Below are 57,671 nucleotides of genomic sequence, written 5' to 3'. Positions count from 1 at the left end.
ACATCGACGGCGCGCTGGTGGGTGGTGCATCACTGAAAGCAGACGCTTTCGCCGTGATCGTTAAAGCCGCTGCCGCAGCGAAAAAAGCCTGATTTCCTTCAGTCTGAATAACCCCGGTTTGCCGGGGTTATTGCGGAAACCCACCCTCAGCGTTTGCTGATTTCATCAAATATGCCACCTGTGGCAAAGTGTACTTTCTGCGCCTCTGCCCAACCGCCAAACGTGTCATCTATGGTGAACAATTTCAGCGTCGGAAACTGCTGCGTGAATTTTTCAGCTACCTCAGTATTTCGCGGGCGATAGTAATTTTTTGCCGCAATGGTCTGCCCTTGCGTTGAATAGAGGTAGGTCAGGTAAGCCGTGGCCAAATCACGCGAGCCACGTTTATCCACCACCCGATCCACCACCGATACCGTAGGCTCTGCCAGAATCGATTCGCTGGGGGTAATCACTTCAAACTTGTCTTTACCCAACTGTTTGGCTGCCATCAGGGCTTCATTTTCCCAAGCGATCAGCACATCACCCATATTGCGCTCAACAAAGGTATTGGTGGCTCCACGGGCGCCGGCATCCAAGACTTCCACATTGCGGTACAGTTGTTTCACGAACTCCTGCGCCTTGGCGGTATCCCCGTGATTATGGTGCAGGGCATAGCCCCAAGCCGCCAGATAATTCCAACGAGCACCCCCGGAGGTTTTAGGGTTCGGGGTAATAATCGCCACCCCAGGCTTAACCAGATCCCCCCAATCCTGGATCTGTTTTGGGTTGCCCTTACGGACCAGGAAGACAATGGTCGAAGTATAGGGGGCCGAGTTATCTGGCAGCCGTTTGATCCACGCCTTATCAATATGACCGCGTTCAGCAATGGCATCCACATCATAAGCCAACGCCAGGGTGACCACATCCGCGTCAATACCATTGATCACCGAGGTAGCCTGCTTGCCTGACCCCCCGTGTGATTGGCGTACCTTGACTTTGTCTCCTGTTTTCTGCTGCCAATATTGAGCAAATGCAGCGTTATATTCCTGATAGAACTCACGTGTTGGATCATATGAAATATTCAGTAGTTGAATATCTTTAGCCATGGCACCCGATGCCAATAGCAATATAATCAGCCCCCACTTATGCATTGCTCATTTCTCCGCAAGAAAATGACTCACCTCAGCAGGTAAACCGTCATGCCAAATCATGGGATAAATCGGTTCCTACTACCTGATTCAATCTGGATATACCTTCTTCGCCATTCAAGCGGTAACTTGAATTGCCCTGGGTATAGAGCCTGCCAGAAAACATTCTTACCATTAAAGAATAAAAAACGTCCTACTAGACCATTCTGGAATATATCAATCAGGAAGGGGGTCTGCTGCCGGAGATGGGGCGGTATATACCCGTCGCCATTCAAACTGCAGGGTTGTTGGCTGCTCTCACTCACCCTAGTCACATAGTTGGCTATGCTCCTAGGGATTCATTCGATTGCCGCCTACCTGCAACTTGAGTGAACTTGGGTATATATTCGTCATGCCTGAAGTAACTTGAAAAGAAAAAAGCCCCAAACTGGGGCTTTTTGACAGCAATTCGCTTGAGGAGGGATCAATAAAGTTTCTTTGCCGTTTCCAGCCAATCGCCTTTGAATGGACGTTTCATGTTTTCGATCGCATCCACGATATCATGGTGTACCATTTTCTCATTCTGGATACCGACACAGCGACCACCATAGCCTTGTACCAGTAAATCGATGGCATACGCCCCCATGCGGGAAGCCAGGATACGGTCATAAGCGACCGGTGAACCACCTCGTTGAATATGGCCCAGCACCGTGGCTCGGGTTTCACGCTGGGTTTTCTCCTCGATATGACGCGCCAGCTCATCAATATCACAGACGTGTTCAGTGATCGCCACAATGGCGTGTTTCTTACCTTTGTCGATACCGGCTTGAATTTCATCAACCAAATCATCACGGTTGAATTCGGTTTCTGGCAACACGATAAACTCACAGCCGCCCGCAATCGCTGCAGCCAGGGTCAGATCGCCACAGTAACGACCCATCACTTCCACAATGGAAATACGCTGGTGGGATGAAGAGGTATCCCGCAGGCGGTCAATCGCTTCTACCACGGTTTCCAATGCGGTGAAGTAACCAATGGTGTAGTCAGTCCCAGCCACGTCATTATCGATAGTTCCTGGCAGGCCAATACAAGGGAACCCCTCTTCTGTCAGGCGTTTTGCCCCCATATAGGAACCGTCACCACCAATAACCACCAAGGCATCAATACCGTGCTTTCTCAGGTTTTCGATCGCCTTGGCACGTACGTTTTCATCTCTGAATTCCGGGAAACGTGCAGAACCTAGAAAAGTACCGCCACGGTTAATCATGTCGGACACGCTAAAGCGGTCTAGTTGTTCCATACGGTCTTCGTACAAACCAAGGTAGCCATCGTAAATACCGAATACTTCCAGACCTTCTGACAACGCAGCACGCACCACGCCACGGATGGCCGCATTCATACCTGGGGCATCGCCACCACTTGTCAGTACACCGATTTTTTTGATCATGACTACCTCTGAACTGATTAATGCAATTTTTTAAGGATTCTGTCTTCGCCAGCTACCCTGGTACTCGTCACTGACGAAAAAACCCGGTTTACGGCTTTTATTGCTCGATTTTATAGCAAAAACACCTAGCTGAATTGATTCAGGTCACACAATATCAAGGTAAGAGTCTTATGTGATAGCCTGGGATAGATCAATATTACGCAATTCACAACAGCTTGACTAATAGATAAAGCTAATAGCCCAGTAGAGCATTAGGTAAGACTCAGATAGCTTGATTATAGTTCCCACTTGCCTTGTTGGCCTGGTGGTACGACAGACCAAGGATCCATGTGGATAATCACATCCGCCCCCGGGAAACGCTGCAATAGCGCCTGCTCAATCTCTTCGACAATGTTGTGTGCCTGTACCAACGGCAAGTCATCGTCCATTTCCAGATGTAATTGAATAAAGCGTGTGGGTCCAGATTGCCGAGTCCGCAGGTCGTGCGCACCCGTGACGCCAGGGCGGGAAGAGACTACATCAATAATTGCCTGGTGCTCATCCTCTGGCAAGGCGCGGTCCAGCAACGATTGCACTGCCTCATAGGCCATACGTAGCGCGCTATAAAGAATATAAACCCCAATGCCTAGAGCAAACAGAGCATCTGCCCGGTGGAACCCGTACCAACTGAGCCCCAGAGCCACCAGAATGGCACTGTTCATCAAAACATCTGACTGATAGTGCAACATATCGGCACGTATCGCCTGGCTACGGGTTTTTCTCACCACCCAACGTTGATAAGACACCAGAACCAGGGTGCTCACCAGGGCAATTACCGTAACAATCACACCGATGCCCGGAGAATTAAGCGGTTGTGGGGCATACAGATGCTGAAAACCGGTAAGAAACAGAAACAGGGCAGAACCAGAGATGAACATGCTTTGCGCCAGCGCCGCCAGCGACTCCGCTTTACCATGACCGAAAGCATGTTTGGCATCCGCCGGTTGCAGGGAATAACGCACCACCAGTAGGTTGGTCACTGAAGCGGCGATGTCAACCAATGAGTCTACCAAGGCCGCCAGCAAGCTCACCGAGCCAGTGAGATACCAGGCCAATATTTTTATTAACAGCAAAACAGATGCAACCGTGGTAGCAGCTAAAGCAGCAGACTGCACCAGACGCGCATATTGCTTTTCCATAAAAAATCCCGAAAAAATTTGATGCGCTCAGTATAACGAAAGTTCAGGCAAAAAGGGGCCTGTCGTTCAGACGAGTTCGGTGACTTTGTTATTGGTTCAGCGCTCAAGGCGGGTCACCATAAGGCCCCGTTTGATTTTGATGACGCCTCTTTCTTCAGTGGTGTTCAGTATTTACTGGTCGTGCTGCCACCCTTGTGAGCCGATGACGGTACCCCTGCCAGCGAAGTAACCAGCCTCAGCAATGTTTCTAAGGTTAAGTGGGGATGAAGTGACGGACGTTGTGGTTGATTACTAATGGATAAAAAATAGGCATTTAGTACCTTATTGCGTGATTGGGGAGGAAAACGGATTGACAAGTGACCAGTGATTTACAACAATGTTTAGGAATTTTCTTAGAAGATTTCCCTGGTGTTGGCCAATTTGGCATCTGATCCTTTAATCGGGATCAGTTTTTTTTTGGGTATTTTTAATGTCTCGTTCTTTTCGCCAGCAGGCTTAGTTAGCATCGCCACCCTATTTCAGGGGCTTCCTCCATACAGTAACGCGACTCTCTACTTCTCCTGTTCGCTCTGGGTGTTGGTGAGTGGCAATAAAATGGGCCCATTACTGAGCCCAAGATTAATCATATCGTCAAACTGTTGAATGCAAATAGTCAGTCAAGCTGCAATGGTCTATTCATCAGCTTATATCGGTATAAAAGCACGGTGACAACATAGTAAAACAGACTGGCTGCAACTAACGCGTTGATGGCAGGAACCCCCACAGTAATGACAAACCCGATAGTAGCCCCGAATACACATCCGAGGATACCGGGCCAGACGATATTAGGGGTATTCTTCTGATCAGGTAGCGTTTCTGTAATGCGAGAATTGTCCAACACTTGTTTATAGGTTCGTACAAAATAGAATTCAACCAGCATAATGCCGACAATTGGGGGGAATAGAATGCCCAACAGTTCCAGGAAGTCAATGAACCGATCCAGAATACCCATAATGGACAAGGTTGTTCCAACCGCGCCAATACACAATGTGGTGATGGCATAGTGAAGTTTAATGCCAAACAGGCATTCAACCGCATTTACCAACCCCAAGGAAGATGAGTAAAGGTTAAGGTCATTAACACGCAGGGTTGAGAAAATTACAATTAATAAACCTACTCCGCCTGCCGCCGTGGACATAATAGTTACCACATCCGCAGAATTAATGCTGCGCGCCAGGGTAATCGCCAACCCATTAACAATAAACTCACCCACAATGATGGTGATAAGCGATACACCCATCACTTGCTTTTTACTGCTGAGATAACGTGTGATATCCGGCGTTATCAGGGCTGCCAATATGTATGAACCAATGATAATGGTGATGGCGGAGCTGATGCTAATCACTTCACCGCTTGGCTGGGCTTGTATCAATGCCGGAATATCATGCCCTGAAAGAGTGATAAATGAGAGATAACAAATGGCGGCGAGAAACAGTGGGATGGCAAATTTCGCTATCCACCGCAGGGCTTTAAATCCAATAGAAACCAACAGAGTTAATAAGATACCGGCGATGGCCGCCGAAACTTTAAAACCAAGATGCCCACCCAAGGCAAAATCCAGCGACTTGCCAAATATCGCGGTTTGAATGCCAAACCAACCCATTAAACTGATGGCGATAACGAGACCTATTAGTGCAGAGCCAATACGACCAAAGCCATACCATCTTGCCAACAAACTACAGGACATGCCCTCTTGCATACCGGCAACGCCCATACCATAGGTCAGAACACCGCAGATGATACTGGCAATCAAAATCGCGGTATAGGCATCAAAAATCGACATGCCATGCCCTAACGCTGCCCCTAACATAAACTGATCCAGTGCCGTGAGCATACCAGCATGGACAAGAGCAACACCAATGAAAGGTAACCGTCCATTACGAGGGACGCGTTTTAATGCAAATTCATCTATTTCTTTAGACACTCTTTTATCCTTAAATAAAATTAACGCCTCTCACAATAAAGTCTTCTGGTATATAGCAGTCCAGGCCAATAACCAAAGCATACTCAATAAACTGATGCAGACTGGATACTTCTGCTTTTTGATATATTGAATAAATATGCCGCTCAATGGTTCTGGGGGCTATATCCAAAGCTTTGGATATTTCTTTGGCTGAATGTCGCTGTATCAAGAAAAATATGACTTTCAGCTCTGTTGGTGTAAAGGTATCAGTAGGGGCTAATGAACTAACGAACCGGGCTTTTTCATTTTTGAAATAGTTCATCGGAGTTAGCAATTGGAAAGGGCGTGAAGACCAGATAGTCCCTACCACAGTATCACCACGGAAAATAGGATACTTATCACCGATAAAGACGGAAAGATGAGAGTTACCATACCACTGACTGGTTTCTATAACCGGGACATTAGCTTTTCTCCGGATAACGCTCCCATCTTGAGCCACGTATTCCTCAGCCAATTCACTCCAGTCAGCGGGTGCTTCTTGGTCAACTCTTCCTACAATGTCATAGTTTTTGGGGAGGCTTAACATCCTTAAACCAGCGGCATTGACATAAACATTAACGGACTCAAGATCCCTGATACCCCAGGGGACATCAGTCATTGCGAGATAAGGTATGAGTTCTTCCAACGAGTTTTTAATATAATAAGACATCGGCTACCATCCATTGGTTTAGTGTGGTTTTTCAGCATACATTAACATATCTGAAGCATCAAGGGAAACTGGAGTCTAATGAGTACGTAATAAGTACGTATATACAAGCCGGGTTTATAAAGTAGACTCAAAATAGGCTAACACTAGGGAAATCGATAAATATAAATAATGCGGGAGTAATATTGTTAAATATTAACTCTTGTTTGGCTAAGAAAATAGAATGGCCTTATTATACCCGGTGAGTATAGAGCTCGCTGGGTTTTTTTATATTTATACTTGTGGTACTTCGCGGTTGGCAATATTTATTAAATTGCTTTCATCACTGAAACGTTTAATAACCCTACTTTTTGCTATACCATCCAGCTATTTTCCGGGAGGTGTACAGTACTCGAAGAACCCGAACAACACTCCCTTCAACGACATATATGATAATAAACGGGAAGCGTGGAACCACCAGTTTGCGCTGTTTCTCGGTATTTCCTGCTTTTACCCCTGCCAACGGATTATCCTGAAGGATATTCGCCATGCCGACGAACTTGTCATCTGTGGCGCTGGCTATTGATAGACCCGCTTCTTGGTACAGGTAACGGAAGATAGTCTCGCGGTCTGCCTGTGCCTGTTTTTCCCACTGAACAACTGATGTCACAGTTTGCCCCGCGCTGCCTGCATTTTCAGCTCATTCATGTGGCTATTCATTTCGTCGTTGCTGATAAAATCGCCTTCACCGCCATCATAGCGGCTGAACGCTTCTATTATTTGCTGCTCCAACCAGCCATCATGTTCACTGTTTTGATAACGACGCTCCTCCTCGGCCAGTTCTTCTACTCGCTGGCGCATCACCTCTGTCAGAGTCGTTCTCTGTCTTTCCGCTGCTTGCATCGCCAAGCGTTTGGTCTCTTCATCGATTCTGAAGTGGACTGTACTCATTATCATCTCACCGTGTGGTGTCATTCGTGTTGTCATTATGCGAGTTATTTTTGGGGCTGTCACTCTCTTAACGGCGATATCGTCGCCGATGGCTTCGATGTGGCAATGACTAAATCTTTATGAAAACGGTAAGTCCATTCCCTGGCAGGAAGCACGGTCAGGCAAAGGTGTCGCAGTATTAGGGGCAGCCATTTAAGGATTCCATCGCTGGCCCCTACAAACAACTCGAATTATTTTGTATATATCAAATTATGCCGATCACGGTATTTAAGACAATAACCCCGATAAGGCCATACAATGCCAGTAATGTTGCCTGTACACACCAGACTTTCACGGTTTGGATTATCGAAAGATTAAAGTATTCTTTAATAAACCAAAAGGCGACATCATTAGGTGGGCCTCCAAATACAGATGCGGTACATATTGCCAATACCATCAGTTCAGCATTAGCACCGGTAGAGTTTAATATGGGTAATATAATGGCTGATGCGGTGAGCACGGTCACGGTTGCGGAGCCAACACATAATCTGATGCTACAGGTTATCAGCCAGGCAAGGAGGAGGGGAGATATATCCCATGTTCTGGTGATATCGGCAATATAATCCGCCATACCGCTATCCAGTATGACTTGTTTGAATGCCCCACCTCCGCCGAATACAAAAAGCAAGGCCCCCATGCTGATGATGGAAGACTCGACACTTTTCATTAAATCTTGCATCTTTCTTCGCCCACCACGTAGACCAAAAACGTATAAGGCAATAAAAACAGAGATTAACAAGGCAATGTCTGGGTTACCGATAAATGTTAAGATTATTTTAATGCTGGAGTCGTTCGCCAACATAAATTCACAAATAACACTAATTAAAATAAGGGCGACAGGGAAAAAGGCCGTAAGCAGACTGAGTGATAAGCTGGGAAGATCTTCATCATTAAAGCTTTTTTTGGCAATAAGATTTTCGGGGATATCGATATCCCATTTTGAGTAAAGTTTTGGCATGGATAACCCGAATATTAACGCACCGGGTATGGATATTATTAACCCATATATCAATATAATACCAATATTAGCCTGATTGAGCACGGAGGCAACTGCAACCGGCCCGGGATGTGGGGGAAGGAAACAATGTGTCAATGTAATTGCCATTAAAAATGGCAGCCCGACCTTCAGTAACTTGACTCGCGCTTCTATAGCGATGGTGTAAACAATGGGAATAATCAAAACGAAGCTCACTTCCCAGAATAAAATGACACCAAGAATAAATGAAGCAAGGCAAATTGCCCAAGTGACATATTTTTGACCAAATACTCTGAGCAGATTGGAGGCTATACTTTGGGCTCCTCCTCCTTCAGCGATGAGCGTGCCAAATATAGCGCCGAGAACAACAATGATGCCGATATGTCCAAAGGTGCTCCCAAGGCCATGCTCTATTGATTTAACAATGCTTAACGGCTCCATGCCTTGCATAAGCCCAACAAAGATAGCTGCGAGCATTAAAGCAAGAAAACCATTCAGCTTAAATGCAATAATTAAAGTGAACAGTAATATTACACCGGAAAGCAATATAACCAGAGGCATGGCGGACTCCTTTTTATTGGTTCGCTTTAAATATTTATAACTAGCTGCTCAATAGTTTACTATTGATGGTGTTTAAATTTCACACAATCTATAAAATGAAAAATGATTTTAATTAATAAACATAACCTATAAATTTATAGTGAATCTGTGTTACTGAAGAAATAGTGGTTCTATTGAGCTTTATTGCTTAATGATTGCTATTTATCGAGATTGACCGATAATTTCTTTGTTGACTACATTGTAGGCATCCCCACCGTTTAAAAAAGAAATTGCCGTTTCTGCCGCCATTCTTTTTAAGGCCTCGAAGGACTCTAATGACCTATATCCTATATGTGGGGTCACAATCACATTTGGCCTACCTATAAGTTCTTGGCACAGGCCTTTAGGTGGTTCCTCTTCTAAGACATCAAAGCCAATAGCTTTTATTTTACCTGAATCTAACGCTCGAATGATGGCATGAGTATCTACCAAAGCCCCACGTGCTGTATTAATAATAAAAAGGCCATCTTTAGCTTTGGCCAGAGTTTCATCATTGATGATATGATGGGTTTCTTCATTCAATGGTGCCATAACAACAAGAATATCGGAGTGCTGAAGCAGAAAATCTAAGCTAACACTCTCAACCCCTGCTGAAGTAAAAAAATGAGAGGGAAGGTGAGGATCGAAAGCAATTTGCGAATATCCCAATGGCGTTAAAAAACAAGATAATTTACGAGCGATACGCCCGAAACCAAGGAGACCAACAGTTCGCTGACTGACTCGCCGCATTGCATAACCTGTGTCCTCATTCCACTCTCCGCTGTGTACGCTATTATTGTACAGAACTATTTTCCGCTCCAGTGCAAGAAGTAAACTGAGCGCATGGATTGCAACTTCTTCCACGCCATAGTCCGGCACGTTGCAGGCAAGGACTCTATTTTTAGTAAATGCTGGTAAGTCGAGATTATCAACACCAATACCACTTCGAACCACCATGCGTAAATTCGGTAAATTCTTGAGTAAATCATCATCCATAGGGAGATAAATACAGATTGCCGCATCGGCATTCTGTGCTGTTTGAATTGCATCTTCAGGGGTGACACAGTCAAGAACATCGAAGGCTATTCCATTGCTGGAACAGAGTTCTTTAATTTTATCAAATTCCCCTTCAGGATAATGGTGCCCATCCAGTACAACTAATTTTTTCATCGTAACGCTCCAGGGTTTCTGTTGTTTATTTTATATTTGTCATATTTAAAGTTGCATGTTCACGGGTTGTGCTTTCTCTCTGGGAAGGTGAGAGTGTCGCTAGAAAACGAGCTATGTGCTTGGCGAAGTTTACGACTTTGCCTTTTACAGATTGTTTGAGCGTTTAACCGGGTAACCTACAGTTCTTTGGCACTGTTCACCCAAGCCATCTATTCCCAGGCGCATCGTTTGATTGGGTTGCAGGTAGATTGGATAGGGTTTTTGCCCCATCCCCACTCCTGGAGGTGTGCCTGTGGAAATCACATCCCCGGGTTGCAGGCTCATAAAACGGCTCAGGTAGCTGATGATGTACGGGATCGAGAAGATCATGGTGTTGGTATTTCCATTCTGATAGCGTTTACCATCCACCTCCAGCCATAAGTTGAGGCTATGCGGGTCAGGAATTTCATCAGTAGTGACCAGCCAAGGGCCGATGGGGCCAAAGGTATCGCAGCCTTTGCCTTTGTCCCAGGTGCCGCCGCGTTCAAGCTGAAACTCGCGCTCAGATACATCATTAATTACGCAATAACCGGCGACATGCTGCATGGCATCCTGTTCGCTGATATAGCTTCCCCCTAGGCCAATCACCACGCCCAGTTCCACTTCCCAGTCTGTTTTGATTGAGTCTCTGGGGATCAGTACATCGTCGTTTGGCCCAACCACGGCACTGGTCCATTTATTGAAAACGACGGGTTCTGTTGGGATCGCTGCACCGGTTTCCTCTGCGTGGTCGGCATAGTTCAGTCCAATACAGATGAATTTGCCAATGTTACCGACACAAGCACCCAGACGCGGCTTTCCTTCGACCAACGGTAGGGTGGCAAGATCAAGTTGCTGCAAACGAGTGAGGTTTTCCGGCAACAGGGCCAATCCGGCCACATCGGTAATATGCTGCGAAAGGTCGCGAATATTGCCGTTATTATCATAAACACCTGGGCATTCCCGCCCTGCCGCACCATAACGTAAAAGTTTCATTATTCTCTTTCCTTAAGCCTTAGTTGCTCCAACCGCCATCAATAATCTGTACGGTGCCAGTAGTATAGGAACTGGCGTCTGACGCAAGATACAACGCCAACTTGGCGATCTCTTCGGCTTTGCCAATGCGGCCCAGCGGCTGGCGCTCGACAAATGACTGATAAACCGTTTCGATGCTACTGCCTTGTTCACGAGCTTGTTCAGCAATGCGCTGATGCAAAGAAGGTGATTCCACGGTGCCTGGGCAAATGGCATTGCAGCGGATCCCTTGGGAAACATAATCCGCCGCTACTGAGCGCGTTAGGCCAATGACTGCGGCTTTGGAAGCGCTGTAGGCAAAGCGGTTAGGCACCCCCTTCACGCTGGAAGCGACAGAAGACATATTGATAATCGACCCCTGTTGGCGCTCCAACATAGCGGGCAAGAAAGCGCGGATCATGCGAAACATCGCGGTTACGTTAAGATCGAGTGCAAATTGCCATTGTTGTTCACTGCAGTTGAGGATAGAACCGCTGTGTACCACTCCGGCACAGTTGAACAATACATCCAACGTGCCCACCGTTTCTGCCACTGCGGCAATCGCTCTGGTATCGGTAACATCCAGCGTTAGTGGTGTAATGCCATCCAAGCCTTGTAGTTGTTCGGTATGGATATCGCTGGCAAGGACGTTAGCACCCGCTGCTGCAAAAAGTTTGGCGCTGCTTAGACCAATTCCTTGTCCTGCTGCTGTGATCAGAACCCGTTTTCCAGATAAATTCATGCTGCCTCCTGTAGCACTGCGGCCTGATGGTCAGGCCATTGAGGGGATTAAAGCTCAGTTTTTCAACATCAAGAAGAACCTCTTACTTATTGTTATTTGTTATAAAAAGAAACTTAATATTTCAAAATGTTACCAATGTGTAACTTTTGAATAACAATTACTCAAGTGGGCTGTGCCATATCTGTGCGCAAAGTCGCGAATTTCGGCGCCAATATGGATAGAACTGTGAGGTCGCTTGCCATGCGTTGTGCGTAGTGAGCCAAGGCCGCCATGATTTTGTGGGCGGATTGGGTGCGGATTGTGGGCAGGATAACGATGAGTTGGTGATGATTGAGAAGAAGAGCCTGATTGCGCGCCTGCTGCCGTGGGCTTCCCACACCCACCGACTCACAGATAACCAGCTAGCTTTGCGGACTTTCCGGTGACCCAGGGAACAACAGACTGATATCTCTGGCTCCGTGCAACACCCTTTCTATTCTGACTTAAACATCATGAACGCTATACACAATAAGGTAACGTCCATAAGTGCAGCTTCTTATCCTCTGGCCCAGTTCTTGCCTCTCGCGGTAAACGTCGGGTGATTCACTTATCAGTAGGCATTGCTGATATAACTCATCAGTAAAGCTCACCGCCCTTAACGGATTATCTTGGGCGATATAGTCGCCGATGGTCTCGATATCATGCTCCGCCAGTGGCGATAGGCTCAGCTTCATTTGCTCTGATTACCCTCTGCCATACTGCGGTATTTACGTGTCAGCCGGTTAAACACGGGTTCAGCTTCTTTGCTTTCACCGCTGTTTATACCTGCACTGACCGCTTTTTGTAGTGATTCCAGTTTCATCTGTTGTTCCCGTTCCTCCAGTGCACGAAGTCCGGCACGGATAACTTCACTGGTATTGTTGTAGCGTCCACTTGCTATCTGTTCCCGGATGAACGCCTCGAAGTAGGGGCTTAGCGCCACGCTGGTTGGCATAGTATTTTCTCCATCAGATTACTATCAATTATTAACTATTAGTATTTCAGAGTTACTCATTTTCATCAACCTGCTCTGCGGGGTGAGTGGAGGCATGAACTGCCTGTAACACCCGGATGCTCACTTGCGTATAGATTTGTGTAGACTCGAGACTGGCATGACCGAGCATGGCTTGTATCCAGCGGATATAGGCGCCGTTCTCCAGCATCTGGGTTGCCATGGCATGGCGGAACAGGTGGCAACTGCCCCAGCGGTTGACACCGGAAGCCACGATATCGCTTTTGGTGACAGCCGTAACGCCATTGGGTGTTAACCCTGCCAAGCCATCCAGTGCCACGAACAGCGCCTCAACCTCGGGATTAACCACCAGTTGCGGCCGCACCTGTTGCTGATAGTGTTGTACCCATTTCAACGCCCGGTCACCGATGGGGATAACCCGGTCTTTTTTCCCTTTACCCTGGCGGATAGTCACTGTTTTACGGCTGGTATCAACCGTGTACTGGTCAAGCCCGGCCACTTCCATGCGCAGCATCCCGGTTGACCACAACAGCTCTAACAACGCCAGGTCACGCAACCCCTGCAAGGTGCTGATATCCGGCAGCGCCAACACCTGCTCCACCTCCTTCACACTCAGGATACGGCGCGGCAAGCGTTTTTCCTGTTTTGGCAGCACCAAACCCGAAGCCGGGTCTAATGTTTCACAACAAGCGGTACAGACTTGGGAAGCGGGTCGGCGGCGGATACAGATATCTATACTGCCTGCTGTAGCTAAACTGCTTTCGGTTTCTCTGGAAGGTTTATTGGGTGAAGAGACAGAACGCACCCCACGCAAGCGCGGCCCGGCATCACGGCTGGAACAACAGATTGAGATTATCAGCCAGTTACCGAAGGGTAGGCAGAAGATAGTGGCTGAGATGCTAGATGCGGTTATTGCACAGGCGCAACAGCAGGAGACTGGCAGCTAACAAGAAGATTTTTAGCGCGGGTTGAAGGTGGTGGAACACCGACAACCCGCTAACCACAAGCAACTAACAGGAGTAGTTACCATGGCTGAGCAACATCATAAGTCAGAACCCGCTACACCCCAAGCCCGTAAGAGTATTGTCGGCTACCGCCCCAACGGGGGCAGGCCGAACCCATTACCGCAACTGACCATCAAGGGCCGCTGGCTGGAAGCGCTGGGGTTTAACAAGGGCCAACCCGTGAGCATTATTGCGGAACAGGGCCAACTGATTATCCGCACCGCAACCACCACGGAGGGGAACGCATGAACATCACTTTTAGCCCTGAACCGATCCCAGAGTTAACATTGTCCGGCAAGCCACTGGCCGCACTCGGTTTTACCACCGGCACCCCGTTGCAACTGACCTTGAGGAACCGCACGTTGTGGGTCACCACCGTCACCGATGAGGCCACTTGGGAACAACTGTGCTCTGTCAGCCAGCAACGGCAAGATTTGGGGGCGGATTGGGTGCGGGATAACGGCGAGTTGGTGATCGCTGGCGACTGGCTGACCGAGAGCGGCATAACCAGCGCTGAACAACTGGAGATCACCGCTGCACCGGGGATGATCCGGGTGCAGCGGCGGGAAGAGGAAGGTTTTAGGGCTTAGATGTTGGAACCCCGGCCAGTTGGCCGGGGAATAAGCCTAAGATTACTGCCCAAAATTTTTCCATGCTAACGCATGCTTTTTTGACTCAACATGCAGATAACTTTCAATTTCTTGCCAAACTGACTCATTTTCATCAGATGCTGTAATTAACGATTCAACAAGTCCAGTTGCAACAGCAGTTGCTAACTCATCATTATCAGACCGCATCCCTGTTTCGATGTGCTGAAACAAGGTTGATTTCTCCAACTGACTTAATGAACCCAACTGGTTTACCAGTGCTTTACCCACTAGTGAAAACAGCAAGATCGTCGGTGGAGGCTCTGGCAACCAATATTCGATACATCTGTTTACTTCATTTTTTATATACTCTGATGTTTGAGCAAAAACAGTCAGATAATCATCAATATATTTATCCATTATTACTTACCCTTAAGAGCATTTTGCATGTCTTTCAGAACGTTTTCTGCCGCAGCTTTATCACTTGAAGAAGCTTGAGGATTCTTATTTAGCCAATCCTGCAATGCCTTGGAATATGTTTGGGCCTTTTCAACGTGCCCTCTACCACCAACTTTTTCTCCAGTAGCTAATTCGTAGCGCACAGCATCCGCTGTACTTCCACTGCCAACTTTGGCATTCGGTCGGTATAAGTCATCAATTATGTTCTTAAGATTCTCATCTTTAACATTTGGCTTTTCCATCGATGCACGTAATGAGTCCACATATTCTTCATGCTGCCCCCTACTTTTAGGGTCTGATGAAGAGTTACTATTTCGTCCTGCCTCCTCATCTTCCGGCCCATGCCCACCTGGTGTCCCTGACCCCGTACCGCCCAGATCTTTCTTCTGCTCATCTGTCAGATCTTTACCGATATTCGGATTCTGACTAGCGTTCGAGTCTGATTGATTTTGCGCTGCAACTATCGCCATCAGCACACAGACGTTATTTGCCAGGCAAACAGCGTCTAACCCTTCTTTCACTTTCTTCGTCAGCGCCAAGGCAGCTTGTTCATTAGCGCCACCTTTACCGGCTTCGGCCATCGCTGCCGAGTTCAGTGTTTCCTGGGCCAGCATCTGCGATAACATGCCAGCACCAGCCATATTATTGCTGAGTTCGTTCTTGCCTGCCTGGGCTCCAGTCATCGCGCCTGAGGTATCACCACTGGCCAACCCGCCAACCAGACCCGCCGCCAGACTTCCCAGCGCAACCAGTGTTTGCTTCTGCTCTTCGCTCAGTTGGCTAACAGGAATATCGCCGTACAGTGATTTCTTGAGGCTTTCCCCAATCAATACCGTCGTAGCCGCACCCGCTGCCCCTGCCAGACCATTGTTACCACTGGCTTGTGCAACCACCGCCCCTAATACCGCATGTGCTATAGTTCGGCTGGCTTCGTCGGGCGCATATTGCTTGATAACCTCGGCCAGATACGGTGCCGCTGCCCCTGTCAGAGCTTGAGCCAGATTCCCCCCAGCCAGCCCTTGCACTGCTGCTGTCGCCGCCTGAATACCTTGTTGGATAGCACTCCCGGTGCCCCATTGGGCTTCAGTGGTTTTATAGGCAGACGTATTGGTCAGTAATTTGTTGTATGCCGCCAACTCTTCCGGTGTCGCATCCTTACCCGGTGCCTTGATGCCTTTTTGTTCCAGTTCGGCTTTACCGGCGCTGTTGGCCAGGATTTGACCTTGGGTTCGGGCGATATCCGCCGCCTGTCCACCAATTTCCCCAATAAGCTGGGCTTCCCTTAACCGGTTCTGCTCTTTTTCTTTGTCAAATATCGGATCCAGCCCCGGATTGGCGTTGGCGATATCCCGACTGAGATCGTCGACATTCTGCGTCTGGTTGTCTTTATCACGGATGGTGATAGTACCGTCACTGATTGCCGACTGCGTGGTTGAACTGGCGCTGCCGCTGCCATTGACCCCGGTCAACAATCCGTTGGCCATATTCCCAGCGAACTGTGAGCCGATGGGGCCGCCAGAGCTGATACCCACACTCTGGTGCTCAACCTCGTACTCGGCTTTGTTCTCGATATTCCCAAAGCCCAGCGTGCCGGTATCCAGCAAGTTCTTGTCAGCATTGGCGGTTGAGCTGATAACGGCGCCGTTCAACTGGGTATGTTCACCCACCGTAATATCAAAGCCACCGTTACCCGCATAAATCCCCGTCTGCTCCTGCACCGCATCGTAGTTACTGTGCACCTTGTCACGGCTCATACTCAGGTTGGCGGAGCCGCCACCGCCAATCACCGCAACACTGACCCCACCACTGACACTGGTCTGCTTTGCATCGTAGCGGTCACTGTCCTGCTGGCTTTGCAGTGTCAGGTTACGCTCCGCATCTACCTTCACCGTTTCACCGCTGGCCTGTGCGCCCACCAGGGCCGTATCGCGGCCACTGTGCAATGAGAGCGTGCCGCCACTGTCCACCAGAGTTTCACTCCAGTAGGTGCCGTCACCGTGCTCGCTACCCTGGCTCTTGTTGGCGTTGGCGAAGACGCTTAGACCGCCCCCTGAACCGCCAACCCCCAGGCTGACACCGATGTTGCCACCGCTACTGCTGTTTTTGCCGTCCGTTTTTTGCGTATTGGCAGCCCCAAGCAGCAGTAAATCACGCTGCGCATCCAGTGTGGTATCACCACCGGCTTTCAGTTGGCTGCCGACCACCACAATATCACCACTGCCAGCACCGTTGCCTTTACCGGTGGCGGTGATGGAAAGGTTATTACCCGCCGTAAGAACTGAACCGGTGACAGTATCGGCTTGCGTATGGGACTCTGAAGACGATTTTTGGCTTCCCACGGAGATGCTGATCCCCACGGTGTTGCTGGCATCCCCGCCAGCGGCGCTTGCCTGGGCGACAGCTTGCCCTGCTTGTACGCCATACAGGGCCGCTTTGGTATTTTGCAGCGCAGCCAGGCGGTTATCGGTCTCTTTATTGGCCTGCTGGGCGGTGGTGACTGCCGAGTTGATGGCACTCCCGGCTGCACCGGACAGCGCGATAGTCAACCCACTGCTTTTGCTCTCAAAAGATTCATCTCGGCGGTAGAGGTCGTGCCCTGGGTCAATCTGTACACTATCACCCGTGACCGACAGGTCCTGGTTGGCAAGTACATCCGCCCCACCAATATGTACCTTGCCACCGGCGATGATGTTCACATCACCACCCGTCGAACCGATGGTGCTCACACTCTGGCTCTGGGTGGTGCCCTCTTCGTTGACCTGATGGCGCGACGAGGTGCTGCCAATGGTGAAACCAATCCCCCCACCGCTGTAGAGGCCGCTCTTTTTCTTCTCATCCAACCGGTAGCTGGATTGCTCCTCGGTGGCCGCCACAATCTCAACATTGTTGCCAGCCTGCAGGTTGACCAGGCCGTCGCCCACCACCGTCGAGCCTTTCACGGTCAAATCGTTACCGGCAGACAGGGAAACGTTGTTGCCACTGAGCAGGGAGCCTTTTTCTTGTGTGGCGTAATCTTCCTGCACCGAATGGGTGGTGGTCTTTGACAGGGCGCCTTTCTTGGTTTTGGTTTCTTCGAAGAAGTGATAGTCACTCTCCGTAGCTGTATCAAGATTGATGTCTCGTCCGGCAACCACGCCTATGTCACCTTGCGAGTTAACTTGGGCCGCCTGGCTGTTGATATCCCGCCCAGCAATAATGGTGGTATTACCGCCACTGGCAATTTCGGTGCTCTGCTGGCGAATAGATTCATCCACCTGCTGCCGCCGACCACTGATACTCTCACTGTACTCGCTGGTTTGTTGGGTGGTGAGGTTGACATCACGTACTGCGCTCAGCGTGACGTCGTTATCAGCCACCATCCCTGCCGCCTGCGCGTTCATATCCCGTCCGGCGCTTAGCGTCAGGTCACCACCGCTGGTCAACAACGTACCTGTCGCACTGTTGCTGCGCTGTTCGTCACCGTTGTTTCTCTGCCGGGTGCTCGTTTCCTGCGTTTGCAGGTTGATGTCCCGTCCCGCCTGTACCGTGACATCGCTCTCGCTACCTATCTGACTACCTTTTACATTGACATCCTGCCCAGCTTTGACCGTTAACGCTCCTTCTGCGCGGATTTCACTGCCTTGGCTACCATAAACTTCGCTTTCTGTTACCTTTCGCCCATATTTTTGTTTATCGGCATCGTAGGTGGTGTTTGACAAAATGTTGATATCGTTACCCGCGGATAACGCCATTGTGCCATCGGAGATAACTTTCGCCCCTTGAATATCGATATTGTTCCCGGCGTTCAGGGTTAACGAGTCCCCAGCCCGAATAGTGCCAATATCCCCCACTTCCGTGTGCGACAGGGACAGGCTCTTTGACAGCCATCCCCCCGATGAGCCTTGCGCTTCCCATTGGCGGGTCTGTGTCTGGTTGATGATGCTGCCATCCAGACTTTCCAGTGCCACCCGGTTACCACTGATGGTGGAGCCGATATTGCTGATATCACCGATGGCAGTCAGTTGCAGGGTGCCTGCTGCATTCAGCAAGCCACCATTGAGGTTGTTGATCGCGCCTTGGCTGGTGACACTCAGGCGTTCGCCGCCCTGGATCGTGCTGCCATTGTTGGTCAGGCTGCCCGCTTTCAGATTCACCTGGTTACCGCTGATCACACTGCCATTCAGGACCAGCGTATCCTTGCTCGACAGATACAGTTTAGGGGCCAGCACCGTTTGGCCGTTAATGGTCACGGGCTCCCACCAAACAATGCTCTTGTCCAGTGCCGCCACCTGCTCAGTGGTCAGACTGACACCGAACTGTAAACCCAGTCCGGTTTGTGCCTGTACGGCGTTGTCTATCAGGTATTGCATCTGTTCCAGATCGGAACCGACACCGTTGATATACCGTTGCCCTGTCTGGTGCAGCAGGGCGTTGCTGATATAGCGGGTATCGAAAGCCGCGTCACCCAAGAAGCGATAGTCGTAGTCCGGGTTTAAATTAAGACGATCAAGGAAATAGGCCGAGCCGATAAACTGTGTTTCGTTGGTGTAACGGCTGTCGTTTTCCTGTGGTGCGCGACCGGGTTGTTGGCCGAGTTGCGTATACAGTGCATCAAACAGGCTGTCGTCAAGTTGCCCCAGGCCGTTCAGTTTCGGATTGGTGGTGATCAGATAGGGACTGTTTGGATCCGGGTTCGGCACAAAGCGGCCATTATTGCCGTTAGGTAACGGGTAATCCGCCAGGTCGGCGGCCGTATTGCCCAGGGTACTCAGTGCACTCTGCAGGCTGTCTTTCCAAGCTGGGGTGCCCACGGAAACGCTTTGGTCATTGTCCAGTGCCTGTGCTTGAGTGCCTTCTACGTTGTCCGGTTGTTGCAGGTTATCGAGCGTCGGCTTTGTCAGTGTATGGTTGAGACTACCTGCATTGGCGGTCACCGTGGTGTTGCTGATATCGTTGGTGAAATTGGCGCTCACGGTGCCAGCGGCTTGGATCACTGCACGATAAATGCCGTCGTCCGTGCTATTTTCATAAATCGGAGCATCAGCCAGAAAATAACGTGCATATCTATCCTCGGCGTATTGATCCGACCGAATGACATTTGCATAATTTATTGCATATCCATCCACATGAGTACCAAATTCCAAACCAAGACCAGGGCAGAGGAATATTTCACATTGATAGCGATAGACTTGATAGACAGACTGTTTCCCAGCTACGGTTGACGTATTATTCAGCGTTTCACCCTGCAGTGACATCGCCCTATTTGCCAAGAGTTCGCTGGCATTGTTGTCCAACGTGTTGGCATAAACGTGCATATCTCGACCCGAGGCAATACGGGCTGCGCCGCCACTGGCGCTGACACTAATTTCCGACTCACTCACAAGAAGTTTTTTTTCATCTTGCAGTTTGTTAAAAACCAGCCTGAAGCCAGTCACGTCAAACCCATTGTCTCCTCCGACGCTATGCTCCCATGCCAAGAACCCTAGGTCATTAACATCCATATTAACGAGATACACGTCGATATAAGGCTGGTCGGAAGACAAGTATTCGGTGTAAGTAGAGTTTACCGTGAGGCCATCGCGCTGATTTAATAAATGTACGGTGTTAAGGGTGATATCACCATTTTCGGTTTCAATGGTGCCGGAACTGTTGACGATTTCGCTGTTGGCATTGCCTGCCGTATCGCGCTGCATCCACAGGCTGTCACTGGCCAGAATATCGCCGTACTGGTTGGCGATGCGGTCTGCTAGCAGGTGCATATTGCCGCCGCTGTAGAGCATGCCGCTGTTGAACAGTTGGCTCACGGCACTCAGCAGTAGATCACCTGCGGTGCCGATAAAACCGTGGTTGTTGATGGCGCTGCCACTGAACAGTTGGACCGAGCCACCTGATTGCAGGCTGGCACCTGCGTTTTGTGTGATATCTGCAGCATCAATCCGCACATCACCGTCTCCCCCGCGCAGTGTGCCGGCATTGGTGAACAGCCCACCACTACGGATCGCCAGACTTTGGCCCTGTGTGGTACCGGTTAGCGTGATATTGCCCAGCGTGTTGAGGCTTAATGTGTTCCCGGCCGCTAAGGTACCTTGTTGCGCAAAATCGTTATTGAGTGTCAGGGCAATATTGCCCAGCGCCACCAGTTGCCCGAACTGACTGAGCGCACCGCTTACCAACGTCAGGTCGCCTGCGCTGAACAGCTTGCCACTCTGCAGGTTTTCTACCTGTTGCGCCTGCACCGTCAACTGCCGGGTGGCCAGCAAGGTGCCGGTGTTGTTCAGGCTACCGATGTTCAGTTGCAGGCTCTCGCCCTGTACCGTGCCCTGGTTGTTAAACGTATTGAGCGTTAGCCCACTGTTGCCTGCGGCGATCAACGTACCGGTGTTATCCAGTTGATTGCCGTTAAAGTGGAGATTGCCCGCCTGTAACCAACCGCTGTTATTCAGGCTGGGTGCGTGCAGATCCAAGGTACCGCCCACCACCAGTTTGCCTGCATTGAGCATTGGGCTGGTCAGTACCAGCGTACTGTTCCCCACACTCTGGATAGCGCCCGCGTTATCCAGCCCCGCCGCATTTAACTGCAACACACTTTGGCTACGCAGATCGCCGGTGGCCAGGTTACGGAAAACCCCACTGAGTTGGGCATTGAGCGATGCCTGTGCCAGTACGAGTCCGGCGTTGGTGAGGTCCACCGCGTGCAAGGCCAGGGTTCCGGCCTGGATTCGCCCCGCGTTATCCAGGTGTGCGGCATTCAGGGTGACCGTGCCGTTGCTCAGTATCTGCCCACCTGCCTGTTGGGTGATATCGCCGTTGATCTCGCCCGTGAGCTGATTAACCCCGGTTATCACACCGCTGTTGAACAGTGAAGTTCCTGTCAGCGACAGATTGGCCGCTTGCCAGTGGCCCTGGTTAACCAACGCCAGCCCGTTAAACTCCGCGTCACCCTGGGTGACCATCTGGCTCCCCACCCCACTGGAGAGATTGCCGCTCAGATCCAGTTGGAGATGTTTACTCGCCTGCAGCGTGCCGGTATTGTCCAGTTGCTGCGCCGCCAGGATAATCTGTTCGCCTTGCCACAGCCCGGCATTGCTCACCGCGGCCGCGTTGATCTGCAGTGCCCCCCCACTCAGTAACTGACCGCCGGCGGCGTTGTTCAGATCCTGTTGCAGTTGCAATACCAACCGTTCCACGCCAATCAGATTGCCGCTGTTGGTCAGTTGATTGGTGTTCAACTGGGTGCTGTTGCCTTGTGCCTCCCCCGAGTTGATCAATTGCTGCGTATTGACCGTGAGCTGACCCTCGCCGAGGATTTTTCCGCTATTGGTCAGTGATGCCGCATTCAGCGCAATCGGCCCCTGGCTCAGCAATTGCCCGCCGTTATCGAGATCTTGGCTCACCTGGGCAGTCAGGCTATCGATGCCCAATACGCTGCCGGTATTGTGCCAGGTTTGTGTGCCCACATTCAGGTCAGTAGCCTGTAGTTTGCCGGCGTTGTTCAGTTGCCCGGTGCGCAAGGCCAGGGTTTCCCCGGCCAGTAAACGCCCGTCGAGGCGGTTTATCAGTGTTTGTGCCTCAATATCGGCATGGTCACTGGCCTGTATCAGTCCGCGGTTATCCAGGCTCTGGGTGTTTAATGCCAGCGTATTCGCAGCCAGGGTGCCACTGTTGTTCAGTGAGGGCACACCCAGCATCAATCCTTCGCTGGCGACAAGCGAACCGCGGTTATCCAGGCTGCGGGTTAACGCCAGGTCAAGCTGCGATGCACCGATAAACCCGCTGTTAGTCAAGGTGTCACCGCGCAGGGTAAGCTGTTGGCCTGCTTGCAATGAACCTTGTTGAGCCAGTTGGTTAACTCCCAGCGTTAATCTCTGGTCAGCCTGAATTCGGCCTTGTTGGTTCAAGCTATCACTGCGCCAGTCAATATTGTTGGCAGCAATGTCAGCACGGTTTTCGGCCTGGGTAGCGCTGAACACTAAATCCCCCAGGGTGGTGAACACCCCGGCAAGTTGAGCACTCTCTGTCGCCGTCAGAACCATGGCATCTTTGGCTTGACTCTGTGCACGCTCCCCCGTGGTGATCTGCTTTCCTGTGATGGTCAAAGTACGGTCACTGGACAGCAATCCATTCAGCAGAAATGTATCCCCTTGCAGATTGATATCGCCAGCACTCAGTAACGCCGAGTCCGTTGTGGTCTGCAGGTTACCGATAACCTCGATCCCCTGAACCCCGGTCGTGCGCCCTGCTAGCAGGAACTGGTCGGCACGCACGTTCAGCGGACCTTCGGCATACAGTGAACCGCTCACGTCCAGCCGGTCCTGCACCAGTAGGGTCAGTTCTTGCTGCGAGCCGATCAGGCCACGATTATTAACCGTATCAGCATGCAACTTCAAAGCTCCTGCTGATTGCAGTTGCCCACTGTTGTCGAGTTGCCCCATGTTCAGCGTCTGTTCACCCTGCGCCTGTATCAGCCCGCTGTTATTCAGCGTCTGTGCTGTTATCTGGCTATTGCGGTTGGCGGCCAGTTGGCCTGCGTTATTCAGGCTATCGGCCTGTAACGCCAGATCGCGTCCTGCGGTCAGTTGTCCTTGCCAATCCGCATTGCCGCTGAAGGTGAAATGGATATCCTGTTGTGCGCTGAGTACGCTGCTGGTTGTGCTTTGCAGATGGGTGCCCTGCAGGGTGAAATCCCCGCCGGAGCTGGCTTTACCTGCCAGATTGAGCAGCCCACCCTGTAATGCGACGCCGTTCAACCCGGTCAGTTGGGAACCCGCATCCAGCATCACATCACGCTGGGCTTCGGCAATCACGGTCCCAGCCCCGAGTTGGCTGTTGAGCCATTGTTGCTCACCGGCGTTTACCGCCAATGTCTGGGTGGCAGTCAAGTTGCCTTCTGCATCTGTGCCAGCCAGCAGGGTCGAGTTAGCGGCGCGCAGTTGGCCCGTGGTGTTTAACCGAATGTCTTGAGCCGCGCTGAGCGCAGTGTGATCCAGTGCCAACGCCCCGCCGTTAAGTGTGATCTGCTGACCGGCTTTCACGGCGGTGTTGCTCAGAGCTAACTGGCCCTGGCTGTTCACCGTGATATTTTGCCCAGCCTGGTGGTTACCGCTCAGGGCCACTTCGGTCGCGTTGACAGCGAGATTACCCTGTGCCAGCGAATTATTGAGCGTCAGCTTGCCATTGGCATCCAGGCGGATATCCCCTTCACGGGCATTGAGGTTACCCAGGTTAACGCCGACGCCGGTTTCACTGGAGACCAAGTGGATACGGTTGGCATACATGCCCCCCAATGCACTGGTATCAATGGCGACTTTCGGCACCTCGCCCTGGCCGGCTATCGGGGTGACATTGCCCTGGGCATCCACCCGGTTGGCACCGAGGGTAATATTGGCCTCTTTGGCATGCAGTTGGGCGTTGATTTCGGTAGCGCGGGCAATTAGCGCAAATTTTTCACTCTGGCTGGCATTTAACCCCTGGCCTTGGATGGTGATGGTGCCTTGGGTGACTTCCAAGGCCTGCAATTTGCCATCCGCGCCCAGCACCGGTTTGCCGGTGGTCAAGGTGGCCTCTGGGGTATTGATAAAGCCACAACCATCACAAGTAATACCATAAGGGTTGGCGACCATCACATTGGCCTGTTTACCTGCAACTTCTACGTAGCCTTGCAGTTGCGAACGGTTAGGGGCCACCACTTCGTTAATGATGCCTTGCGCCTCTTTCCCGGCTTGCAGATTAGGGTTGTTCTGGATTAAACCACCCAGTTGGCTTTGATTTAATTGCCCGGTGGCGTTGTTAAGGATCAGTCCCTCTTTCCCGACGTTAAATTCGTTGTATTTATTATGGGAAATGCCCGCCTGATTGGGGGTGGCAATATTGACCACCGGCACGCCATTGGCCGCCTGGTCAAGGTGGGTGTTGCCCTCGGTGACGTTCACGCCGTTAGCAAACGCGGGTAACACCGGTTGCCAGACCAGAACGGTACAAAGGGTATAACTCAGCCAACGTTGTGCGGCATGAAGAGGACGATCCGTTGACTGACTCATAACAATAACCTTCCTGGTAAATTAAAGAACAATGTTGATACGGTAATAAACAGAAACCCGGTCTGGCTCCAGCCAGTCCGGGTGGGCCAATGGCCAACCGACGGTCAGTTGGCTGGCAAAATAGCGGTTGCGGCTGCCCAGCCCGATGGCACCGCCCCACAAGGTGCCGGAGGCAAAACTATCGGCTGAATCATGGCGCAGGTAACCGCCATCGACGGCAGCCAACAGGGTGATATTCCCCAGATAGGGCAGGCGGAAAGGGGACCAGTTCAGTTCGTTACGCCAGTAACCACCGTTATCGCCGGAGAGATACTGTTCCTTGAAGCCCCGTACCGAGCTTTCTCCACCAATCGTCAGGCGTTCACTGCCGTATAAACGGTCTGGCGACCATTGGCCATAAACGCTGGTGAGATAGTTCACCTCTTGTGCCAGCGGCAGGTAATAGCTGCTGGACAGTGAGAACTTGTCGAATTCGGCTCTCGGGGCGTCGTGACTCTTACCTCGGTCATTTTCTGCCCCCAGCCAGGGCACGCCATGGCTATAGGTGGGGTTGAGGGTAGCAAAGCCCCCCCACAGTTTCTGGCTGTGTGCTGCCCCGAATGACAGGCTGGTGAGTTTGCGGCTGCTGCTCTCCAGCAGGCTGTCATTGAGATAGTTGCGGTTGATGCGGTGTGTCAGCCCCAGCGCCAGGCCGGTTTTTATTTCGCTGTTACGGAACACGACCCGTGACAGATTAAAGCGATGAGTTTGACTGTCTCCGGTGGATTGCCAGTCAAAACCGCGATTATTGATGGTCGAGAGATAGTCGCTGTAAGAGTAATTGTAATCCGCCAGCCAGTACCCATAAGGCAGGTTAACGCCAGTCTGGACGCTACGTGCGTTGTGGTCGTTGGCAAAATCACTGCTGCGTGAACCAGAGACAAACCACTGATCTGCTAGCCCTAACAAGTTATTGCCTGTCAGTGAGCCGTTGATCTGCCCGGTACCGGTGCTTTTCTGGCCGCTATTGTCAAACCCTAGCCCCAGCATGAGTGGGAATTCGGGGGTGGCGCTCAGGTTTACCACGGAATAGCCGGGCTGGCTGCCAGGCAGGATTTCAATTTTGACCGGTTGCTGGCGCAAGCGGTTGATCTGCTCCATACCCTGTTCGATATCACGCAGGTTGAGGATGTTACCCGGCAGACCAGGGAACGCCATTCTCAGCATACGGCTGTCTTTTTTATCCAGCAGGATCTTCTCTAGTTGCCCCTCCAGAACCAGCAGTTTCAGTTGCCCCTGGGATAAATCCTGCTCGGTGAGGAACGCACGGCTGGTGACGTAACCCCGGGCGATATACCAGTCGGAGACTTGCTGGACCAGTGTCTGGATCTGCGCCAGGTTCAGGCAACGCTGCAGATAGGGCTGCGTGAGCGTTTGCCGGGTATTGGCAGGCAGATGAGTCGCCCCTTCAAGCTGGATGCGATTAATGGTGAAACAAGGGCCACCACTGGCGGATACCGGGGGTGCAGCGGGTAGGGTGGGGGTCAGGCTGCGTTGCAGTTGTTGGCGTTGCTGCTGGTTCTGTTGCAGCAGGTCGCGTTGCTGTTGCTGAATGGTGTCGCGATCTGCCGGGCTAAGCGGGGCTGCTGCAGTTGTAGAAGAAGCCAGCGTGAGTAGCAAAAAAGCCATCCCATAAGGACGACCACATACCTGGTGAATACAACGGAAAAACAACATCAAACAATCCTTGTCGAAAATCGTAATATTTATTAGTCAATAAAATTTTGGGCGAATAATATTTAACAAACGGTCAGTTTGCAATCACTATTCTGCCTTGAGATTAGATAAATATGCTGCGGTTATGAGTGATACTGTGGTTATCAGCCGATTTTATGAGTGATAGTATTCAAAAAGGTTGTTTGCGGGAGGGAGCAGGTTAAGGGGGGTATCAGGCCGCGCGATTCCACGGGTAAATATAAGTTGGCTTAGCAGTTATCTAGTGAGGGGAACCCTAAGCCGGTGATGGGTAACTCCGCGATGGGTTATACAGTGCAGTGTTAGCCGCAAGTTTGGTATCATGATGATATTTCATTCACTTTTATACTCGGTATACAAGTATGAAGAGTATAGTTATCGGGATACCAATTAATGCTTTCTTCCGTTCAACTCTCTCCTGCTCAGGCTTTTGACTTTTTGCTCAACGTTGGCACCATTCGCCCAGTGTTTTTATGGGGAGCGCCAGGTATTGGCAAAAGTGCCTTGATACAGCGTTTTGCCAGCGAAGTCGGCATGGAGTGTGTCTCACTGTTGGGAAGTCAACTCGCCCCAGAGGATTTGCTGGGGATACCGCAAATCGATGGTCAATGCTCACGGTTTTATCCACCAGCCAATATTGTACGATCTGAACCTTTCGTCCTGTTTCTCGACGAGTTGAATGCATCATCTCATGAGATCCAAAAGGCATTTTATTCCCTTATTCTTGAAAAACGCGTTGGCGAATATCACCTTCCTGCTGGCACGATTGTGATTGGTGCAGGTAACCGTGCTAAAGATGGGGCGATCGTCAAGCCGATGCCATCGGCACTGATTAACCGCATGGTGCATATCCATCTACGCGCTGACCACCGCCAGTGGTTGAATTGGGCAATCAACGAGACGGGTATCCATCCGTGGGTGGTTGAATATATTCAGCTAAGGCCGGACCAGCTCTGGAATGAACCGCCAAAACATGAAGAACCCTTCTCCACCCCACGTAGCTGGCACATGCTGTCTGATGCTTTGCATTCCTTTGGTGAAGATATTGATGATCAGATGCTGGAAGCGCTGGCATATGGTTTACTTTCACCCAATCATGCGGTGAACTTTAAAGGTTTCATTAAGCAAATTCGCCAGAAATACACCGTGGTCGCCATTATTAAAGGGGATGCATCCTGGCCTGCGGAACCTGGCGACAGAGATATCCTTTACTTCTTGGCGCAGTCTTTCCGCTCTTATCTATATAAAGAACTGCCTGCCAATGATAGCACCTTGAAAAGTGAACACCGTCAGTTGGCCATGCAGGCAAAAGATCGCCTCAAATCATTGGCCCGTATTAGTGTGGAGATGGCCCAATCTGTTATGGCGGAAGATGAACAGGGCAGAAAACTTCCCTCTTGGTTTCTGTTAGAGGTCGCTCGAGATCTGCCAAGACTGGCAGTGCGTGATAAAAAGTGATGGATAAAAGCAGCAAAAACAAGAATTCGGCGCTTGAGGCTTGTCGTGCAGGTATTAACCTGATTAGTAACCACCCCTTGTTTATGCCCATGTGGCGAAGCGTTTATACCCACTTTGATGACAAGCACCAATATGTCTCCTCTAAAGGTTGGTTAACCGTTTCCCCCCGAGGGCATTTTTACTTTAATGCTCAGCGTCGTCTAACCCCTGTGCAATGGGCCAGAATGATTGCTCAAGCGTTGGTGGCGTTGGGTTTTGGCTTGGTTCAACAACGATCGCCGCAACAGTTATGGGAGCTTGCAGCGCTTAAAACGGTCACCCTGTTTTGTGATGAACTAAAAATCAGCCCGTTGCCTGAAGAACTGCAATCCTTTGGTCTCCTTGATCAATCTAACGCGGATACTGAGGCTCAGTTTCGTCAATGGGTTGTTGATGGATGTCCTGATATCCTTTATCAGTGGCATCATCTCTATTGTGGTGGTCTTAGCTCTTGGTATTGCCAATTAGAACAATCGCAGACTCGGAGTTATCACTCGACCAACTGGGGCGATCTGTTTGTTGAGGGGATTACTCAGAGCGTACAGCAGGCGCTAGAGGTTGCTGGTGGATATCAATCTGCTGACAATAAAAATCGAACACTGACCCCAGCCCAGCGTGCTCGCCGACAATTAATCGATACCTACCCTTTATTGGGGGCGTTGGCCGCAGGTTTCGAGTTGGTGGAGGATATTCGGCTTTGTGGGCAATATGATATTCGTGTGGCGGCTATTGATGTCGGTGCCCAAAAAATATGGATGAATCCCGCAGCGGCGTTAAAGCAAGGGGAATGTCTGTTTGTCTTTGCCCACGAACTGCTGCATGCCGGATTAAACCACGCATCTCGACGCCGGGGGCGTGATCCCTATTTATGGAACGTCGCCTGTGACTTCGCCATTAATGGCTGGTTAATGCAGATGCAGATTGGCACGCCACCATCCCTGGGTCTTCTTTATGACTCACAGTTTGATAATGCATCCTGTGAAGAGATTTATGATCATCTGGCGCAGGATATCCGCAAGGCGAGAAAACTGGTGACCCTACGAGGAAACGTGGGTGATGGCGATATTTTGGGCGAAGATCAAGGTAGTATTTTCACCAATGCTGAAGAATATTGTCGCCGCGCTCTAAGCCAAGGGTTAGAACGTTGTTTGTATGGTTCTGCACGCACAACCTTGCCAGCTGGATTGATTGAAGAGATTCGTAGTCTTTCTCAACCACCTATCCCTTGGGATGTTCGGTTGGCTGAATGGTTTGACGAACACTTTCCACCGCTAGAATACCACCGTAGCTATGCGCATCCTTCACGCCGTCAATCGGCGACACCCAATATCCCGCGACCTTCGTTGGCGAAACCCTCAGAAGAAATGCGCTTGTCACGTGTATTTGGTGTACTGCTTGATACTTCTGGTTCAATGAATATCCAACTGCTCGGCAAAGCGTTAGGTGCCATTGCCAGTTATGCCCTTGCTCATGATGTACAGCAAGTGCGTTTTATCTGTTGTGACGCGCAAGCGTACGACAAAGGCTGGGTTATGCCGGAACAGCTATTATATCGATTTGCTTTAGAGGGGAGAGGGGGCACGGTATTGCAACCGGGTATCAATCTGCTATCCCAACTGTCAAAACGGGGAGAGTTTCCGGCACAAGGCCCCATCTTGATCATTACCGATGGCGGCTGTGAACAGTATATTGATATCCAGATGGAACATGCATGGCTGTTGCCAGAAGGGCATCGTTTACCGTTTATCCCCCGTGGTGAGGTATTTACATTACGTTAAGCTTATCAGAGGCTCTACCTGATTGTGTACCCAGTATAAATAAGCCAGACCAGCCCTCGTCTGGCTCGGTACCTAATGAATCCTCCACCCTGATGCCTGCTTACCCATATTTTGCCTGAACTTGGCTCTCCGTCAGGCTATTGGACTTTAAGCACGGGTTGATTCACGATCGGTGTCCCATTTTTATAAACGATCAACGCGCCCGGCGGGCTATCACTGCTGCCTAGCACGGTCACCTGACATTCATATTGGTAGGGGCCACTTTTAAATTGGAAACTGTGGTTGCCGCCACTGCCATCGAACTCTATCTCTCCATTTTTCAGTACCAGATCCGGTTTTTCACTGACAGGTTTTCCCTTGGCCCAGGAGCTATAGCGATACTTGCCATCATTCAGTTGGTCGATGCGAATAGTGAATTTCTCGGTCTGCCACATCAACACGGGACGTTGATATTCCCTTAAGCTGGGGTGCAGCGTATTTTTTTGCTGAGCGATCAACTTGCTGATTAACTTGGCTTCCCGTTCTGTCTGAGCATTGACCGCAATAATCTGGCCATCATAATCCATCCACACTTTACCGTTACCCAGCATAATGCCGCGCCATCCCACGGTCTGCCAATCGTGTTGGGTAGTGGATTGCGCGATGGTGTCGAGCAGGGTGCTATCAAAGACTTCATCAAAACGTGCCAACATCGACTGCTGATCGTTGATTGCTGTAAGAGGATATTCCCGCTGCAAAGGGTAGGCGATTCGCTTGGCAATGGCTTGGTGGTCCTTATTTTTTGCCGCAGCAATAAAAGATTGCACCATAGGTTGATATTGGGGGGCTAGTGGCTCGTCGTCGGCATAAACCGGTGCCACACCCACTATCAGCCACAACACCAAGAGCCCGCATAGGCCTGATTTCAACCATGCCATAACGGATGATGGGTTACGCCTTGTAGAAACACGTTCGGTCACTGGTTGCATTTTATCCCTCAATTTATGTTGGCTCCGAAGCTATCTGGCGAGAAGGCCTCAGCAACGCGATAAAAGCCACTAATACTGGCACCAACGCCCCCCAAAGTACCGCATGCCAGCCGAAGATATTCAGCAGAACGCCGGAAGAAAAGGAGCCGATAATCATCACGCCAAACACGATAAAGTCATTCAATGATTGGACCTGCGTTTTCTCTTCCGGGCGGTGATAGTCGACAATCTGTGTGGATGCGCCAGTAAAACCGAAGTTCCAGCCAAGGCCCAGTAGGATCAGTGACAGCCAATAATGCATGATCTCTGTGCCAGCAAGGCCAACCATAATCGACAAGCCGGTAATGAGTAACCCCACCGCAGCGATAGGTGTCGCGCCAAAGCGGTTGATGAGCTTACCGGTAAAGAAGCCCGGCCCATACATGGCAATAACGTGCCACTGGATCCCCAGGTTTGCTGCTTGCTGCGAAATGCCATGCATGTGCATGGAAAGGGGGGCGGCAGTCATCAGGAAATTCATCACCATATAGGCCACAGCACCACTGAATACCGTACGGGAAAACCCAGGCTGCCGAACAATCTCTCGCAAAGAGCGACCACCTGCTTTGTTTGCCACTACGGGTTTAGGTGATTTTACGCCAAGCAGCACCAGCGCCGAGAGAGCAGCCACCACGGACTGGGCGATAAAGGTAATAGCGAAGGTATGAGGTGGCCAGAGATTCATGGTGCTGGTGACTAACGTCGGGCCGATAACACCGGCGACAACACCGCCCCCCATGACCAGAGAAAGTGCGCGAGCCCGGCGTTCTTTGCTAACACCATCCGTTGCGGCAAAGCGAAATGACAGCGCCACCGCCGCGTAAGCGCCCCCCATAAAGGCGGCAAGGCAAAACAGCAAAAACGAGCTCATGACTACCGCTAGCGCGGCGGTCAGGCCGGTCAATATGCCGGTGCCCGTCCCGGTGATAAAAGCGGCTTTTCGCCCATGTTTCCTGGCCAGTGCCCCCAACGGCAAAATACAGGCCGCCATCCCCAGTACAAATACCGTAATGGGCAGTGTGGCTAGCCTGGTGTCTGGGGCTATCTCGCTACCAACAATGGCGCCAGTGGCGAAAAAAACCACCGCGTTAGCCCCTGCAAGCGCCTGAGCCGTTGCCAGGCGGATAATATTGTTATTCTGTTGCCTGATGGATAATACGGTTTCAGCATTCATGGCTGTTTTTATCCAGATCGGTGTGAATAGTACCAGCCGTTTGCTGATAAATCCTGTTCAGTGACTCGGCCGTGGTTTATATGGTCTAAAAGCCAGAGAGTAATAACATATTCACCGCTCCTGCTAAAGCGAGCCAAGGGCCGAATGCCAGGGGCTGATTCAGATCTTGTTTTGTCAGCCCGCGTTGCACCAGGGTAAACAGTAGCCCACTGGCTGCAGCCAGTAAAAGCACATGAGGTAAGGCTTGCCAGCCCAACCAAGCTCCTAATGCCGCCAGTAATTTGAAATCACCGTAACCGAGCGCCTCTTTACCGGTGAGTAACTTGAATAGCCAAAAGAGTGACCACAGGCAACCATAACCCGCCATGGCACCTATTGTCGCTTGCTCTAGTGAGACAAAGTGACCTTGAAGATTGAACAACAGCCCGACCCACAGCAGCGGCAGCGTCAGGGCATCTGGCAGCAGTTGCACATGATGGTCAATCACCGCCAGCACCAGCAAGAAAGAGAGAAATATCCAACTGCCGAGCAACGGGGCTCCCACCGGGAACACTGTGGCTGCCAGCACAAACAGTATTGCTGTTGTCACTTCAACCAGCAGGTAACGTTTTGGAATAGGTACGCCACAGCAACGGGCTTTGCCCTTTAACAGCAAAAAACTCAGCACCGGGATATTGTCTCTGGCGGCAATCGGCTGCTGACAATGGGGGCAACAAGAACGCGGTAATAACAGGTCAAAACGTGGCTCTGGTTCAGGCAATGGTTGTGACAGGTGAAACAGAGCTTCATGTTGCCAGCGCTTTTCCAACATCACGGGCAGACGGTGAATCACCACATTGAGAAAACTACCGACAATGGCCCCGAATAAGCCGGCAATACCTAACCCAATGAGAGGGTAGGCGACAGTAAAACTTAGCAATAAACTCACAAAACCTCCCTACCCATCAAAACAGCCGTCCTTGAGTTTGCCAGTCGATTTGACCTTGAGCATTGGCTCGCCCCAACTGCGCCATCAGTGGCTTCATTACCATAGGTAACGCTGGTCCGTCGCGTACTTGGCCACTGAATTGATAGCGCCCATCCAACCCGACGGTGCCGCGTCCCATCATGTTCAGATGAGCAGAATCTTGTTTCAACACCAGCGCCAGCGCCCCTTGCTCATTACAGCTTAATTGCCCTTGTATATCCGCCAGATCCAAATCCCCCAATGGTGTTGCCAACTGTGCATGCTGCCAGTTGAGCTGACCACCGTTGAAATCTCGGCAACCTTGAGGGGTAATTTCACCTTGTTGCAAGCGCAACTGCAACGTCCCTTGAGCGGTGATGGGCACTGGCAGCGATAACTGTTGCCTCACCCAATCCGCTGGGGCGGAGAGTTGCCACTGAGACAGTTGCAAACTATTCCAGCCGCGTAAAGTGCCTGCCCCCTGGATCCCTTGAGGGGCACGGAATTCAACCGTTATTGCCGGTAGCAATGAAAAAAAAGTGACTTGCCAGTCCAGTTTTTCCAGCATAAAACTACGCCAACTTAACTGGCGTAAACTGCCTTGCCACAAACTGCCGGAAAAACTACCCACCTTGATATCTGCGGGTATAACAACCTGTAACAGCTGTGCTGGCGCATGCCATCCCAGCAAGAATAAATAACAAACCAATAAAAGTATGGACTTTTTTACCTTATTGCCCATTGTTGCGATCCAGCATCAGTTTGTTGACCGTTACCCATCCGGGTTTATTGGCGATCGCCGTCACATCAAGCGCGACAATCTGAACGCGATATTGTTGTTCCAATTGGCTGAACCAAAGCATCAATTGGTGAAAATCACTCGGCTCTAACGTCACTGCCAAGCCGGTTCCCTGGGGTTGCAGGCGGCTAATATTGATATTCTGGGCTGCCGCGCTCTGAGCGACTGCCGCTGGTAAACTGAGGGACTCGTCCGGGGCTGTCCGGGTTTGTGGTTGGCGTAAGCGGGGGGCCTGTTGTTGCATCCACTCCACCGTGCTCTTTTCACGTGTGATAGTACGCTGCCATTTCTCAGCCTGTTGTTGCCAAGGTAGCCATAGGGCGTAATAGCACAGACTGACCAGCAGCAATAGGCCACATCCCAACAGCAACCCACGTTCCCGTGGGTTGAGTTGTTGCCAGCGGCGTTTGAGTTCATTCATGGTTGATCCCCAGAATTGTTGATCCCCAGAGTCAGCCGGCTCTCTACACCACCCGGGTTATGCTTGATTTCACCCGGTTTCACCCGGTAGAACTCCCCGGCACGAGTCTGGAACTGTTCTAATGCCTGAAAAGAGGTTGCATGTACCTCGACTTTTAGCTCTTTGCGGTTGGCATCATAAGAGATCGCCTGAAAGCGGATAGCCGAATTCTCTGTCACCAGTTGTTGCAATTGGCGCATCTGTACGCTGATTCCTGCCTGTTGGGCGGGTTGTAATTGTTGCAAGTGCTGCTGCATTTGCGCTCGTGGGTTAACAACGTTTTTCTCAGAGGGGAACAGTTGTTGGTAGAAGCGCGCACTTTCTTTCCGCCAATGTTCCGCCTGTTGCCACAGCCGGTAATGAGATAATCCTGCACCGAAGCACAGCAGCACTAAATAGCCGATGAAAGCGATCATCACCCATCGCCACGGGCGTAATCGGCTACGCCAAGGGCTGGAACGAGTAAATTCACCCTGACGCAGATCAGCCCCACGATAGGGCTCACCCTCTGCCACCAGTTGCAGTAAATGCCGTGGTGGGTGTTCGCGCCATTCGGCAGGGCCCACTTTCGGTGTTGGGGGAGGGGAGTAACTTTCAATAATCAGGGGTGCCCAGCCAGCGAGGAATTCAGGCAACCAGGAAGATTCCACCATCATCCCGGCATATTTTTCCCGGCGAAACAGCCATTGTTCATTGAGGCTGACTGCACTCCACCCGTGAGTCACCAAGGGCAACATCAGCACATCAGGGATCATGACCTGCACCCGCACGCCTTGCTGGTGACAGCGATTTATCCACTGCTGCATATGGCGTTTTTCAACCACCGCCACCTCACACTCATCGCCACTTTGATGCAAAATAGCAAAATGCAGCTGTTCAACATCCGTTGCCAGTTGTTCTTCCAACATAAATGGCAATACCTGCAGACCCTGACGGCGGACATTGCGTGGCAGCGTAACACGGTGGAAAACAAACTCGCTTGCAGGCAATAAAACATTGGCAGGATAAGTGGCGAGCAGCTTCGCCAGATTATCATCCTGTTCTCCCGGGGACAGATATCCTTGTTGGTGATGCTCTGCTGAACGGAAATACCACCACAATGGCTGCGTTTCGTCACTGGGTAAACGTAATATCAACCGGGGCTGGGTGTCGGGCTTTTGGTTATGCATCAAGGCTCCACCATCATGCTCAATCCATATTGTCGCCGCACCACCTGGAAGTTATTACCGGCTTTATGCAACAGGGTGCGCTGGCTGTAGTGGGAATCCCCCATCAGTACATCGAAACTGGCAACGAAAAAATCACTCCCGACCGCTAACACCGGGCTGACCTCCGAAGTATCCATCTCTTTAAGGGCCTCTTGTGCCAAGAATACTTTGGTACTATTCCACCCTTCACGTGGGCGTTGTTGTAATAACTGGGTCGCCATGGTGGGATCCAACTCCTTAAGAAATAACGCCGTCAATAATGGCTTTTGAGACTCACTGAGGGTATTGATGTTAACCAATAATGTCTTGGTTGGCAGTACGCAAACATAAGGTAGCAGGCGCTGATAAAGTGGGGTATCAACACCAGAAACTGTCCGCAGTTCGCTGATATCCTGCATCGGCTGATTAGCCGGTAAATAAGGGGACTCCAACGCCATATAGACTTCATCTTCGGCCCCCTCCGCACTGGGCTCACTGTCGCTGTCTATCCAATCACGCAATGCCCCGGTTATTTGTGCCGCACGCAACGAATCTTCCCCCAGGTTGATTAACAGTTGTCGAAAAACCTGCGCAGGGTAAGGTTCTTTAAGCTGTCCCCCTTCGTCGCTTGCCCCCTGATTGATGGCATTAAGATTAAAGCAAGCCTGACTATCGGTAATCTTGCCAGACACTTCGCCACCTTCAACGGGGAAACGACGCGTTTCTTGCGCCCAGTTTTGCGCCAAATGTGTTTTACCTGGGGAGTCCAAGGCATCGCGTTGTAGGATTTTCACCGCCAAGACTTCTGCCGAACGCCCATACCATTTTGCCTGTTGCCGCTCTAACTGAGTGACGGTGCGCAGATAGGTGCGTCCATTTCGTTCGGCAATGGTAGTGGCAATAATGACCATCAGTGCCAGGATCAGCAGCACCACCAGCAGTGCCACGCCTTTTTGCCGCTGCTTCACTTTTGCCCCCCGTTGGTGACCAAAAACAGGCGGGTTAATTCCCCCACTCCTGTTACCGTCAGGGTGACTTCAACGCCTTGCGGCAAACTTGCAGCGTTGTTCCAGCTATCCTGCCATGCCCCATTGGCAAAAAAGCGTAACCGAAAGGCACTGACATTGTTCAGCAACACCTTGACGGTAGGGGGCTGCCCGACAATGGGGTCGGTATGGGCATAACTCAAGCGCTCTAACTGCTGATTACGCAAGCGATATCCCACCTGTTGTAACTCAGAACGGGGCAATACTCCCATCGGGTTTTGCCAGCCATTGCGGATGAAAGAGACGCCCCAGTCATCACTTTGCATGAGATAGCGCGCAGCAGAGAACAGCGGATTACTACCACGGGCACTGCGTGGGAGTATTTGACCAAAATCCCCATCCAACTGCACAAAGGCACGCTGAAGGTCAGCCAACTGCTGTGCTTTACGTTGTGAGATTTGATCATTGCGCATCACGCCCTGCAACACCTGAAAAGCACTGATGCTCAAGGCAGCAAAAATCGCCAATGCCAGCAGCATTTCCAGCAGTGTGAAGCCCCGTGCGTGACCACGGTTCATTCCGGCATCCTATAACTGCGTAAAGACACTATTGGCGCGACATCATCTTTATTGTGCCGAACCTCAACATCCAGCGCGCGTAATTGACCGAGCTCAGTATCCACCCCTTGCCAGCGGAGATACCACATCTCGCCCGCATAATTCACGGTGGTGCCAATCCAGCGTTTTTCCGGCCAGGTTTTATCAAGGCGTAACCGAACCTGCTGGTTATCGGCTAACCAGCTGGCGATGATTTTCTCGTGCATACGGCCAATACCGCTCGCCTGTTGCGCTGTGGTTTGCAATAGCGCCAACCCTGCCAGGGAGAAGACCACCAAGGCCACCAGGACTTCCAGCAATGTCATCCCCCGTTGCCTGTTCATGGCGCACCTTCGTTAGCTGATGAGCTGATTGCCCCGGTTTCGTCGACTCGCAACCAGACCAACGGGGTACTCCCCGCCTCGCTGAAAACCAGCTCAAACGGGGTTACTTCCCCACCGGGCAACAGCAGAATATCCGGTTCAACCGCCAGTTCCGCCGCTGGTGGCCATGTCTGCAGGTTAGGGAAATGTAACTGGAGGGGCATCTCATCAGGAACTTGCCCCCCCAACGATGCCTGGCGCGGCTGCCACGGCTGCCAAAGATAGCCCTGCCAGATATCTGACCCCGGTGCTGACGCATTCTTGGCGGTCGCCTGACGCTGTAGCATCAGGAATTGCCAGCCGTCTGGCCGAATCTGCAGCCCCAACAGTTGGTCATTTTGCACACTGGCATCAATGGCAAATTCCAACTGAGCTTGAAAGCGCTTCAATTGCAGCTCTGGGGTATTCTGCTGCATCGCTGGAAATGACATCACCACCAATGCGGCGGCACTGCCGATCAGCAGCACCACCAGCATCATTTCCAGCAACGTGAAGCCGCGCTGACGCATTACTTCTTACCGATAGTCCAGTTACCGATGTCATCCTCAGTATCCGGCGTACCATCTGGGCCATAAGAGAAAATATCGACCTGACCGTGCTGACCAGGGCTCAGTAGCTGGTAATCAGCCCCCCACGGATCCTGTGGCAAGCGGCGAATATAGCCCCCTTGCGGATAGCTGCGTGGTTCGGGTTGGGCTGAAGGTTTAGTGACCAGTGCTTGCAACCCTTGCTCAGTGCTGGGGTAGCGGCTGTTATCCAGCTTGTACATATCCAGCGCACTCTCTAACGCCATAATGTCGCTGACTGTTTTCTGCTGATCTGCCTTCTCTTTATTCCCCATTAGATTAGGCACCACCAGGCTTGCCAGGATGCCAATGATCACAATCACCACCATGATTTCCAACAGGGTAAAGCCTCTCTGACGCTGTTGCCGCATCGCTATCTCCGTTATTTGTCGATTGAATTTACATACTCATCAAATTATTTAATTGCAGGATGGGTTGCAGGATCGCCAAAACGATAAACAACACCACTCCCGCCATACTCACCACCAGCAAAGGTTCAAACAACCCCAAGGCTAACTGCATTTGGGCGGCGAACTCCCGGTCCTGATTATCTGCTGCACGTTCCAGCATGCTATCCAGCTCACCACTGCGTTCACCACTGGCGATCATGTGGCGCATCATCGGGGGAAACAACCCGGTCATTTCCAAGGCCCGATGCAGGCTCACCCCTTCACGTACCGACTCAGTCGCTAATGACAACTGGTGGCGGGCATATTCATTGGTCAGCACTTCACCGCTGATGCGCATTGCCTGTAACAAGGGCACAGAGCTGGCATTGAGGATACTTAGCGTTCTGGCATAGCGTGCGGTATTGAGGCCGCGCATGATACGGCCAAGCACTGGCAGGCGTAGTAGCTGATGATGAAAAGCGGTGCGCCGCCCTTCATTGCGTAGCCCTATTCTCATCAGCAATATCCCCAGGAGTAACAGCAGCAACACCCAAGGGCCAAAAGTTCGAACCGCATCACTGGTCCCCATTAATAAACGGGTGGAGAGTGGTAACGCCTGTTTCATATGAATAAACTGTTCCACCACTTTGGGCACTACCGCAGAAAGCAGAATGGCGATCACACTTACGGCCACCAGCGTCAGCACGCAGGGGTAAATCATCGCTTGCATAATACGAGCGCGCATCTGTTGGCGCTGTTCGGTGTAATCTGCCAGCCGGTTCAGCACCAGGTCCAGATGGCCGGAGGCCTCACCCGCTGCCACCATCGCACAATACAAGCGCTCAAAACTGGTTGGATAACAGCCCATGGCTTCCGCCAAGGAGAAGCCCTCGAGGATTTTGGTGCGCACCGCCGCCATCAAGCTACGTTGGCGAGGTTTTTCACTCTGTTTTGCCACCGCATCCAGGGCTTCTTCTAATGGCAAGGAGGCCGCGACCAAGGTCGCCAACTGACGAGTCAACAACGCCAAGTCGGCGCTACTGACCCCTCGCCGCCAAGTGCGCCGCTGACCCCCTTGGGCTTGCTGGCGTTCGTCCTGCGTTTCTTCCAGGCTGACAGGCACCAGCCCTTGCTCACGCAATAACTGGCGGGCATGTCGGGCCGAATCGGCTTCTTGCAGCCCCCGCCGTTTTTTCCCGTGGTCGTCTAATGCCTGATAATGGAATAGCGCCATGTTATTCCTCTTCCAGAGACTGGTTTTCCGTCACGCGCACCACCTCTTCCCAACTGGTTTCACCCGCCAAGACCTTTTCCAGCCCACCCAGGCGTAATGTGGTGTATTCATTGCGCAGTTGACGGGCAATAGCGAATTCACTCTCTCCCCGGTGAATCGCTGCCCGTACTCGCTCGTCAACCAGTAGCAGTTCATGGATACCAGTACGTCCACGGTAACCGGTAAAGCTACATTGTGGACAGCCCTGCGGCTGCCAGAGTGGGGTTCCGGTGGGAATGCCCAGCTGTTCAGCTAATGCGCTATCGGCTTGATATTGTTGACGACAATCAGGGCAGAGGGTGCGGACCAGCCGTTGTGCTAATACCGCCAGCAAGGAGGTGGATAGCAGGAAAGGCTCTATCCCCATATCCTGTAAGCGCGATAACGCTCCCAGTGCGCTGTTGGTATGCAGTGTTGATAGCACCAGGTGCCCGGTTAATGAGGCTTGAACCGCAATCTGGGCAGTTTCGCTGTCACGGATCTCACCCACCAGTACCACGTCGGGGTCTTGACGCAAAATAGCGCGCAAGCCACGGGCAAAGGTCATATCCACCTTGGGGTTGACCTGAGTCTGACCAATGCCATCAAGTTCATATTCGATGGGGTCTTCGACGGTCATGATATTGCGTTCACTGGCATTGAGCCGACTCAAGGCCGCATAAAGCGTGGTGCTCTTACCGGAGCCCGTGGGGCCGGTGACCAGGATAATGCCATGTGGCCGCCTGATCAGCTCATCGATCTGTTGCTGATTCTGTGATGACATGCCCAGCGTGGCCAGATCCAGGCTGACACTGTTTTTATCCAGTAAACGCAGAACAATCCGCTCGCCATAATTGGAAGGTAAGGTGGAAACCCGCACATCAATGGCTCGCCCACCGATGCGTAGCGCCATGCGTCCATCCTGCGGTATGCGTTTTTCAGCGATATCCAGCCGGGCCATGACTTTGATACGCGAGATCAGCAAAGACGCCAACCGCCGCTGTGGCCGCAGGATTTCGCGTAACACGCCATCGACCCGAAAGCGAATCTGTAAATGGCGTTCATAGGTTTCGATGTGGATATCCGACGCTTTATCTTTAATCGCCTCGGTTAACATGGCATTGATCAGGCGGATAATGGGGGCATCATCATCGGCATCCAGCAAATCATCGCTATCAGGCAACTCTTCCGCCAAAGTATAAAAATCCATTTCATTGCCGATATCGGTCATTAAACGCCGGGCTTCTTTTGAGTCACGCTGGTAGCTCAGTACCAACTGCTGCTCAAATTCCTCACTCGACACAGTACTGATATTCAGGTCACACCCGGCAACTCTACGCGCTTCAAGCAAGGCACTGGCTGCCGTCTCTGCCACGCGCAGCACTCGGCACCCGGTGTCATCCTGCAGCAATAAAATACGCTGAGCGCGCGCGTAGGCAAAAGGCAACTGCGGGCGTAACTCATTGACGCCCTCCAGCAGTGTGCTCATCGTCCCCCCTGTGGATAGAAGGCGCGGATCGCCGCATTAACCTGGTTGAACGTGGCCCCATTTTGGTCTGGTGGTAACTTCAAGACATCGTTGGTGAGCGTGGTGCTGGTGCTCTCTTTGCCCCGCTGTTGTTCCTGCTCTTGGTTAAAGGCCTGATATTTGTCTGCTGAGGCACCACGAAACTGATCACGATCGCGGATGATGGTTGGGCGGATAAACAGCATCAGGTTACGCTTGGAGACCTGTTTGCTGGTGGAGCGGAACAGATAACCCAGCACCGGGATATCCCCCAGTAACGGCACTTTGTCGTTGCTTTCGCGCACTGATTTATCCAGCAACCCGCCGACCACTACGGTTTCGCCACTACCCACCAACACCGCATTAGTCACCGTCCGGGTATTAAAGGTGGCCCCCAGATCGGCACTGCTGCTGGAGGCAGAATCTGCCACACTGGAAACCTCCTGCTCAATTTCCATCAGCACCGAGTCCCCTTCATTGATTTGCGGCTTGACCTTGAGCTTAATACCGACCGTTTTACGCTCCACGGTGTTGAAAATATTATCCCCTGACGTGGTGCGTGAACCGGAGAGCACCGGGACTTCCTGACCCACATTGAACGTGGCTTCCATATTATCCAGTGTGACAATACTCGGTGTTGCTAAGATGTCATTTTTGCTAGTGCTGGAAAGGGCCGTCAGCAACATGGCCCAATTGCCCCGATAAAAACCGGCAGCGATACCGCTAAAGCTATTAATGGCACTGGCAAAGGCATTATTAATCGTGCCATCCTGGTTGTATTGATTGACACCCGCAATCGCGGTGGTGATCGGTAGGCCGGTATTGGTGAACTGCGTCATGCCCGCATTTTTGTTGGCCCACTGGATCCCCAGATTCAAGCCGTCAGCGTCTTGCACTTCGGCAATAATGGCTTCCACCAGTACCTGCGGACGGCGGATATCCAATTGGTTGATCACATTCTCCAGGTCACGCATCACATCTGGCGCGGCGGTGACGATCAGTGAGTTGGTTTGTTCGTGGGCTTTAATGGTGACGTCTTTTAGCAGTGCGACCGTGGGTTTGGCACCCTTTTGGTCGTTTTGAATACCCGCGCTGACGCCAGTTAAGACCTCAACTAAATCGGTGGATTTGGCATACTTGAGATAAATCACTTTGGTATTGCCCTGTACCGACTGCTTGCGGTCCAGTTGTTTGATCATGGCGATAATACGCTGACGGGAGTTGGGTTCCCCACTCACCAATACTGCGTTGGTTCGTTCATCCGCGACCAGGGTAGCCGTCATTGAACCCGGCGCGGCTGATTTACTGGTATCTTTTGTTAATTCGGTGACCTGTTTGACCACCTCAGCGGCAGACGCATACTCCAGCGGGACGGTGACCACATTGCGGTCGCCAACCTTGTCAACCCGCTCAACAATCTCCATCAGACGTTTGATCACTGCCGCCCGACCGGTCATCAACAACACGTTAGAGGGGTCGTAGTGCACCACACTGCCTGCCCCGGCATTGTCATTCAATTGACGCAGTAACGGTGCCAGGTCGCGAGCGGACACGTTATGAACGGGGACCACTCGCGTCACTACTTCATCACCTTCCCCGGGTTGGGCATCGCTGGCGACCGGCACGGCTGCTGTTTTGGCATCTTTGGAACGCACCACTTTGAGTACGCCGTTATTCATATCCACTACGGCAAACCCGTAAACATCTAATACACTGAGGAAAAACTGATAATATTGCTGCTCATTGAGCATATCGTAACTGCGAACGGTGATCGTGCCACGCACCGCAGGATCGATAATCACCGTTTTATTCAGATTCTTGCTGACGGTGTTAATAAACTCCTGGATATCGGTTCCCTTGAAGCTGGCTGAAAACTCAGCACTCCAGCCCTGTCTGACGCCCAACAACAGCGCAACCAGCACCACGATGCGTAAGCGACTGATTATTTTTGCATTCAACAATTAGTTATCTCCAAGAGAAATATAGATATCCTGTAACTGACCACCCCGTTCAACGGTAAGGTTCAGTTCACTCAGTTCTGAAAGCTGTTTCAGTGCCTGTTGAGCTTGCTGGGCATCGCGCAAATCCAGCCCATTTAATGCGACGGCAAGATCGTTGTCCTGCAGCCCGACCTTGCGAAATAATTCCCCTTGTTTACCGGGGCTCAGGCGGTAGCCAGTGAGCTTGTTATCCACCATCACCGGCGAGATAGTCAGGTAATCAAGAATGTTTTGTGGTTGCTTGAGCAGTTGCGCCTTGAGCTGGGACGCTGAGGGGGATTGTTCATTTTTTTTAACCGCTACGGGTTGTTCACTAAATAGCAACAAAGACTCATAACGCCCCTGATAAGAGATCACCACCCGATCGGCAAAAATAGAGGCAATTCGGGCATCATAACCGGGTACCTGATCCCCCATGCCAAGGCTGAATTGCTTGTTATCTTTGGCGATAATCGCGATGGAGCGTTCTGCATTGGCGCTGGCAACAATACCGGTCAGGTTGATTTTTAAAGAAGAAGGTGGTGCGTTGAGTAGCGTATCGCTAGATGCCGAAGTCACCGTGCTTGAAGAGACGGAGGGCGAAGTCCCAAACAGGGTAAAGCGAGTACTGTCTGACGGAGTACTCGCGTTAGTTTTGGCAGGCGTCAACGGCGCTTTGGATAGTTGCACATGGGATATTTCGGGCGATAGCCACCATTGCCAGGTCAACAAGGCGAGCTGGTTACAAATCAGCAGAGAGACGACACACATCACCCAACGTGGTGTTAACAGCCTGAATGTAGATTCTTTTATTGCTAACAACATCACCGAAAATCGCATTACGCTTTCCTTAGCTGGCCTCCTGATAGCTGCCACTGGTCTATACTCGTCATGTATCCAATCTGCTTGGGTGTAGGTAGCATCTTGAATACATAACTGAGTTTGTTAGCTATCTCAACCTCAACGCTAAGGTCTTCATTGAGTTTCCTCACCTATGGCTATTGGGGTACCCATCACACGGAACTCTCTGACAGAGATTATTCCCGCGCCAAAAGGAGGAAGCAAGACCAAACGGACATATCGAGCCTCAATAGGATCAATCTTATGAGTGTTTCGCCCAACAGGACTATCATCTTCGGTCACAATTGTTTCCCAATTATGACGGTCGTTACTTATATCTATGCGATATGTTTTGGTGTTATAGACAGCCAAGTTGTGTTGATACAATTCAAAATACTTCAAACTGTAGTTACCTTGCAAATCTATCTCAAGTGTCTCATCAGAGCTATTTGAGGCATGGCGCTGCCATCCGGTAGCATTGACGATGTCATTGACAGCTAGGAAAGGATTACCATAACCAAATCGAGTAGCGTTGGCGGATACTGGTTTGTCCTTGGCAACATTCGAAAGCACTGGACTATTATCGCAAATTCCATGCTTCACCATTGCCTTAAACCAGTTATAGGCGTATTTAGCATCCCCGTTTGCATTCGGGTGAGTCGCATCAACATGATCAGAACCCACCGCGATATTGAAATCAACCGAATGGTCCACAAAGATTACGTCTGATTTTGAGGCAAATTCGGCTATCGAATCATTGAATACTTTCATGCTGGGGATATCTGGTCGTATGTTCGGGTAACGACCAAGAAAAATCTTGGACTCAGGATTTTTGTTACGTATTTTCACGATGATGCTACTCAAGCTATTGAGCACAACGTTTGGAGCAATACGGAGCGCTTGTATATCATTGGCACCTAGCATCATGAGAACCACATCTGGACGGGCGGTATCCATCCAAGTATTAATATACGAGGTATTTACTGTAGCGGCAGTAACTCCCCAAATCGCTGAGTGGCGAGAAACTACCGAGGGCAACGTATCCCCGAAAGCCCCAACCCAGTCTATATCACAAGCAACAGAACGGGCCTGCTGAGCAAGCTGGGCGCGATAGTTATGAGTAGAAAACCCGGCAGTCACGGAATCACCCAGCGCCATTACGCGAAGCGGCTCAGCATGAAGATGCTGCACCCCCAACAAGAACAGCGCAAGCGGAAAGATTTTTACAAGTTTAGATATATGACTTTTCATCGTTATTCCTTAACAAGATTCCCTTACAAGCACGAGAAATTTTTGACGTTACCCTTAGTTAGCATAATAACAGTATAAGTATAACGGCGTTAATGGGGTTGAGGACAGGGAGTGGGACTGTAATTAAAATGGCGTAACTGCCTGTTTAATTAGATTGTCGCCCCACGGACTGAGCAGCACGTCGGCTGCGTAGAATTCCCTTGAGGGTTACTCATGCAAAACGTTATTCTTACATTCAATTTTCTTGAGGATATGTGCTTCAGCATCAGAATATTCTCATCAAAGGGAATGATAAAGAACCCGACATCTCAGGTCAAGTATTCATTATGTTAACTGGCGTGTAAATCTCCGATTAAGAAAGAAAACACTGTGCGATTTGTTCCAACTACTGTTGGAATTCAATGTCACTTTCTGGTGTACTGGCGGTTACAGGGCTTACAAGGACGCTCTGCCTACGGCGAAGCATATCGTTGGCAAGCTTTATACACAGCATATTGAGCGTGAAAATCTGACGTTGAGTAACCGACTGAAACGCCTCAATCGTAACACCTCGGTGTATTCAAGATCATCCTGCAAACCTGGCAGGATCATCGGTACTTTAATGGAACGCGAGTATTACGTTTGACGCGCTATCAACTCATTGAATATATGCCGTATTTGAAATTATCTAATATTCGAATCACAAAAGTTTATTCTGTTATTCTACTGCGGTCTGCTGCTTCATATATTAGAATGATTACGCTCGTAGTCAAAAAATATTAAATATTTGTGAATCACATATTGAAACATTTTTTACTTTCCATCGTCAGTGCTGGTACATCAATATCGGTTCAATGCTCTTGACCTGTGCCCACTGAAAAGATAGCGTTTTATTGCCCCGGTTAACCGATTGTACCTAATCGATGACTGGGTAGATGATGATTAATCAAAGGATCAGGGACGTGAACCATAAATCGGAATCAGATCCACAAGCCAGTGTACCCTCTGCCAAGGGGCTGTTTATCCCGGGTTATCTGTTACCCATCTACGCATTGTTATTGGTGGCGTTCGGTTGGTTTTCAGGTCAGTTCTGGCGTAACAATGAGGCGCACGCGGCACCGGTATTGACACAGGTTGCTTCCCCCGCAGCGCCACATACAGCAACAGTAAAGCCCGCAGTGGCTAAGGCGGTTATCGAACCGGCACCAGTGCATGATGCTGATAAACCGGTAAAACCAGTTGCGCCAAAACCAGTCGAATCAAAAGAAGTGATACCCCCGTTGCCCAGTGATGAAGTAGCCCCATTGAAATACAGTGCTCATGTCTACTCCTCAGAAGATGATGAACGCAGCATCACCTTGAACGGGCAGCGCTACCAAGAAGGGGAGAGCCCTGCGCCTAACCTCACCATTGAACAGATTCAACAGGATGCGACGGTATTCAACTTTAATGGCGAGGTATTCACACTCATCGCGCTAGAGGATTGGCCTGGCGGTAAGGTTGATAAAGCAGGCCTTACCGCAGCAGACGCAGAATAACCTGCCGTATTAAACTGGATGCACAGGGTTGAGCATCACAATCACACTAAATGTTGCTTGCTGCACGCAGCTCATCGGCAAAGGGTGCTAACAGGCTGTTAAAGCTGCTGCATTTGGTTTGCTCTGGCGTGTTGTCTCTTATCAATCCTTGATAAATGGCCTCACTACGCTGCGGCAGCATGCCATAATCAGCGGTATTCCACCCCCGCTTTTTAGCCACTTGATAGGCTGCTTTGTTAATCACATCATCGCTAGGTAAATCGCTACGATTACATTTATATTTCAGATATTTGGTTCCGGCAACCACCGAAGCCAATTGTTCTACTTGCTCGTTAGCAGTAGCCGGACCTTTTTGCAAAGAAGAACGGGGTTGTTGACAACCGGTAATTCCCAGCACTAACAACAAGGGCATAAGGCGAAAAACTAGAGATAATCGCATGATAATCACTATGTTCTTTGGGTTAAGAGCTTTCTATTCTAACAATTCCACCCATGCTGTCACTAAATTGAGCGAAATGTTTTTCTATCTCCGCTGAAAGGACGACTCACAGGAGTTAGGGCGATACCAGCGATTAAACATTAACCTCATCTTCTAAAGCACTCGCACTTAAACCGATAACCCGCAACTCAGATGGGTTTCTCTTCATCCGCATTGCCACTGGGTGGGGGTTAATGGCGTGGGGTGCTATTTCTGCCCACCGGTAATTTTAGCGGGCTTGAGTATAAATAACTGACGCGGTTGTTAACATCTGCTAGGGTCTTGAGATCTGGACAAGATAAAGCAAGGATAACCAGTCTTGCTTGGTGTTGGCAAAGATATCCAGAATCACTTCATCAGTCGCCGGTAGGTAGCGAAAAAGGCAAATATATTTGCCAGTCGGGTCAAGCCATCGATGTAATCTAACACCGAGTAGCAATGCTGTTTGGTCGATGGGATATTGCAGGGGATTGGCCTCAATATCGACGATAGCCTTCTCCAGAAGGTTAGAGACAAAGTCTTCAGCTTCACTGAGAGGTATTCTTTCCGCCTTAAATGATTGGATGATATTTAGGGTTTGTTCTGTTATCTGAGTAGTTAAAGCTATCGCCATTATAGCTCCCTATTATTTAACTTGTGCGCTCGTCTCCGGGCTAACAGGTCCCGAGCTGAGTTATGATGGCCTTGTTCATAATCATGCTGAGATAGGCTGACCAGTTTCAGCATGGCATTGACTTGTTGCTGTTGATGGCGTTCTATTAGTTCTTCTTCGCGTTCTTCTGCAGTCTGAATAAATAGTTCGGCAACTCCGTTTTTGGTTACATAAACACCGCCTCTAAATTGCTCTGGTGTGCCAAGCATTTCACGGGCTGACTTCTGCGAAATCGTTGTCATCGGTTTTTCCTCTCTGTTTACTGGGTGAAAGTGTGCGCTGAGCGTCATTCCTTCTGAAGTCAGCATGCCGAAATGGTCATGATAGCAACTAGTAACCCTGTAGCTTGAATGACGAACGGCTTATACCGACTTTCATTTTGTAATATACCATTATAGGACAATGGGGGTAAATATTTATGATAAATTTTACCCCCCCTTTACTCTCACGTGTTCTTCACTGGATGGTTGATGAAGCCGGAAAAAACGCTCAGGTGCGTTCTGGTGTCCCTGGATAGCCTATTGAGAACGCTGATAAATATCAGGCCTAACAATTTGCCAGACAAAATTTTCACAGTTTACTGGGCTATACCCCACTTTTTCATACAGCCACGGGGCGCTAGAGGTGACTAACATAATTCTTCGTAGCCGAGCCATCACCGGGTGGGATTGGCAGCACTCCAGCAGCCAGCGCCCCAGTTTTTGTTGTTGCCAAGCTTCCAGAATATAGACGTCGCAGAGATAGCCGAAGGTGACGCCATCGGTCACCAGGCGAGCAAAACCAATTTGCTTATCCCTCTCAAAGAGCCCAAAACACAGGCTGTTATCGATGCTTTCTCTTACTGTATCAACATCAATGCCAGCGGCCCAGGTTGAACGAGTGAGGTATTGATGAATAGCTTCAATATCAAACTGTTTGCGATCGGTAGTGATAGTGTATGGCTGCTGACACCAGCTCTGCGTATTTTCCATTTTTTTATTCCCTCTTGAATAGATGTCATCAGCAAGCGCAACGCGTCGGTGGCTAACTGAACAGGCGAGAAACTGATAGACACGACAATATCATGGGTCTCTATACGGTCAATAATTTCCGCCACAGGCATCGTTTGGTGATGCTAAACCCTAAACCGCATTGTTGATTGTCAGTCATTCAGAACCGGTCATAAGTGAAATTTTTAATCCAAATAAAAGCCTGTGTGAAATGCCTTTTTAGCGTGGTTGATGCCAATAACCCCATTTGAAGGCATAAAAACCCACGGCTGATCACAATATTTAGGCTTTATTTTATTTCAAATTAAAATAGAATGTTTATTTCATTGTCCGTGGTTGGATAACAGTCACCTATCAACAGCGAGAGGTTTGGATGGAAACGGTAGCGAATTTTATTCATGGCGAATGTGTCAACGGTTCAGGCCAGCGAGTGCAGGCGATCTTTAACCCAGCTACCGGTGAGCAAATTCGTCAGGTGGCCATGAGCACGGTGCAGGAAACGCAGCAGGCGGTTGCGGCTGCCCAGCAGGCATTTCCGGCGTGGGCGCGTCAGTCACCGCTGAAACGGGCACGGGTGATGTTCCGTTTTAAAGCCTTGCTAGAACAGAACATGAACGCTCTGGCGCGGCTTATCAGTGAAGAGCATGGCAAAATTTACTCGGACGCCGTAGGGGAGCTGACACGCGGCCTGGAGGTGGTGGAGTTTGCCTGCGGGATCCCCCATCTGCAAAAAGGGGAGCACTCAGCCAATGTGGGCACCGGGGTGGATAGCCACTCCTTGATGCAACCGCTGGGGGTTTGTGTCGGGATCACGCCCTTTAATTTTCCGGCAATGGTACCGATGTGGATGTTCCCGATAGCGCTGGCCACCGGTAATACTTTTGTTCTTAAACCGTCGGAAAAAAATCCCTCTTTGGCCCTGTCGCTGGCACAACTGCTGAAACAGGCCGGCCTACCAGATGGTGTATTCAACGTGGTGCAAGGGGATAAGGAAGCGGTGGATGTGTTGCTCACCGATGAGCGTGTCCAGGCGGTGAGTTTTGTTGGTTCGACACCGATTGCGGAATATATCTATCAGACCGCCTCGGCGCACGGTAAGCGCTGCCAGGCGCTGGGGGGAGCAAAAAACCACTGTATTTTGATGCCGGATGCGGATATGGAGATGGCCACTAACGCCATTATGGGGGCGGCGTATGGTGCGGCGGGTGAACGCTGTATGGCGCTGTCGGTGGTGCTGGCGGTGGGTGATAAAACTGCAGATGATCTTTGTGCGCGGCTGGAAAAACAGATTGCCGAACTGAGGGTTGGACCTGGGTTGGACCAGACACCAGAAAATGAGATGGGGCCGCTGATCTCTTCGGCACATCGCAGTAAGGTTTTGGGTTATATCGATAGTGGTGAAGCGCAAGGGGCCAAGCTGAGAGTTGATGGTCGCCATTTTCACGTCAAACAGCATGAGCAGGGGTACTTTGTCGGTCCAACGTTATTCGATAACGTCACACCAGAGATGACCATCTATCAAGAGGAAATATTTGGCCCGGTGCTTGCTGTGGTACGTGTTGCCGATTACCACAGTGCGGTGGATTTGATTAATCGCCATGAATATGGCAACGGTACGGCGATCTTCACCCGTGACGGCGGTTGTGCGCGGTTATTCTGCCAGGAGGTACAGGCGGGCATGGTGGGGGTTAACGTGCCAATCCCGGTCCCGATGGCCTTTCACAGCTTTGGTGGCTGGAAGCGTTCCATTTTTGGTCCACTGAATGTCCATGGCAACGATGGCGTTCGTTTCTATACCCGGATGAAAACCGTCACCGCTCGCTGGCCGGACATGCAACAGGATAGTGGTGCCTCATTCTCCATGCCAACACTGGGTTAAAAGGTGAGTTGATAAAAATGGAACCGATGACCAAGGACGGTCAAGAGGGTGACGATGACAGCAAACCGTGTTTCCCCTGCTGCTGTCGGCGGATTTGGTTTACCACACCTTGAGCATTAATACGACTTCCTGATCAGCACTTACGATAGCTTCTATTCGGTATCTCGTTACTGGTGCGCATCAACTCTATTGGTGGCGGATACCCATATCGGGTTGATAGCGCTGATGGCTGCGTTCCCTCTCTGCCCCATTGGTTGGCATAATCGATATTTTCCCCCTAGGTCCTCATTTTTGAAATTTTTATTTCATCCACTGCCTGATTTGCGCTCATTAATCAAGCGATTTATGTTGTGATATTGATAACAAAACGCATCGAGAGTGTCATAAAAGTGTTAACCTCATCTCAAAATATCCTTTCTAATATTTATTAAAATAAAATGTATGTTTTATTTTGTGTGGTGGGTTCACTGTGTCGTGGTCAGATTTATTAAACCTCTATACCTCCTGCAATCCATCGTCCTTCGGGCAACAGTGAACATTGAGTATTGCACATTGAAAAACATACCCTACATAGAGAGAGATAATGATGAAAAAACTAATCTTGGCCGCCCTTATCGCAGTCACCTCTGGGGCGGCAATGGCCGAGAACGAACAAATTGTTTTCAGTACGCCGAATCTGGCCATGCCGTTTGAAGTTCATATGCAGCGTACCGCAGTCAAAGCCGCGAAAGAGATTGGCGTGAAGCTACAGGTCCTGGATGGTCAGGGCAGTTCGCCCAAGCAGGTTGCTGACCTGGAGAATGCCATTACTCGTGGTGCTCAGGGGTTTATTGTCTCACCCAATGATGTCAACGCCGTTTCCGATGCGATAGATGAAATTCAGGAGAGAGAATTGCCGGTGGTGACCCTTGACCGTTCCGTCGATAGCCAGAAGAAAGTGCCGCATTTCGGTGCCAATAACTACAACGGAGGGCTGGCGATTGGCGACTTTGTGAAAGCCAAATTTCCCGATGGTGCAGACATCATCCTGCTGACTGGGCAACCGGGCTCCTCTTCCAATATCGAGCGTACCAAAGGTATTCGCGACAGCCTGAAAGCCGGCGGTGAAAAGTATCGTATTGTCGCCGATCAGACCGGTAACTGGATGCGTTCTGAAGGAATGCGCATTGTAGAAAGTGTGCTGCCATCGCTGCCGAAGCGCCCGCAAGTGATCCTTTCGGCCAACGACGATATGGCGTTGGGGGCGATTGAAGCGTTGCAGGGGCAAGGGCTAAAACCGGGGGAAATTCTGGTAACCGGTTTTGACGCAGTACCGGAAGCCTTGGCACGTGTGCGCGATGGCTGGATGGTGCTGACGGCGGATCAGCGCCCCGGTTATGCGGTACAGACGGCGATGAGTCAACTGGTTGCCAACGTGCGTGAGAAGAAAGCCATCACCGGGGCAGATTACCCGCCATTGTTGATCACCAAAGAAACCCTACAGCAGGCTGAGCGCATTAGCGAAGCCGGGAACTGATTTGATCAAGGCCACTACGCTGGTGGTGGCCCTCACTAAAGAAGGTGCTGGACGATGTTGCGACCCTTACTGAAAGTGACCAACCTGGCGAAAAGCTTTTCCGGCGTCTGGGCGTTGAGTAATGCCCAGTTAACTGTGGCGAGCGGTGAAATTCATGCGCTGTTGGGTGAAAACGGAGCGGGAAAATCCACCCTGCTTAAGGCGTTGGCGGGTGCTCAGCCGCAAAGCAAAGGTGACATCTGGTTTAACGGGGAAACGCTGCCGCTGGGTGATTCGCCAGTAGAGCGGCAAAACAGGGGCATTATTACCATCTACCAAGAGTTTAACTTGCTGCCCAATATGAGTGTTGCGGAGAACATGTTTCTGGGGCGTGAACCGCGCAAAGGTAACCTGATTGTGGATGAAAAAGCGGTAAATCAGGAGGCGCAGGCGATCCTGGATCACCTGCAATTGAATATTGCGCCGACCACCGCGGTGGCGCGTTTGAGTGTGGCGCAACAGCAGATGGTGGAAATTGCCCGTGCACTGACGTTGAACGCCAAGCTGATCATTATGGACGAGCCTTCTGCGGCGCTGAGCGACAGTGAAGTAGAAAGCCTACATCGCGTGGTACGCGAACTCAAAGAGCGCGGTGTCAGCATTATTTACGTCACTCATCGTCTGCACGAAGTTTTCCAGCTCTGTGATCAGTTCACGGTATTTCAGGATGGCCGCTTCACCGGCAGCGGTAAGGTGGCCGACACCACGGTAGAGCAACTGATCCGCCTGATGGTGGGGCGTGATGTGGCGTTTAATCGCCGGCCACCCAGCGAAACGCATCATGAGCAGCAACCCATTCGCCTGGCAGTCAACGGGTTGTGCCGTGAAAAGCCACCACTGGATCCCCATGGTATTGCTTTGCATGACATTAGTTTCCATGTGCATGCCGGAGAAGTGCTGGGTATTGCTGGTTTGGTGGGGGCCGGGCGTACCGAAGTGGCGCGTTGCTTGTTTGGTGCCGATGGCTTTACCTCTGGAGCCTTTGAGCTTGATGGTGTGCCCTACCAGCCGAGTACCCCGATGTACGCACTGGATCAGGGTATCGCACTGGTGCCGGAAGATCGCAAAAAAGAGGGGGCGGTATTAGGGTTGTCGATCCGTGACAATCTGTCGCTCTCCAGCCTCTCCTCACTGTTGCGCTGGCGCTACTTTATCAATACCCGCAAAGAAGATGCACTGATTGACGCTTACCGTCAGGCACTGCAGATCAAAATGGTCGACAGTGAGCAGGAGGTCCGCAAGCTCTCTGGGGGTAATCAGCAAAAGGTGATCCTTGCCCGTTGTATGGCACTCAATCCGCGGGTGCTGATTGTCGATGAACCTACACGGGGTATTGATGTTGGCACCAAATCAGAAGTGCACCAGGTGCTGTTTGATATGGCGAAGCAGGGGGTGGCGGTTATCGTGATTTCATCCGATCTACCCGAAGTGATGGCCGTTTCTGATCGCATTATCACGCTGAGTGAAGGCCGGATGACCGGTGAGGTCCATGGTGATGATGCTACCGAAGAACGCCTGATGATGATGATGGCGATCAACCACCACTCCCTTAACGTGGCATAACGGAGTTTTCCATGACGCAGATGATTTCCAAAACCGAGACGGCAATAAAGCGCCCCGGGCATATCGACCTGATCGCTTTTTTCGAGCGTTTTGGTGTGTTGATTTTTATGATCTTGCTGCTGATTTTTTTCCAGTTGCAGAACAGTAATTTCCTGTCTGAACGTAATATTTTCAATATTCTGACCGAGGTATCCATCTACGGCATCTTGGCCGTGGGGATGACGTTTGTCATTCTGACCGCCGGGATCGACCTGTCTGTCGGGTCTATTCTGGCGGTTTGTGCCATGACCGCTGCCTACATTATTAAAGGTGATAACTTTACCACCGCTGACCCTAACGCTTGGGGGGGCATGAGTTGGCTGATTGGGCTGAGTATCTGCCTGGCGATGGGGACATTGATTGGTTTTCTGCATGGTCTTGGGGTCACTCGCCTGCGGTTGCCACCGTTTATTGTCACGCTGGGAGGTATGACTATTTGGCGTGGCCTGACGCTGGTGATTAACGATGGGGCGCCGATTGCCGGTTTCGATGCGGGTTACCGTTGGTGGGGTCGTGGCGAATTATTGGGTATCTCAATCCCTATCTGGATCTTTGCACTGGTGGCCATTGGTGGCTATCTGGCGTTGCATAAAACGCGCTGGGGGCGTTTTGTTTATGCCATCGGCGGTAACCCAGAAGCGGCGCGGCTTGCTGGGGTGAATGTGAAACGCGTGTTGGTCAGTGTTTATGTGCTGATTGGCTGCCTGGCTGGGCTGGCGGGTTTTATCCTCAGTGCCCGTCTGGGGAGTGCTGAAGCGGTGGCTGGGATCTCTTTTGAGTTGCGGGTGATCGCATCGGTAGTGATTGGTGGTACCTCACTGATGGGGGGATATGGGCGTATCACTGGCACCATCATCGGTTCCATCATTATGGGGGTCCTGATTAATGGCTTGGTATTAATGAATGTGTCCGCGTACTACCAGCAGATTATCACTGGCCTGATTATTGTATTGGCGGTGGCCTTTGACACCTATGCCAAGAGCCGTCGCGGTGCATTATAAGGGGGGGGGATGAAACCAGTACGTATTGGATTGATTGGTACCGGGTATATCGGTAAGGCACATGCGATTGCTTATGCTCAGGCACCCACGGTGTTCAGCCTGCGAGGCAAGTTGATACGGGAAATGGTGGCTGAGGTGACGCCAGAGCTGGCAGCAGAGCGGGCGCAGGCGTTTGGCTTCAACCGTTCTACCGGCGACTGGCGTACTTTGGTGGCTGATCCACACATCGATGTTGTAGATATTTGTGCGCCAAACCATCTGCATAAACAGATGGCGCTGGCGGCGATCCACCATGGTAAACATGTGTACTCGGAAAAACCGCTGGCGCTGAATGCCCATGATGCGCGCGAAATGGTGGATACAGCAAAACAGGCGGGGGTCAAAACCTTGGTGGGGTTCAATTATATGAAGAACCCGACGGCGGCGCTGGCGAAAGAGATTATCGCCGGTGGTGAGATTGGCGAAGTCATCCACTTCTATGGAACCCATAATGAAGACTATATGGCTGATCCACTTTCCCCCATTCATTGGCACTGTTTCAAAGAAACTGCCGGGTTGGGGGCTTTGGGGGATCTGGCGGCACACATTGTCAATATGGCGCACTACCTGGTAGGTGACATCCTGCAAGTTTGTGGTGATTTAAAGATTGTTGTTCCTGAGCGTCCGGCTTATGTCGGCGCAACACAACGGGTGACGGTGGAAAATGAAGACCAGGCGCATGCGATGGTGCGTTTTGCTAACGGCGCACAAGGCGTGATTGAAACCTCCCGTATCGCTTGTGGCCGTAAAATGGGACTGTCTTACGTTATCACCGGTACCAAAGGGGCTATCCGTTTCACTCAGGAGCGTATGGCAGAACTACAGCTTTATCTGCATGACGACCCGGTTAATCGCCAGGGGTTCCGCACACTGCTGGTGGGGCCAGAACATCCGGAATATGCTGCATTTTGCATGGGGGCCGGACATGGCATCGGCTTTAACGATCAAAAGGCGGTAGAAGTGCGTGACTTAGTGGATGGCATCGCGGCTGATATGCCAATGTGGCCGGACTTCGAAGAGGGCTGGAAGGTATCGCGGGTGCTGGATGCGATCGCTCTTTCCCACCGTGAAGGGCGCTGGCTGAACGTGATTGATATTGTTTGACGAGATATCAACTGGGAAAAGCCGTTTGATGCGTTAGGTATGGATCGTGCTGTGCTTGCCCGATGAAAATGCCCCCTCTTCAGTTGGGTATCCCACTGAAGAGGGGGCAGGCGCGATATCAATATAGTAAATGGTTGATGGTTTTTTATTTGGCAGGGGGAATTTGTCGGGCCGTATCGATAGGGTAAAGTGTTTCACATTTCACCTTATCATTATCTAATTTATCACAACGTTGTGCGACTTCTGATGATTTGGATGCGGTTGCTTCATCAGTAATGTAAATGAACTGATTGGGTCGGCAGACGATATTTTTTGTTTTGAGGAACTGTATATAACCCTCATTGGTTAAATTCATCTCGTTTTTATTAACATAGACAGTACATTGATCCATATTAGCGATTCTAATATGCGAGCTGACGAAAACCTGTTCTCGTCTATAGTTACTGGCTAGATAGATTAATAAAAAGGCAATCAGCAGCAATAGCATGGGGTTGATGATAATAAACCGGCCATTAATTCTGAATAACAGTGCCCGGCTTTTTTTTAACAGCCCTTTATTATGGCGGGTAGGATTCGGTACCTCATTCTTATCTACCCTTTTTTCTATATCATTTTCTTGCTCGAAGTTAATGGGAGCCGCTGTCTCTGTGGTGGCGGTTTCAACAGTCTCTGAGGTAGTAGTTTCAACATCTAAAACCTGTACCGTACCACAGAATAAAAGACCTTTTTTAGGGACGGTTTTGATGACTTCTTCTTTGATGCCAGCACTCACTAACCCCCTTCTTAACAGTGATACGTTCTGATAAAAGGTATTGTTAGTGACATAACGCCCTTGACTCTGCCAGGCAAAGGCAAAAAAATCCTGCTGACTAATGACTTTCCCGGGGTTTGATAATAATAGTTGCAAGCATCGACTGGCTGGAATATTTAAAATAGTTTCATTCCCTTTTTTCCCGTTCGGCAGCAGCCGATGTTGCTCCGGGATGTAAGTAACCAAGTCGTTAATAACAAATTTTGTCATTTTTTTTAACCAACCACAGTTATTTTTATCAAGAGTAACTGATTTCACTTCAATTATAGTAAAAAAAATAGTTATGTATACCACGCCGATTCAAGTTTTCGCCAGAGAGTGGCACTCAACGCTCCTTGAGGTATGGGCAGCAAGCGACTGAACGGGGTAACTAGCGGCATGACTGCGATTTGTATCAATTTAGTTCTCGGCGGTTTATGAGCAATGGTGCAAACCTGACTGAGCAGGGAGGGCTATCAGGGGAGGATTTATTCAGCTCAGGGAGCTCAGAGATCCCCTCATTTTTAGAGACTCAAATAATGCCAAGTGTGCGGGTATATAACCGATGCTGCCTCAGGTAATAAGTAAACTTCTCCATCAACAATATCGCGTAGGCTTCTTTCATTTTAGGCAGTAATTGATAGTAGATAACACCTTGTCGGAAAAATGAATATGTTCGGCTTTTGCTGGTATTGACCTTGATCGTTCGCTCCAGACCCGCGCTGTCTCCTGCCTTGCCCAGCAGCGTCAACAGGACTATCGCCAGCGCACTGAACAGAAATAATCGATCGCGTCTTGCCGGATTTTTGATCCGAACCTGACCCATTCCC

At 50.6% G+C, this 57,671-nt stretch carries 50 protein-coding genes and 3 pseudogenes (1 of these 53 running past the window's edge); 14 read left to right on the top strand and 39 right to left on the bottom strand.

Features of this window, described 5'->3' with window-relative positions; all coding sequences use genetic code 11:
• On the top strand, positions 1-92 hold the end of the coding sequence (tpiA, locus tag IO95_RS10840) for a triose-phosphate isomerase (protein ID WP_023490688.1). The gene continues 676 nt to the left of window position 1, outside the view; 92 of the gene's 768 nt are visible here — the last part of the coding sequence; the start codon falls outside the window, past its left edge; its stop codon occupies positions 90-92.
• A gap of 54 nt (positions 93-146) precedes the next feature.
• Here the strand turns inward: tpiA and IO95_RS10835 are convergent, their stop codons facing one another.
• The 11 genes from IO95_RS10835 to IO95_RS10785 form a co-directional block, all read right to left on the bottom strand.
• Positions 147-1,130, bottom strand: a complete 984-nt coding sequence (locus tag IO95_RS10835; protein ID WP_023490687.1) for a sulfate ABC transporter substrate-binding protein — start codon at positions 1,128-1,130, stop codon at positions 147-149.
• 460 nt (positions 1,131-1,590) lie between these two features.
• Positions 1,591-2,553 carry a 6-phosphofructokinase gene (gene pfkA / locus IO95_RS10830; RefSeq protein WP_023490686.1) on the bottom strand — a complete coding sequence of 321 codons (963 nt, stop codon included), beginning with the start codon at positions 2,551-2,553 and terminating at the stop codon, positions 1,591-1,593.
• Positions 2,554-2,828: 275 nt separating this feature from the next.
• Entirely contained in the window at positions 2,829-3,731 is a 903-nt protein-coding gene (gene fieF / locus IO95_RS10825; protein WP_023490685.1) for a CDF family cation-efflux transporter FieF, read from the bottom strand.
• A gap of 652 nt (positions 3,732-4,383) precedes the next feature.
• On the bottom strand, positions 4,384-5,694 hold the full coding sequence (locus IO95_RS10820) for a cytosine permease (RefSeq protein WP_037385262.1): 1,311 nt from the start codon (positions 5,692-5,694) through the stop codon (positions 4,384-4,386).
• A gap of 10 nt (positions 5,695-5,704) precedes the next feature.
• The gene (locus IO95_RS10815) at positions 5,705-6,382 is read right to left on the bottom strand and encodes a helix-turn-helix transcriptional regulator (protein WP_023492938.1); all 678 of its coding nucleotides are present in this window, start codon (positions 6,380-6,382) and stop codon (positions 5,705-5,707) included.
• Between the two features lie 340 nt (positions 6,383-6,722).
• Positions 6,723-7,028, bottom strand: a complete 306-nt coding sequence (locus tag IO95_RS10810) for a type II toxin-antitoxin system RelE/ParE family toxin (protein ID WP_023491397.1) — start codon at positions 7,026-7,028, stop codon at positions 6,723-6,725.
• Positions 7,025-7,309: a DNA-damage-inducible protein J gene (locus IO95_RS10805; RefSeq protein ID WP_023491399.1), complete on the bottom strand. Its 285-nt coding sequence runs from the start codon at positions 7,307-7,309 to the stop codon at positions 7,025-7,027. Before IO95_RS10805 ends, IO95_RS10810 begins: the two co-directional genes overlap by 4 nt.
• Positions 7,310-7,553: 244 nt before the next feature.
• Positions 7,554-8,885, bottom strand: coding sequence for a gluconate:H+ symporter (locus IO95_RS10800; protein WP_037385260.1), 1,332 nt, complete (start codon positions 8,883-8,885; stop codon positions 7,554-7,556).
• A 201-nt stretch (positions 8,886-9,086) separates the two neighbouring features.
• Positions 9,087-10,073, bottom strand: coding sequence for a C-terminal binding protein (locus IO95_RS10795; RefSeq protein ID WP_051791192.1), 987 nt, complete (start codon positions 10,071-10,073; stop codon positions 9,087-9,089).
• Between the two features lie 144 nt (positions 10,074-10,217).
• On the bottom strand, positions 10,218-11,087 hold the full coding sequence (locus IO95_RS10790; protein ID WP_023492665.1) for a fumarylacetoacetate hydrolase family protein: 870 nt from the start codon (positions 11,085-11,087) through the stop codon (positions 10,218-10,220).
• A 19-nt stretch (positions 11,088-11,106) separates the two neighbouring features.
• The gene (locus IO95_RS10785; RefSeq protein WP_023492666.1) at positions 11,107-11,847 is read right to left on the bottom strand and encodes an SDR family oxidoreductase; all 741 of its coding nucleotides are present in this window, start codon (positions 11,845-11,847) and stop codon (positions 11,107-11,109) included.
• A gap of 254 nt (positions 11,848-12,101) precedes the next feature.
• On the opposite strand from IO95_RS10785, the gene IO95_RS25595 reads away from it, so the two are divergent.
• Positions 12,102-12,272 (top strand): hypothetical protein, encoded by a 171-nt coding sequence (locus IO95_RS25595; protein ID WP_160165615.1) that lies wholly within the window; start codon positions 12,102-12,104, stop codon positions 12,270-12,272.
• A gap of 60 nt (positions 12,273-12,332) precedes the next feature.
• Here the strand turns inward: IO95_RS25595 and IO95_RS10780 are convergent.
• The 3 genes and pseudogenes from IO95_RS10780 to IO95_RS10770 form a co-directional block, all read right to left on the bottom strand.
• Positions 12,333-12,560, bottom strand: a pseudogene (locus IO95_RS10780) (type II toxin-antitoxin system RelE/ParE family toxin); the annotation flags it as partial.
• Positions 12,557-12,820: a type II toxin-antitoxin system ParD family antitoxin gene (locus IO95_RS10775; RefSeq protein WP_023492668.1), complete on the bottom strand. Its 264-nt coding sequence runs from the start codon at positions 12,818-12,820 to the stop codon at positions 12,557-12,559. The gene IO95_RS10775 and the pseudogene IO95_RS10780, both read right to left, overlap by 4 nt.
• 52 nt (positions 12,821-12,872) lie before the next feature.
• Positions 12,873-13,511 (bottom strand): annotated as a pseudogene (locus IO95_RS10770) (tyrosine-type recombinase/integrase); the annotation flags it as partial.
• Positions 13,512-13,620: 109 nt separating this feature from the next.
• Between IO95_RS10770 and IO95_RS26470 the strand changes: the two are divergent.
• From IO95_RS26470 to IO95_RS10755, 3 genes are all read left to right on the top strand, one after another.
• The gene (locus tag IO95_RS26470; RefSeq protein WP_369794345.1) at positions 13,621-13,785 is read left to right on the top strand and encodes a hypothetical protein; all 165 of its coding nucleotides are present in this window, start codon (positions 13,621-13,623) and stop codon (positions 13,783-13,785) included.
• A gap of 81 nt (positions 13,786-13,866) precedes the next feature.
• Positions 13,867-14,091: a SymE family type I addiction module toxin gene (locus tag IO95_RS10760; protein ID WP_023492670.1), complete on the top strand. Its 225-nt coding sequence runs from the start codon at positions 13,867-13,869 to the stop codon at positions 14,089-14,091.
• On the top strand, positions 14,088-14,432 hold the full coding sequence (locus tag IO95_RS10755; RefSeq protein WP_037385257.1) for a SymE family type I addiction module toxin: 345 nt from the start codon (positions 14,088-14,090) through the stop codon (positions 14,430-14,432). Before IO95_RS10760 ends, IO95_RS10755 begins: the two co-directional genes overlap by 4 nt.
• Before the next feature lie 42 nt (positions 14,433-14,474).
• Here IO95_RS10755 and IO95_RS10750 read toward each other — a convergent pair whose 3' ends face one another.
• The 3 genes from IO95_RS10750 to IO95_RS10740 are packed head-to-tail and all read right to left on the bottom strand — an operon-like array spanning position 14,475 to position 26,572.
• Entirely contained in the window at positions 14,475-14,849 is a 375-nt protein-coding gene (locus IO95_RS10750; RefSeq protein ID WP_037385256.1) for a hypothetical protein, read from the bottom strand.
• Between the two features lie 2 nt (positions 14,850-14,851).
• On the bottom strand, positions 14,852-24,904 hold the full coding sequence (locus tag IO95_RS10745; RefSeq protein ID WP_051791190.1) for a hemagglutinin repeat-containing protein: 10,053 nt from the start codon (positions 24,902-24,904) through the stop codon (positions 14,852-14,854).
• 21 nt (positions 24,905-24,925) lie between these two features.
• Positions 24,926-26,572 carry a ShlB/FhaC/HecB family hemolysin secretion/activation protein gene (locus tag IO95_RS10740; protein WP_037385269.1) on the bottom strand — a complete coding sequence of 549 codons (1,647 nt, stop codon included), beginning with the start codon at positions 26,570-26,572 and terminating at the stop codon, positions 24,926-24,928.
• A 459-nt stretch (positions 26,573-27,031) separates the two neighbouring features.
• On the opposite strand from IO95_RS10740, the gene IO95_RS10735 reads away from it, so the two are divergent.
• Together IO95_RS10735 and IO95_RS10730 are read left to right on the top strand one after the other, a co-directional pair.
• Positions 27,032-28,096 carry an AAA family ATPase gene (locus tag IO95_RS10735; protein ID WP_023489911.1) on the top strand — a complete coding sequence of 355 codons (1,065 nt, stop codon included), beginning with the start codon at positions 27,032-27,034 and terminating at the stop codon, positions 28,094-28,096.
• Entirely contained in the window at positions 28,096-29,913 is a 1,818-nt protein-coding gene (locus IO95_RS10730) for a hypothetical protein (RefSeq protein WP_023489910.1), read from the top strand. Before IO95_RS10735 ends, IO95_RS10730 begins: the two co-directional genes overlap by 1 nt.
• 137 nt (positions 29,914-30,050) lie before the next feature.
• On the opposite strand, the gene IO95_RS10725 is transcribed toward IO95_RS10730, so the two are convergent.
• The 16 genes from IO95_RS10725 to IO95_RS10650 form a co-directional block, all read right to left on the bottom strand.
• Positions 30,051-30,881, bottom strand: coding sequence for a hypothetical protein (locus IO95_RS10725; RefSeq protein ID WP_023489909.1), 831 nt, complete (start codon positions 30,879-30,881; stop codon positions 30,051-30,053).
• 13 nt (positions 30,882-30,894) lie between these two features.
• Positions 30,895-32,094, bottom strand: coding sequence for an MFS transporter (locus IO95_RS10720; protein WP_023489908.1), 1,200 nt, complete (start codon positions 32,092-32,094; stop codon positions 30,895-30,897).
• Between the two features lie 85 nt (positions 32,095-32,179).
• Complete coding sequence (locus IO95_RS10715; RefSeq protein ID WP_023489907.1) at positions 32,180-33,022, bottom strand: A24 family peptidase; 843 nt, start codon at positions 33,020-33,022, stop codon at positions 32,180-32,182.
• A 16-nt stretch (positions 33,023-33,038) separates the two neighbouring features.
• Positions 33,039-33,782, bottom strand: coding sequence for a type II secretion system protein N (locus IO95_RS10710; protein WP_023489906.1), 744 nt, complete (start codon positions 33,780-33,782; stop codon positions 33,039-33,041).
• Entirely contained in the window at positions 33,772-34,260 is a 489-nt protein-coding gene (gene gspM, locus IO95_RS10705) for a type II secretion system protein GspM (protein WP_023489905.1), read from the bottom strand. Before gspM ends, IO95_RS10710 begins: the two co-directional genes overlap by 11 nt.
• Positions 34,257-35,468 carry a type II secretion system protein GspL gene (gene gspL, locus IO95_RS10700; RefSeq protein ID WP_023489904.1) on the bottom strand — a complete coding sequence of 404 codons (1,212 nt, stop codon included), beginning with the start codon at positions 35,466-35,468 and terminating at the stop codon, positions 34,257-34,259. Before gspL ends, gspM begins: the two co-directional genes overlap by 4 nt.
• Complete coding sequence (gene gspK / locus IO95_RS10695) at positions 35,468-36,454, bottom strand: type II secretion system minor pseudopilin GspK (RefSeq protein ID WP_023489903.1); 987 nt, start codon at positions 36,452-36,454, stop codon at positions 35,468-35,470. Before gspK ends, gspL begins: the two co-directional genes overlap by 1 nt.
• On the bottom strand, positions 36,451-37,050 hold the full coding sequence (gene gspJ / locus IO95_RS10690) for a type II secretion system minor pseudopilin GspJ (RefSeq protein WP_023489902.1): 600 nt from the start codon (positions 37,048-37,050) through the stop codon (positions 36,451-36,453). Before gspJ ends, gspK begins: the two co-directional genes overlap by 4 nt.
• The gene (gspI, locus tag IO95_RS10685) at positions 37,047-37,412 is read right to left on the bottom strand and encodes a type II secretion system minor pseudopilin GspI (protein ID WP_023489901.1); all 366 of its coding nucleotides are present in this window, start codon (positions 37,410-37,412) and stop codon (positions 37,047-37,049) included. The genes gspJ and gspI overlap by 4 nt, the downstream gene beginning before the upstream one ends.
• The gene (gene gspH, locus IO95_RS10680) at positions 37,409-37,960 is read right to left on the bottom strand and encodes a type II secretion system minor pseudopilin GspH (RefSeq protein WP_023489900.1); all 552 of its coding nucleotides are present in this window, start codon (positions 37,958-37,960) and stop codon (positions 37,409-37,411) included. The genes gspI and gspH overlap by 4 nt, the downstream gene beginning before the upstream one ends.
• On the bottom strand, positions 37,960-38,388 hold the full coding sequence (gspG, locus tag IO95_RS10675; protein WP_023489899.1) for a type II secretion system major pseudopilin GspG: 429 nt from the start codon (positions 38,386-38,388) through the stop codon (positions 37,960-37,962). The genes gspH and gspG overlap by 1 nt, the downstream gene beginning before the upstream one ends.
• Positions 38,389-38,416: 28 nt before the next feature.
• Positions 38,417-39,640 (bottom strand): type II secretion system inner membrane protein GspF, encoded by a 1,224-nt coding sequence (gspF, locus tag IO95_RS10670; protein WP_023489898.1) that lies wholly within the window; start codon positions 39,638-39,640, stop codon positions 38,417-38,419.
• A 1-nt stretch (position 39,641) separates the two neighbouring features.
• A complete protein-coding gene (gene gspE / locus IO95_RS10665) occupies positions 39,642-41,147 on the bottom strand; it encodes a type II secretion system ATPase GspE (protein WP_023489897.1) in 1,506 nt (501 codons plus the stop codon).
• Positions 41,144-43,093 (bottom strand): type II secretion system secretin GspD, encoded by a 1,950-nt coding sequence (gene gspD / locus IO95_RS10660; protein ID WP_235186763.1) that lies wholly within the window; start codon positions 43,091-43,093, stop codon positions 41,144-41,146. The genes gspE and gspD overlap by 4 nt, the downstream gene beginning before the upstream one ends.
• Positions 43,094-43,126: 33 nt before the next feature.
• Positions 43,127-43,984, bottom strand: a complete 858-nt coding sequence (gspC, locus tag IO95_RS10655) for a type II secretion system protein GspC (protein WP_023489895.1) — start codon at positions 43,982-43,984, stop codon at positions 43,127-43,129.
• Positions 43,985-44,119: 135 nt separating this feature from the next.
• The gene (locus IO95_RS10650; RefSeq protein WP_037385253.1) at positions 44,120-45,235 is read right to left on the bottom strand and encodes a GDSL-type esterase/lipase family protein; all 1,116 of its coding nucleotides are present in this window, start codon (positions 45,233-45,235) and stop codon (positions 44,120-44,122) included.
• A 319-nt stretch (positions 45,236-45,554) separates the two neighbouring features.
• Between IO95_RS10650 and IO95_RS24060 the strand changes: the two genes are divergently transcribed.
• A complete protein-coding gene (locus IO95_RS24060) occupies positions 45,555-45,860 on the top strand; it encodes an IS1 family transposase (RefSeq protein ID WP_081878553.1) in 306 nt (101 codons plus the stop codon).
• A 316-nt stretch (positions 45,861-46,176) separates the two neighbouring features.
• Positions 46,177-46,752 carry a type II secretion system assembly factor GspB gene (gene gspB, locus IO95_RS10645; protein ID WP_023492405.1) on the top strand — a complete coding sequence of 192 codons (576 nt, stop codon included), beginning with the start codon at positions 46,177-46,179 and terminating at the stop codon, positions 46,750-46,752.
• Between the two features lie 46 nt (positions 46,753-46,798).
• Here the strand turns inward: gspB and gspS are convergent, their stop codons facing one another.
• The 4 genes from gspS to IO95_RS10625 form a co-directional block, all read right to left on the bottom strand.
• Positions 46,799-47,191 carry a type II secretion system pilot lipoprotein GspS gene (gspS, locus tag IO95_RS10640; protein WP_037385249.1) on the bottom strand — a complete coding sequence of 131 codons (393 nt, stop codon included), beginning with the start codon at positions 47,189-47,191 and terminating at the stop codon, positions 46,799-46,801.
• Between the two features lie 313 nt (positions 47,192-47,504).
• The gene (locus IO95_RS10635; protein WP_037385247.1) at positions 47,505-47,843 is read right to left on the bottom strand and encodes a hypothetical protein; all 339 of its coding nucleotides are present in this window, start codon (positions 47,841-47,843) and stop codon (positions 47,505-47,507) included.
• A complete protein-coding gene (locus tag IO95_RS10630; protein ID WP_037385246.1) occupies positions 47,843-48,124 on the bottom strand; it encodes a hypothetical protein in 282 nt (93 codons plus the stop codon). Before IO95_RS10630 ends, IO95_RS10635 begins: the two co-directional genes overlap by 1 nt.
• A gap of 276 nt (positions 48,125-48,400) precedes the next feature.
• The gene (locus IO95_RS10625; RefSeq protein WP_023491087.1) at positions 48,401-48,853 is read right to left on the bottom strand and encodes a GNAT family N-acetyltransferase; all 453 of its coding nucleotides are present in this window, start codon (positions 48,851-48,853) and stop codon (positions 48,401-48,403) included.
• Between the two features lie 391 nt (positions 48,854-49,244).
• On the opposite strand from IO95_RS10625, the gene IO95_RS10620 reads away from it, so the two are divergent.
• The 5 genes from IO95_RS10620 (at position 49,245) to IO95_RS10600 (ending at position 56,051) form a co-directional block, all read left to right on the top strand.
• Complete coding sequence (locus tag IO95_RS10620; protein WP_023491088.1) at positions 49,245-50,750, top strand: CoA-acylating methylmalonate-semialdehyde dehydrogenase; 1,506 nt, start codon at positions 49,245-49,247, stop codon at positions 50,748-50,750.
• Positions 50,751-51,336: 586 nt separating this feature from the next.
• Complete coding sequence (locus IO95_RS10615) at positions 51,337-52,266, top strand: substrate-binding domain-containing protein (protein WP_037385266.1); 930 nt, start codon at positions 51,337-51,339, stop codon at positions 52,264-52,266.
• Positions 52,267-52,320: 54 nt separating this feature from the next.
• The gene (locus tag IO95_RS10610; protein WP_023491091.1) at positions 52,321-53,868 is read left to right on the top strand and encodes a sugar ABC transporter ATP-binding protein; all 1,548 of its coding nucleotides are present in this window, start codon (positions 52,321-52,323) and stop codon (positions 53,866-53,868) included.
• Between the two features lie 11 nt (positions 53,869-53,879).
• Positions 53,880-54,908 carry an ABC transporter permease gene (locus tag IO95_RS10605; protein ID WP_023491092.1) on the top strand — a complete coding sequence of 343 codons (1,029 nt, stop codon included), beginning with the start codon at positions 53,880-53,882 and terminating at the stop codon, positions 54,906-54,908.
• Positions 54,909-54,917: 9 nt separating this feature from the next.
• Positions 54,918-56,051: a Gfo/Idh/MocA family protein gene (locus IO95_RS10600; RefSeq protein ID WP_023491093.1), complete on the top strand. Its 1,134-nt coding sequence runs from the start codon at positions 54,918-54,920 to the stop codon at positions 56,049-56,051.
• A 145-nt stretch (positions 56,052-56,196) separates the two neighbouring features.
• Here IO95_RS10600 and IO95_RS23480 read toward each other — a convergent pair whose 3' ends face one another.
• Together IO95_RS23480 and IO95_RS10590 are read right to left on the bottom strand one after the other, a co-directional pair.
• Positions 56,197-57,072: a winged helix-turn-helix domain-containing protein gene (locus tag IO95_RS23480; protein WP_051791188.1), complete on the bottom strand. Its 876-nt coding sequence runs from the start codon at positions 57,070-57,072 to the stop codon at positions 56,197-56,199.
• A 301-nt stretch (positions 57,073-57,373) separates the two neighbouring features.
• Positions 57,374-57,671, bottom strand: a pseudogene (locus tag IO95_RS10590) (IS4 family transposase); the annotation flags it as partial.

The sequence above is a fragment of the Serratia sp. DD3 genome (genome assembly GCF_000496755.2).
The sequence above is the reverse complement of the archived record's forward strand: the minus strand, read 5'-3'. Positions and strand labels throughout refer to the sequence as shown.

Excerpts from the sequence above, each read along its gene's own strand:
- IO95_RS10835 (WP_023490687.1), bottom strand. The coding sequence starts at position 1,130 with ATGCATAAGTGGGGGCTGATTATATTGCTATTGGCATCGGGTGCCATG.
- pfkA (WP_023490686.1), bottom strand. The coding sequence starts at position 2,553 with ATGATCAAAAAAATCGGTGTACTGACAAGTGGTGGCGATGCCCCAGGT.
- fieF (WP_023490685.1), bottom strand. The coding sequence starts at position 3,731 with ATGGAAAAGCAATATGCGCGTCTGGTGCAGTCTGCTGCTTTAGCTGCT.
- IO95_RS10815 (WP_023492938.1), bottom strand. The coding sequence starts at position 6,382 with ATGTCTTATTATATTAAAAACTCGTTGGAAGAACTCATACCTTATCTC.
- IO95_RS10805 (WP_023491399.1), bottom strand. The coding sequence starts at position 7,309 with ATGAGTACAGTCCACTTCAGAATCGATGAAGAGACCAAACGCTTGGCG.
- IO95_RS10800 (WP_037385260.1), bottom strand. The coding sequence starts at position 8,885 with ATGCCTCTGGTTATATTGCTTTCCGGTGTAATATTACTGTTCACTTTA.
- IO95_RS10795 (WP_051791192.1), bottom strand. The coding sequence starts at position 10,073 with ATGAAAAAATTAGTTGTACTGGATGGGCACCATTATCCTGAAGGGGAA.
- IO95_RS10790 (WP_023492665.1), bottom strand. The coding sequence starts at position 11,087 with ATGAAACTTTTACGTTATGGTGCGGCAGGGCGGGAATGCCCAGGTGTT.
- IO95_RS10785 (WP_023492666.1), bottom strand. The coding sequence starts at position 11,847 with ATGAATTTATCTGGAAAACGGGTTCTGATCACAGCAGCAGGACAAGGA.
- IO95_RS10775 (WP_023492668.1), bottom strand. The coding sequence starts at position 12,820 with ATGCCAACCAGCGTGGCGCTAAGCCCCTACTTCGAGGCGTTCATCCGG.
- IO95_RS10760 (WP_023492670.1), top strand. The coding sequence starts at position 13,867 with ATGGCTGAGCAACATCATAAGTCAGAACCCGCTACACCCCAAGCCCGT.
- IO95_RS10755 (WP_037385257.1), top strand. The coding sequence starts at position 14,088 with ATGAACATCACTTTTAGCCCTGAACCGATCCCAGAGTTAACATTGTCC.
- IO95_RS10750 (WP_037385256.1), bottom strand. The coding sequence starts at position 14,849 with ATGGATAAATATATTGATGATTATCTGACTGTTTTTGCTCAAACATCA.
- IO95_RS10745 (WP_051791190.1), bottom strand. The coding sequence starts at position 24,904 with ATGAGTCAGTCAACGGATCGTCCTCTTCATGCCGCACAACGTTGGCTG.
- IO95_RS10740 (WP_037385269.1), bottom strand. The coding sequence starts at position 26,572 with ATGGCTTTTTTGCTACTCACGCTGGCTTCTTCTACAACTGCAGCAGCC.
- IO95_RS10735 (WP_023489911.1), top strand. The coding sequence starts at position 27,032 with ATGCTTTCTTCCGTTCAACTCTCTCCTGCTCAGGCTTTTGACTTTTTG.
- IO95_RS10730 (WP_023489910.1), top strand. The coding sequence starts at position 28,096 with ATGGATAAAAGCAGCAAAAACAAGAATTCGGCGCTTGAGGCTTGTCGT.
- IO95_RS10725 (WP_023489909.1), bottom strand. The coding sequence starts at position 30,881 with ATGCAACCAGTGACCGAACGTGTTTCTACAAGGCGTAACCCATCATCC.
- IO95_RS10720 (WP_023489908.1), bottom strand. The coding sequence starts at position 32,094 with ATGAATGCTGAAACCGTATTATCCATCAGGCAACAGAATAACAATATT.
- IO95_RS10710 (WP_023489906.1), bottom strand. The coding sequence starts at position 33,782 with ATGGGCAATAAGGTAAAAAAGTCCATACTTTTATTGGTTTGTTATTTA.
- gspM (WP_023489905.1), bottom strand. The coding sequence starts at position 34,260 with ATGAATGAACTCAAACGCCGCTGGCAACAACTCAACCCACGGGAACGT.
- gspL (WP_023489904.1), bottom strand. The coding sequence starts at position 35,468 with ATGCATAACCAAAAGCCCGACACCCAGCCCCGGTTGATATTACGTTTA.
- gspJ (WP_023489902.1), bottom strand. The coding sequence starts at position 37,050 with ATGAACCGTGGTCACGCACGGGGCTTCACACTGCTGGAAATGCTGCTG.
- gspI (WP_023489901.1), bottom strand. The coding sequence starts at position 37,412 with ATGAACAGGCAACGGGGGATGACATTGCTGGAAGTCCTGGTGGCCTTG.
- gspH (WP_023489900.1), bottom strand. The coding sequence starts at position 37,960 with ATGCGTCAGCGCGGCTTCACGTTGCTGGAAATGATGCTGGTGGTGCTG.
- gspG (WP_023489899.1), bottom strand. The coding sequence starts at position 38,388 with ATGCGGCAACAGCGTCAGAGAGGCTTTACCCTGTTGGAAATCATGGTG.
- gspF (WP_023489898.1), bottom strand. The coding sequence starts at position 39,640 with ATGGCGCTATTCCATTATCAGGCATTAGACGACCACGGGAAAAAACGG.
- gspE (WP_023489897.1), bottom strand. The coding sequence starts at position 41,147 with ATGAGCACACTGCTGGAGGGCGTCAATGAGTTACGCCCGCAGTTGCCT.
- gspC (WP_023489895.1), bottom strand. The coding sequence starts at position 43,984 with ATGCGATTTTCGGTGATGTTGTTAGCAATAAAAGAATCTACATTCAGG.
- IO95_RS10650 (WP_037385253.1), bottom strand. The coding sequence starts at position 45,235 with ATGAAAAGTCATATATCTAAACTTGTAAAAATCTTTCCGCTTGCGCTG.
- gspS (WP_037385249.1), bottom strand. The coding sequence starts at position 47,191 with ATGCGATTATCTCTAGTTTTTCGCCTTATGCCCTTGTTGTTAGTGCTG.
- IO95_RS10635 (WP_037385247.1), bottom strand. The coding sequence starts at position 47,843 with ATGGCGATAGCTTTAACTACTCAGATAACAGAACAAACCCTAAATATC.
- IO95_RS10630 (WP_037385246.1), bottom strand. The coding sequence starts at position 48,124 with ATGACAACGATTTCGCAGAAGTCAGCCCGTGAAATGCTTGGCACACCA.
- IO95_RS10625 (WP_023491087.1), bottom strand. The coding sequence starts at position 48,853 with ATGGAAAATACGCAGAGCTGGTGTCAGCAGCCATACACTATCACTACC.
- IO95_RS10620 (WP_023491088.1), top strand. The coding sequence starts at position 49,245 with ATGGAAACGGTAGCGAATTTTATTCATGGCGAATGTGTCAACGGTTCA.
- IO95_RS10615 (WP_037385266.1), top strand. The coding sequence starts at position 51,337 with ATGAAAAAACTAATCTTGGCCGCCCTTATCGCAGTCACCTCTGGGGCG.
- IO95_RS10610 (WP_023491091.1), top strand. The coding sequence starts at position 52,321 with ATGTTGCGACCCTTACTGAAAGTGACCAACCTGGCGAAAAGCTTTTCC.
- IO95_RS10605 (WP_023491092.1), top strand. The coding sequence starts at position 53,880 with ATGACGCAGATGATTTCCAAAACCGAGACGGCAATAAAGCGCCCCGGG.
- IO95_RS10600 (WP_023491093.1), top strand. The coding sequence starts at position 54,918 with ATGAAACCAGTACGTATTGGATTGATTGGTACCGGGTATATCGGTAAG.
- IO95_RS23480 (WP_051791188.1), bottom strand. The coding sequence starts at position 57,072 with ATGACAAAATTTGTTATTAACGACTTGGTTACTTACATCCCGGAGCAA.